Here is a 56,909-nt window from a genome sequence, read left to right as displayed (position 1 = left end):
GACGACGGGGTCGAGGCCGAACTGCGCATCGAGAACGACGCCCCGCCCATCCCGGACAGCCTCAAGGCCGTCGTGGCCAACCTCTCCGCGGTCGGGGAGCAGTACGTGGATCTTCGGCCCACCCGCACCGAGGGCCCGTACCTCGCGAACGGCTCGGTGATCGACCAGGCCGACACCACCGTCCCGGCCCCCGTCACCAACGTTCTCACCAGCGTCAACGACCTGGCGGGCTCCGTCGACCTGGAATCCCTGCGCACCGTCGTCGACGAGTTCGGCACCGCGTTCGAGGGGCGCGGCGACGACCTCCAGGTGCTGCTGGACACCGGGAGCGACTTCGTGCAGGCGGCCGACGACGCGCTGCCCGTCAACACCCGGCTGATGATCGACGGCGAGACCGTGCTGCGCACCCAGGCCGAACAGGGCGAGGCACTCAAGGGCTTCGCCTCCGGCGCCGAGCAACTGGCCGCCGAACTCAAGGGATCCGACAACGACCTGCGCAGGCTGATCGCGGTCGCCCCCGACGCGACCGGCCAGATCAGTGGACTGGTGCGGGACCTCGATCCGAGCTTCGGCGTCGTCGTCGCCAATCTCCTCACCACCTCCGAGGTCGCCGTCACCCGGCAGCGCGGACTGGAGGAACTCCTGGTGAAACTGCCCGCGGTGGCAGCGGCGGGATCGAGCGCGGTGGACGGCAACGGCGCCCGGTTCGGCATGTCGGTCACCTTCTTCGAACCGCTGCCCTGCACCGCCGGATACGGCTCCACCCCCTACCGCAGCGGCCTGGACACCTCGGCCGGTTCACCGTTCAACACCAAGGCCCGCTGCACCTCGTCGCCCGGTACCGGGATCAATGTCCGAGGCAGTGCCAACGCGCCGAAGGGCGGCGCCGTGCCCGCGCCCGCCAAGCCCGGCTCGATGCTCCTCAAGCACGGCTCGGCGGACCGGCTGCCCGGAGCGCTCGGCGTCGCCGGGAACACCTCGACGACCGACGACGGCATGGCCGGTCTGCTCGGACTCGGAGCGGGAGGCGGCGCATGACGTCCCGTACGAAGACCCTGAGCGTCTGGGCGGCGCTGCTCGCCGCCGCGCTGATCTGCGCACTCGGCGGCTGGTCCTACGCCGACGCGCGCGGTGACGAGGACCTGGCGTACGCGAAGGCGCGCGATGCCGCGCTGACCGACGGAAAGCACCACCTCGCCCGGCTGAACAGTCTGGACGGCAGGAGCGCCAAGAGCGTCGAGGAGGGCCTCGGCGCCTGGCTCGACTCCTCGACCGGGCCGTTGCACGACCAACTCGGGCGCACCCGTGAAAAGGACGCGGGCGAACTGACGAAGTCCGGGGCCACGGCACGCGGCAGGGTCACCGACGCGGCGCTCACCGCGCTCGACGAGCGGACCGGCACGGCGGAGCTGATCGCCACGGTCGACGTCGAGGTCACTCCGCGCACCGGCAGGGGCGGAACCGAGCGCAAACGCTTCGGGGCCACGCTCGAACGGACCGCGGACGGCTGGAAGGTCAAGGCGCTCACCGCCGTTCCGGTCGGGGGCGGCGCATGAAGCGGCGCGGAGGGACGGCGGTCGTGAGCACGGACGTGGAGGCGGAGAGCGCCGAGAGCGCCGAGAGCACCCAGAGCACCCAGAGCACCGAGAGCGCCGCGGACGTCGGGGAGATCGAGGAGGCCGACGGACCCGACGCCCACGAGGACGGCACGGACGCGTCCGGGACGGGCGGCCGTTGGCCGCGTGTCGTGGCCGCGGTACTGGTCGTCGTGCTCCTCGCGGCCGGCGGCACACTCTTCGCCAAGGGCAGGCAGTTGAGGGACACTCCTTCCACCTCGAACCGCGCGCTGACCGACAGCGGGGCGACCACCCGGGTGGCCGGCGACGTCAGCAACGCGCTCGGCAAGGTCTTCTCGTACAGCCCGCAGGCGACCGCCGTCACCAAGGAGTCGGCGAAGCAACTCCTGGCGGGCAAGGCGCTCCAGCAGTACGCGGCCCTGTTCGGCCAGGTCGAGAAGCAGGCCGCCGACCAGAAACTGACGCTCACCACCCATGTCGTACGCGCCGGAGTGACCCGGCTGACGGGTGACAGCGCCCATCTGCTCGTCTTCCTCGACCAGGTCTACGAACGCGAGGGCAAGCCGGCCACCACGGCGGCGGCACAGCTCTCCGTCACGGCCCGGCTGAGGGACGGCCACTGGACCGTCGTCGAGATCACCTCCAGATAGCAGAGCCCGCACGCGTGAATCGGCACGGATCGGCCGGCAGGGGAGAGGCAGCAATGGCACGGGTACGGATGACGAGCAACCCGCTGGTGGCGGTGGCGATCGTGCTGACCGTCGCGGCGGCCGGCGCGGCCGGCTGGGGCGCAGTGGCCCGGTACGACGCCGCGCACGACGAATCGGCGGCGTACGTGCGGGCCCGCGACGACGCACTGGCCGCGGGCGAGCAGGCCGTGCAGAACATGAACACGCTCGACCACCGGAAGCTGGCGAAGGGCCTCGACAGCTGGGAGGACTCCACCACCGGTGATCTGCACAAGCAACTCGTCGACGGGCGGGACGCGTTCGTGAAGCAGATCGAGCAGGCGAAGACCGTCAGCACGGCCCAGGTCCTGTCCGGGGCGGTGACGGAACTCGACGACCGGGCCGGCAGGGCCGGGGTCATGGTGGCGCTCAGGGTCACCGTGACCGCGCCGAAGGGCAAGCCCGCGGTGAAGGAGAGCCGGATGCTGGGGCAGCTCACCCGTACCTCCGAGGGGTGGAAGCTCAGCGCCCTCGGCCAGGCGCCCGTCGGCAACACGGCCGGCTGACGCCACCGCCCCCACCCCGCCACCGAGAGGACCCCGGACATGTCGACGACCCGTCACCTCGTCAACCGTCAGCGCCGACTGGCCACCGTCGCCGCGGAACGCGCCACCGCCACCGCCCCGCCGAGAGAGCCCACGGCACCGGACCCCTCGTCCGAGGCGCCCGGGAAGACCGCGGCCGCGGAGCGGACGCCCACCGACGACGCGGCCACGGACGACACCGGTGCACCGGATCCGGAGAAGAAGGAGGCGGAACCGCGAGGCGGGCGGACATCCCGCCTGCGTGCCGGGCTGCCCGCCGTCCTCTGCGTACTCACCGTGCTGCTCGGCGCCTTCGCGGCCTGGGCGTTCAGCTCGGCCGCCGGCCTGCGCGACGACCCGGCCCGCCGGAACACGGCCCTCACCGACATCGGCCGCACCAGTGAGGTGAAGGGGCAGATCTCCGAGGCCGTCGGCGCGGTGTTCTCGTACAACTACGCCGCACCCGGCACGTCCGAGCGCGCGGTGCAGAGCCACCTGGTCGGCAAGGCGGTCCGGCAGCACGCGGACATGCTCGCCCAGGTCCGGGCCGAGGGGCAGAAGCAGAAGCTCGTGCTGACCACGACCGTCACGGACAGCGGTGTGGAACTCCTCGACGGCGACCGGGCCCGGCTGCTGATCTTCGCCGACCAGAGCAACACCCGTACCGGCAAGTCGGACGAGACGACCTACGCGGCCGCCATGTTCGCCGTGGACGCCGTTCGCCGCGGTGACACCTGGCGGATCTCCGCCATCGACACGTTCACCCAGTGACCCGGGGGAGAGGGGAGCACGCATGAGGTTCATCGGCACCATGCGCCGCGGACTCGGCGGCACGGCGGCCGCGGTCGCCGCGATGGCCGCGCTCACCGCGTCCCAGGCGCCCGGACACGTCCGCCACGAACAGACCGCGAAGGAACGCCAGGAGGCCGACGAGGTCATCTGGACGCACGTGCCCAACGACGACTCGTACCACACCGAACTGCCACCGCTGGTCTCGCCCGAACCGCCGGAGCGCGGTGTGAAACGGAGTCCGGCCGCCGCCCGCTCGTGGGCCGAGGCGGGCATCCCCGCCACGGTGCTCGCCGCCTACCGCAAGGCGGAGGGCGTGCTGGGGCGCACCGACCCCGGATGCCACCTGCCGTGGCAGTTGCTCGCGGCGATCGGCAAGGTCGAGTCCGGCCAGGCCGGCGGGGGACGGGTCGACGCCGACGGTACGACGCTCAGCCCCATCCTCGGGCCGGTGCTCGACGGCGCGGGCTTCGCCGAGATCCCGGACACCGACGGCGGCGTGTACGACGGCGACACCACCTACGACCGGGCGGTCGGCCCGATGCAGTTCATCCCGTCCACCTGGGCGCATTGGGGCAGGGACGGGAACGGTGACGGCCGCCGCGATCCGAACAACGTCTACGACGCGGCCCTGGCCGCCGGGTACTACCTCTGTGCCGGTGCGCGCGATCTGTCCGTGAAGGGCGATCTGGACCGGGCGATTCTCAGCTACAACCACTCCGACACCTATCTGCGCACCGTGCTGTCCTGGCTGGAGTTCTACCGCAAGGGCATCCACCCGGTGGCCGACGGCAAGGGCACCGTGCCGAAGAGCCCCGGTGCGGGCGGACCGAACAGGCCGACGCGCCCGGTGGGCGGTCCCGGCGCCCCCGACGGCGGCATCGTCATCGGTCCGCAGCCCGGTGGTTCGCCCGGCCCCTCGCCCTCGACGTCGCCGAAGCCCTCCGGCTCACCCACGAGTTCCCCGCCCCCGAGCGGCTCCCCGCACCCCACCGATCCGGGCAGCGGTTCCCCGGAACCGACCGACGGCGGGTCGGCCACCCCGGACCCCGGGACGAGTCCCGACCCCAGCACCTCGGCCCCCGAACCCGGGACGAGCCCCGGTTGCCCGACGGGCTCCGCGTCACCCGACCCGAGCGGCTCGACCGGAGCCGGCGAGTCCCCGTCGCCCGACCCGAGCCCGAGCGAGGACCCGTGTGCCACGCCGTCGGGTTCATCCTCCGCCGGCTGACAGGACCTCGGCCAGGTCGTACCGCACCACCTTCTCCAGTTGCGCGTAGGTGCAGCTGTCAGGGGTGCGGTCCGGCCGCCACCGGCGGAACCGGGCGGTGTGCCGGAAGCGGTCGCCCTCCATGTGGTCGTACGCCACCTCACAGACCCGCTCCGGGCGCAGCGCCACCCACGACTGGTCCTTCTTCCCGGACCAGCGGCTCGGCGCCCCGGGCAGCCGGGCGCGCTCGTGGGCCTCGGCATCCGTCCAGGCCGCCCATGGATGGTCGGCGAAGCCGACGCGCAGCGGTTCCAGCTCCGCGGCCAGTTCCGCGCGGCGCTTCATCGAGAAGGCCGCACAGACCCCGACATGCTGCAGGACGCCCTCGGAGTCGAACAGGCCGAGCAGCAGCGAGCCGACGACCGGACCGCTCTTGTGGAAGCGGTAGCCCGCCACCACGCAGTCCGCGGTCCGCTCGTGCTTGATCTTGTACATCACCCGGGTGTCGGGGCGGTAGGGCAGATCGAGCGGTTTGGCGACCACACCGTCCAGCCCCGCGCCCTCGTACCGTTCGAACCATTCCCGGGCGACTGCCGGGTCCGTGGTCGCAGGTGCGAGGTGCACCGGGGCCGACGCATCGGACAGCGCCGCCTCCAGCACGGCACGGCGGTCGGACTGCCGGGCGGAGAGCAGTGAATCGTCGCCCACGGCCAGGATGTCGAAGGCGACCAGACTGGCCGGGGTCCGCTCGGCGAGCAGCCTGACCCGGGAATCGGCCGGGTGGATGCGCTCGCTGAGCCGGTCGAAATCCAGCCGTCCGTCGTACGCGATCACGATCTCGCCGTCGATCACACAGCGCGGCGGCAGGTTCTCCCGGACGGCGGTGACCAGCTCGGGGAAGTAGCGGGTGAGCGGCTTTCCGGTGCGACTGCCGATCACCACCTCCTCGCCGTCCCGGTGCACGATCGCGCGGAAGCCGTCCCACTTGGCCTCGTACTGCATTCCGGGCGGGATCTTCGAGACGGACTTGGCGAGCATCGGCTTCACGGGCGGCATCACCGGCAGATCCATGGCTTCGATTCTTGTCCATGGGTGCCGGTACGTCTCCCGATATGCGGCATATGTGAGCCCGGCCTACCGTGACCGTCATGGGTGCAGCGGGAAAAGCGGTGGAGTTGGAAGCCGACGGGCGGACCGTACGGCTGTCCAGCCCGGACAAGGTCTACTTCCCCGAAAAGGGCTACACCAAGAGGGACGTGGCCGAGTACTTCCTGGCCGTGGGCCCCGGCATCACCCGCGCGCTGCACGACCGGCCGACCACCCTCCAGCGCTTCGTGGACGGCCTCGACGGCGAGTTCTTCTACCAGAAGCGGGCACCGAAGAAGCTTCCGGACTGGATCCCGACCGCCCGGATCACGTTCCCCAGCGGCCGCCCCGCCGACGAGATCTGCCCCACCGAACTCGCCGCCGTCGTCTGGGCCGCCAACCTCGGCACGCTCACCTTCCACCCCTGGCCGGTCCGGAGCGCCGACACCGACCACCCGGACGAACTGCGCATCGACCTCGACCCCCAGCCCGGAACGGAGTACGCGGACGCGGTGCGGGCCGCCCATGAGCTGCGGTCCGTCCTCGACGACCACGGGCTGCGCGGCTGGCCCAAGACCTCCGGCGGCCGGGGCATCCATGTCTTCGTCCCCATCGAGCCGCGGTGGACCTTCACCGAGGTCCGGCGCGCGGCCATCGCCGCCGGGCGCGAACTGGAACGCCGGATGCCGGACCGGGTCACCACCGCGTGGTGGAAGGAGGAGCGGGGCGAGCGGATCTTCGTCGACTTCAATCAGACCGCCCGGGACCGCACGATCGCCTCCGCCTACTCCGTACGCCCCTTTCCGCACGCCCCGGTCTCCGCCCCGCTGCGCTGGTCGGAGATCGACGACGCAGAACCGCGCGACTTCGACATCCGGACCATGCCGAAGCGGTACGCGGACTCGGGCGACGTCCACGCGGACATGGACGAGCACGCCTTCCGGCTCGACGGGCTGCTGGAGCTGGCCGACCGGGACGAACGGGAGCGGGGGCTCGGTGACCTGCCCTACCCGCCGGAGTACCCGAAGATGCCGGGCGAACCGAAGCGGGTTCAGCCGAGCCGGGCCCGGCGCGACGAGGACGGCGCTGCATGAGCGCACCCGACCTGGAGCCCTCCGCCCCGCACGGAGCACACGGCCGGCCCCCGGCCCGCGGTGACCGCTGGGCGGCGTTCAAGGCGTCCCCGTATCTGCCCGCCGTCGTGCTCCTGTTCATCATCGCGGCCGCGGCCGGTCTCTTCGCGGGTTCCTACACGTATGCGATGGCCAACCCGACTCCGCGCAACATCCCGGTCGCCGCGGTCGGCCGGTTCGACACCCCGCGCGACAAGGTCTTCCTCGACCGGCTGGAGGCCGCGCTCAACACCTCGCTGGTGCTGCACGAGTACACGAACGGTGCCGATGCCCGCACCGCGCTGGAGGAGCAGAAGATCTTCGCCGTCCTGCGGTCGGAGAACGGCGGGGTCGGCCTGGACGTGGCGAGCGCGTCCGGGGCCTCGGTCGCCCAGTTGCTCACCGAGTCCACGCTGAAGGTGGGGCAGGCGACCCATGTGCCGGTGAAGGTCACGGACGTCAAGCCCCTGCAGCGGGGCGACCCGCGCGGCCTCGCCCTCTTCTACATCTCGCTCGCGGCGGTGATCGTCGGCTTCGTCGGCGCGATTCAGCTGAGCGTGCACGCCAAGGCACTGCAGCCCCTGGAGCGGATCGGGTTCACCATCGCCTACTCCCTGCTCGGCGGGTTCGCCATCGCCGCCGTGGTGGACTGGCTGCTCGGCTCCGTCGACCTGCCGTTTGTACAGTCGTGGTTGATCCTCGCGTTCACCATGCTCACCACAGGCATGGTCTTCACCATGTTCAACACCCTGATCGGGCGCTGGGCGATGCTTCCCACCTGGGGACTCATGGTGATGCTCGGCAACCCGTCGTCCGGCGGCGCGGTGTCCTGGCCGCTGCTGCCGTCGGTGCTCGGCTTCATCGGTCGCTGGCTCCCCCCGGGTGCCTCGGTCAACGCCCAGCACGCCGCCGTCTACTACCAGGGCCATCAGCGGGTCTTCCCGTACCTGGTGCTCGCCGGATGGCTGCTGGTCTCCAGCACGGTGTTCTGGGTGTGGCGCCACCGGCACCCGGGAGGCCGTGACCGCATGCCCCAGCACGCGGTCACGGCCACCTGACACCCGTTCGGGCTACAGCTCCTTGATCCGGATGTCGCGGTACGAGACCACGTCCGTGGCGCTGTGGACCTGGAGTCCGATGTAACCGGAGGCGTACCGCCGGCCGTCGGTTCCCGGGTCGTCACCCCGCGGCGGCTCGAAGACCTGACCGCCGTTGTTGTCGAACTCGTTCAGCAGGACACCGTTGCGGTAGATCGAGTAGTGCTGGTCGACCACCCGGATCTCGTAATCGTTCCAGGTGCCCTTGGGGGTGACCCCGGCGCCGGCCAGACCGATCCGGTCGAAGCCGTAGATCGAGCCGGTCTTGTACATGTCGCCGTCCGGACGGTCGAGGATCTGCACCTCGTGGCCGTACTTGATGGCGACCCACTCCGGGCGCGACTCCTCCGGGTTGTCGTGGACGTTCGGGAAGCGGACGAACACACCGCTGTTGGCGTTGCCGGTGCCGGGGGCGTCGTCCCGCCACTGGAGCTTGAGCGAGAAGTCGCCGTACTGGCGGCCCGGGAACCAGAGCATGCCCATGCCGTCCACCGTGGTGGAGCTGGTGATCGTGCCGTCGGCGTTGAGCCCGAACCTGCCGCCACCGACCTGCTGCCACTTGGCGAAGGACGCCGCCGTGCCGTCGAAGAGCTTCTTGTAGCCCTCGTCCTGGCCCGGCTTGCCGATCCCGGACTGCTTGGCCGCCCGGTAGATCTTCTTGTGTTCGCGGGCGTCGATCACACCGGCCGTGAGCAGCTTGTCCAGGACGGTGTCGACGTGCTTGAGGAACAGCGCGTGCGACGACCAGTCCTTCTCGTCCTCGATCAGCTCGTTGATCGTGCAGCGATTGCCGGTGATCCGGTTGGGAACCCCGGTGTCCACCGTGCCGACGATGACGGTGAGCCGCTCGTCGAACTCCGGACAGTTCGGCGCCGGTACGCCCCCGCTCTGCGCGACGGTGAACGACACCTGCTTCGCGACGGAGGTGTTGCCGGCCTTGTCCGTCGCCCGGTGGGCGATCGTGTGGTAGCCGACGCGGTCGACGATGACGGTGCCGGTGTACGCGAGGTACGGACCGCCGTCGAGCGAGTACTCGATCCTGTCCACGCCCGATTCGGCGTCGGTCGCGGTGATGGTCACCTTGGCGCTGGTGATGTAGGCGTTGTCGGAGTTCTTGTCGCCCGCGACCGAGGCCGAGGTCTCCGGCGGCGTCCTGTCCTGCGTCGGCGGAGCGACGACGGTGAAGTCGACGGACTTCTCCGCGGCCGTGTTGCCCGCCCTGTCGGTGGCCCGGTAGCGGACCCGGTGCGCGCCGGTCTCGTGCACCATCACCGGCGCCGTGTACGGCTTCCAGGCACCGTCCGTACCGATCGCGTACTCGATGGTGTTGACACCGGACCCGGTGTCGGAGGCGGTCACGGTGACCGTCGCCATCCCGAGGTACCGCCCCTGGTCGTCCTGCTCCCCGGAGACGGTCGCCGAGGTCTCCGGCGGCGTGCTGTCGTCCGTCGGCGGTGCGGCGACCGCGAAGTCGACGGACTTCTCGGCGGCCGTGTTGCCCGCCTTGTCGGTGGCGCGGTAGCGGATGGTGTGCGTTCCGACCTCGCTCACCACGATCGGTGTGGTGTACGGCTGCCAGGCGCCGTCCGCCCCGACCGCGTACTCGACGGTGTCCACACCCGAGCCGTCGTCGGTCGCCGTGACGGTGACCGTCGCCTGACCGACGTAGGCGCCGTCGGCGTTCTTGTCGCCGTCGACCTTCGCCGAGGTCTCGGGCGCGGTGGTGTCCGCGCCGCCGCCGTCCGTCACGACGAGGATGCCCTGCATCGCCTCGTGCCCCGGCATGGTGCAGTGGTAGAAGTACCGGCCGGGGGAGAGCGTGACCTCGGCGGTGTGCTTGCCGCCCTGGTCGTCGGCGGGGTTGGCGAGGATGTTCAACGAGACGTCGTTGTTGAACTCGGGGTCCGAGACGCTGAAGGTGAGGGTGTGCGGCATCCCCGTGGTGTTCCCGGTCGCCGCGCTGTTCTCGAAGACGATGGTCGCCTTGCCGGCCACCGCGGTCTTCGGAGCGGACAGATAGTGGTCGATGGGGTCGCCCGCCGTCCAGGTGAGGACCTGGTCGGCCGCCGCGGTGTCGGGAGCCGCCGTGCGGCCGTACGCCGCCGTCGAGCTCAGCCCCAGGACCATCAGGAGCGAACCGAGCAGGGCGAGCCACAACCGGACGGGCCGGTAGCGCCGTCGCGAGAAGACCGAACGGTGTCTCATCCCACTGCCGCCTTCCTGGCCAGGTCCGCGGCGGCCGGGGTCGGCCCGCCGCCCTTGTACGTCACGCGCCACAGCGCGGACTTGGAGTCGGAGGTGAAGAAGCCTCGCCCGTAGTCCAGGACGTACAGGGAACCGTCCGGGGCGAACTTCCAGTCCATCAGGTTGCGGATGCCGTCCGCCCCGACCGGGATGATCTTCTTCAGGGACTCCGCGTGCGTGGGCAGACCGCCCTTGCCGGCCGTCTTCGGGTCGGTGAGCACGGCGTGCCGCGGCTGGGTGTCGTCGTAGAAGTCACCGACGAACCACTTGCCGTCCCAGTAGGAGGGCCACTTGTCGGCGCTGCTGCTCGCCGCGTCGTACCGGTAGACCGGACCGTTCATCGTGGCCTGACCGCCGCCCTTGAGCCACGGCAGCAGTTGCTTCTGCTCCTCCGCCTTGTAGCTCGGGACGCCGTTCGCGTCGCGCGGGTAGTCGACGCCACCGCCCTGCGGTGAGTACCAGATGGTGTTGGAGGTGATCGGCGGCAGATTCACCAGGCCGTCGTTGTTCGGGGACTCGTTCCTGGGGTGGTCGCAGTCGTACCAGCCGAGCGGCTTGCTCGGGTCGGGCAGATTGCGGTCCCGGTAGGGCTGCTTGTTGCCCATGCAGTACGGCCAGCCGTGATTCCCCGCCTTGGTGATCGCGGCGAACGTGTCGTACTTGGCCGGACCCCAGGTGGTGGACGGCGAGCCGGCGTCGGGGCCTACCCAGCCCGCGTACAGCGTGTCGGTCGTCTTGTCGACGGAGATCCGGGCCGGGTTGCGGACCCCCATCACATAGATCTCGCCGCGGGTCCTGCCGCCGCCCTCGTCCGGCTCCTTGCCGGTGAACAGATTGCCCTCGGGCAGCGTGTACGTACCGTCGTCCTCGGGATGGATCCGCAGGATCTTGCCGTTGAGGTTGTTGGTGTTGCCCGCGGTGCGCCGGGCATCGGCGAACGAGACGCCCTTGTAGTTGGGTGCCGGGTTGTTGCCGGAGTAACCGTCGCTGAAACCGGAGGAGTTGTTGTCACCGGTGGCGATGTAGAGGTTGCCCTTGGAGTCCCAGGCCATCCCGCCGCCGGCGTGGCAGCAGCTGTGGATCTGGACCGGCCAGTGCAACAGCACCTTCTCGGAGGCCGGATCGAGCTCGTTGGTGGCCAGGTCCAGGGTGAAGCGGGAGACCTGACGCACCGCCATCTGTTTGTCGCGGTCGATCTTCGAATGGGGTGTGTAATGCAGATACACCCAGCCGTTCTTCTCGAAGTCCGGGTCCAGCTCGATCCCGAGCAAGCCCTCCTCGACCTTGATCAGCTCGTCGCCGCCGCCCTTGTTGCCGAAGATCGTCAGCGCACCGGCGAGGGTGACCTTCTTGGTCTTCGGGTCGTAGACATGGATCTCTCCGAGACCCTTGCCGATGTCGGGGTTGTTCCAGTCGGTGACGACCGGCTTGCTGCTGTCGGCGCCGCCGCGACCGATGTACAGCACCCGACCGTCGGGTGCGACGACCAGGCCGTGCGGCTCGCCGATCTGGTCGTTCTGGCCCGGCTGATTGGGCTGGGTGACGCGCTCCGCCTTGTAGTTGGAGGTGATCGTCGCCTTGCAGTCGGCCTGCGAGATCCGCGTCGTCCAGTTCAGCGCGCCGCGCAGGTGGTCGCGGAAATCGGTCTCCGCGAAGCTGTCGACCGTACCGCCCATCGCCGTGTAGAAGGACCTGCCGCCGTCGTAGTTCCGGCACCAGGAGACCGGATGGTCCCAGCCGTTGGCGCTCGCGCCGGGCTTGTACGTGATCTCCCGGACACGGGCCACGGTGTGCACGTCGCCGGACGGGTTCTTCGTCCAGTTCAGCCACTTGTCCGGGCGCTTCCACTCCAGCGGCAGGTTCCTGGTCGCCGGATGCTGCCGGTCTCCGATCTCAACCGTCGCACGCTGTACGCCGGTTGGGCTGCCGGCTGCCGGACGGGCTCCGATCAGACCGGTGAACCAGTCCGAGTACGGCTCGGTGCGTGCCGCGTCATGGATGCCGAGGAAGCCGCCGCCGGCCTCCATGTACGCCTCCAGACCGGCTTCCTGCTCCGGGTCGAGCACATCGCCGCCACCCGTGAGGAAGACCACGGCGTTGTACTTGCCGAGCTGCTTGCCGTTGGTGAAGACGGCCGGGTCGTCGGTGGCGACGGTGCGGAACCGGCCCGCCTCGGGCCCGGTGAGGCCGATCTTCTCGATCGCCGCGATTCCGGCGTCGACGGTCGGGGACTCCTCGGTGGCGGAGGCGTGGAACACCAGCACCCTGACATTGGCGCCGCCCGGCGGTGACGGGAGGGACAACGTTGTCGCCATGCCTCGTGGCGGCTCCGGATACGGCCTGGCGTCGGCGGTGTTGGCGCCGAATAAGGAGGCGGTCAGTGCGCCGGCCGCCAAGGCCGCCGCAAGTCCGCGTCGCGATCTGGACCTGTGATGTGGTGTGCGCTGCATGTGGTCACCCACCCCTCTTTGGTCACTGCAACAGCGGATGAAGCTAGACCTCTTTTCGTGACTCGCCAATAGCTATGGCAGTAATGGCACGAACTTTGTCCTGGGTGTGGATAAACGAAGATTCCCCGGCTACGGTGTGGGCCGTCCGGGGGGCGCCCGCGCCCCGCCCACCCCGACGCCCCCTGAAGTCGCCGCGATCCCCGTAACCTCCGTATCTCCGCAGTCCCCGAGAGCCGGGCGCGTTCGCAAAGACTCCGTAAATTCCTTAGTGCAGTGGGGAGTTCGACATGGACAGAAGGAGCTTCAATCGGCGATTGCTGGTAGGCGGTGGCGTGGCGGCCGCGACTGGCTTGACATCGTTGTCTCTCGGTGCGATCGAGGCATCTTCGGCAGAGCCTCCACCGAAGACCGCCCCGGCGGGCGGCGTCGTCCGCCATCTCAAGCTGTACGCGGAGAAGCTGACGGACGGCCGGATGGGGTACGGCCTGGAGAAGGGCAAGGCGTCGGTCCCCGGACCCCTCATCGAGATCAACGAGGGCGACACCCTGCACATCGAGTTCGAGAACGCGATGGATGTGCCGGCCAGTCTTCACGCACACGGTGTCGACTACGACATCGCGAGCGACGGCACCCGGCTGAACAGGAGCATCGTCGAGCCGGGCGACACCCGCACCTACACCTGGCGCACCCATGCGCCGGGCCGACGCAAGGACGGCACCTGGCAGCCGGGCAGTGCGGGCTACTGGCACTACCACGACCATGTCGTCGGCACGGACCACGGCTCCGGCGGCATCCGGAAGGGCCTGTACGGTCCGGTGATCGTCCGGCGCAAGGGAGACATCCTGCCGGACAAGACGATCACGATCGTCTTCAACGACATGACGATCAACAACAAGGCGGCCCATGAGAGCCCCAACTTCGAGGCCACGGTGGGGGACCGACTCGAAGTGGTCATGATCACCCACGGTGAGTACTACCACACGTTCCACATCCACGGCCATCGCTGGGCGGACAACCGGACCGGACTGCTCACCGGCCCCGACGATCCGAGCCGGGTCGTCGACACGAAGATCGTGGGCCCGGCGGACTCCTTCGGCTTCCAGGTCATCGCGGGCGAACACGTGGGCGCCGGTGCCTGGATGTACCACTGCCATGTGCAGAGCCATTCCGACATGGGCATGGCCGGATTGCTGCTGGTCGCCAAGCCGGACGGCACCGTGCCGGGGTACGACCCGCACGACATGACGACCCACACCGCCGCTCCGGACAAGACCGCTCCGGACAAGACCGGTAAGGACAAGACGGGTGAGCACAAGGCCGGTAAGGACATGAGTGGTACGGACGAGACGGGTACGAACGGGACCGTTTCGGGCGAAACGGCCCCCGGGAAGACCCCTTCCGGGGGTGCCGCTCCCGGAGCGACCCGGTAGTCCCGGCTCGGACGTCGAGGGCAACCGACACGCCCCCGGGTTCGGGGGGTTCACCGGCGCCGGGCGGCTGGATCGGTCGCGCTCCGCGACGTGCCGGCCGGCCGCGTCGGCGCCGGGGCGCGGCACCCCCGCTCGCTGATCCGGCCCGGTCCGGATCGGAGTCCCAGCCGACCGGAGGCTCGACCTGCCCGGCAGATGATCGCTAAGGGCTGTCCCGCAATCCCTGGTGGATCAGCGCGCGGCGTCGGATGCGGTGCATCGCAAGGCGGAGGGGCGTCCGCATACTGGATGTATGTGGACGTTCCGACAACGCGGCGAGGTGCCGTAGCCGACGTCGCACGCCCGCCAGGGATTACGGGACAGCCCTTGGGTGAAGGCCGGTCGGCAGTTGCCCGGTGGCCGGGCGGGCCTCGCGCGCCCGAGTCGGCGAAAGCCGGGCTCGGCCCCTCCCTCCGCTTCTCCGGACACCACTCGGTACCGGCGGCCGGTGACGTCGACTCCTGGCCGGTCAGTTCTCCGGTGTTGCCGCGACCGTTCCGTCCGACGCGGTGGCCAGGCGCAACTGTTCCTCCTCGACGATGCGCCGGGCGAGAGCCCCGTCCGACACGTCCACGGCGTCCGGCGTCGTCTCGGCGACGGTGCTGCGGCGTGCGTACAGGTCGAACAGCCGCTCCTTGCGGGCCAGGATGTCGAGCATCCGCTCGTCGACGCTGTCGGCGGCGAGGAGCCGGTGCACCCGGACGGTCCGTATCTGTCCCATCCGATGGGCGCGGGCCACCGCCTGGTGCTCCATCGTCGGCTTGATCTGCGGTTCGCAGATGATGACGACCGAGGCGGCCTGCATGTTCAGCCCGACACCGCCGGCCTGGATCTGGCTCAGCAGGACGGCATGGCCCTCCACGGCGGCGAAGTCGTCGATGATCTCCTGGCGCCGGGCAGCGGGGAGACTCCCCGCGAGAGGTCCGAACACGCTTTTTCCCAGGGTCTGTTCGATGGTGAGGAGCACCTCGCGGAAGTACGAGAACACGACGACCTTGAGGCCGTTGTCCGCGGCCTCCGCGACGAGTTCGCACAGCCGGTGCAGCTTGGCGGACGTGTCGGGCCGGGCGTACGCGGCCCGGCGCATCCGCATGAAGTGCCCGGCGCCCACCGCCTCGCGGTAGGCGTCGAGATCGCCCTCGCTGAATTCCTCCCACTCGTCCACCTGTACCAGCGCCGGGAGTTCCGTCAGCACGTCCTGCTGGTTGCGCCGCAGATAGGCCGGGGCGACGGCTTTGCGGAACGCGTGCGAACCGGCGACTCCATGGGTGGTGTGGATCGAGGGCGCCAGTTCGGGCTGGAGGTGGCGGACGAGGCTGCGGAACTCCTCGACACGGTTCTCCATCGGCGTACCCGTCAGGAACAGCACGCGCTCGGTGCGTTGCGTCCAGCCGGACACCGCCCGGGACCGGCGGGTGGCGGGGTTCTTCACATAGTGGGCTTCGTCGACCACGAGCATGCCGGGTGTTATTCCGCAGTCCCGGGCGGCCGGAAGGGTGTGCAGCGCGTCGAACGTGGTGAGGGCGACCCCGCCGGACTCCCGCCACTCGGTGAACGCGCCCTGCCGCTCGGGGCCGTGCACCGGCAGCGCGCGCAGGGTGGACCGGGCGCGGACCTCGCGCGCCCAGTTGATCAGTACGCTCGCCGGGCAGACCACCAGGAAGTGGGTCTCGCCCCGTGCGGAGAGATGTGCGAGCGCGGCAATGGCCTGGACGGTCTTGCCGAGCCCCATCTCGTCGCCGAGAATCACCCGCTTCTGCGCGAGCGCGAACCGTGCGCCGAACGACTGGTAGCCGCGCAGGGAGACGCGCAGGTGGGCGTCGTCGAGCCGCAGGCCGCGCACCCGGTCCGCGATCCCGGTCGGGAGGAACCCCTCGGCCGCGTCCCGGTCCGGGCCGGTGCCCGACAGCTCGGCGAGCAGGCTGTAGTACTCGGCGGACCGCAGTTCGAAGTCGACCCATGCCGTGACGTCCGACTCCGTCTCCCGCAGCAGATCGACGGACACCTGCCCGAACAGCAGGAGAAGCTCGCGTGCGGCAGCCTCGGCGACGACGGCCCGTACCGAGGCGACGGCCGCCAGCGCCTCGGCGCGGGCCGGACGCCGGGCGAACAGCATGCGCAGCCGTCCCCGAGCCGGTCCCGCCGCGGTCAGCAGCGGTTCGAGAGTCCCGATGAGCCGGACCGCCGCGTCCACCGCCCGGCGGACGTCGGGGCCGGCCTCGACCAGCCGGTGCAACGCGGTGACCAGGGCCGTCGTGGAGTCGTCCGGGGTGTCCACGTCTATCCGGACTGCGACCGTGTCCCGTACCGCGTGGGCGATCTGCCCGGCTGCTGCCAGCGCCTGGTCGGCGGTCTGCGCGCCGACTCCCGGGATCTGGCGGAGCTCGTAGCGATTGGCCCCGTGGACCTGGCCGACATTGGTGAAGCCGGCCTGCTCGACCGCGCCGAGGCGCAGTCTGCCCTCGGTGACGTCCTTGAGCCGGGAGACGGGGATCGCCGACAGCTCACGACGGATCAGGGAGTCGAGCAGCGGAGCCAGCGCCGTGTGCACGGCTTCGACGGCGCGGGCGTGATCGGCCCGCACCGAGCGCGCCGTGTCCAGCAGACGCTCGGCCTGCGCCAGCAGCTCCCGGGCGGCCTTTCCCGTGGGTGCCCCGGCCTCCGTCGGTGCGGCTTCTGTCATGTACGTTCCTCTGTCCGCGCAGCCCGGCTGCCGTCCCGCCCGGCACCAGCCCCGGACGATTCATATCGTGCCACGCGGTGCCGACAGCGCCTTCGGCCCAGGGCACCGGAGGACGGCGTTCCGTCGGGGACAGCGGCAGGATCTCCAGGGCCCGCGCGCAGGAGCGGGCCTGCGACAGGAACCACTCGGTGCGCGCGTCCGTGATCGCGGACGGAGTGGCCCGGACCGCGAGGGCGAAGCGCGCGTACCCGGACCCGTCAGCACCGGGAACGCCAGGGTCCGCACCCTGTACGCCGACTCGCCTTCGTCGAGTGCGTAGAAGTTCGGACCCGACCTTCGCCGATTCGGCCTCCGGCGCGGCAGGTTCGACGATCGTGTGCTCGCTGAGCGAGGGGAGCGGGGGAAGGGAGGAGGGTCCGCCCTCGCCCGGACGCGCCCAGGGCTTCCGGTGCTGGGGGCGAGGAGCCGAGTGGCCGACGGGCCACTGTGCGGCGTAGGACAACACGGCACACCCGGCTGGCGCGGGCTGCGGCGATCAGTGCCCGGTGCGAGACTCGGAACGTCGGGAACGACGCGCCTGCACCGCGAGAACGGGCCTCATCGAAGGAGCTCGCCATGCTCACCACCCGTTTTGTCACCGGAGCGCCCAACTGGATCGATCTGGGCACGCCCGACCTCGACGGGGCCATCGCGTTCTACACCGGTCTGTTCGGCTGGGAGTTCCGGGCCGGGGGCCCGGAGACCGGTGGTTACGGCATGTTCACGCTGGACGGGAGGACGGTCGGCGGTGCGACGGAGGTCACCGAGGAGCAGGCGAAGCCGTCCTGGGCGGTGTATTTCCGGTCACCGGACGCCGATGCCACGGCGCAGGCGGTCGAGCGGGCCGGCGGCAGCGTTCCGTTCGCCCCGAGAGATGTTCGTGACTTCGGCAGGACCGCCGGTTTCAAGGACCGGGCAGGGGCGTTCTTCGGTGTCTGGCAGCCGAAGGAGAATCCGGGCCTCGGTGCCGTGGCGGTCGCGGGCTCCTTGTGCTGGGTCGAGCTGTACACCCCGGACGTCCCGGCGGCCGCCGCGTTCTACGGCGCCGTGTTCGGATGGGAGACCGGGCTGACGCCGTTCCCCGGAGGCGGCGGGTCCTATACGGTGATCCGGACCGGGGCCGGCGGGCAGGAGGCACGTTTCGGCGGCCTCGTTCCGCTCAACGCCGTTGCGGCGCGAGCGGTCGCCGGACCGCACTGGCTGCCCTACTTCGAGGTCGACGACTGCGACGCCGCCGTCGCGGACGTGGAGCGGCTGGGCGGCAAACTGACACTGGAGCCGCTGGAGATGGAAGGCGTGGGCACCTTCGCCGACGTCGCCGATCCGGACGGTGCGGAATTCGCCCTGATCAGGAGTGCGCCGACGCCGGGAGACTGACCGGAAGCCACCGGCGCGCCGCATTGATGAAGCGTTGATCAGTCGTTTATCGCGACCGGGCACGGTGGGTCCCATGCTGATCAACACCGCGGCCGACCCCGCGCTCGCCTGGCAGGAGACGGCGCTGTGCGCGCAGGCGGGGCCCGAGTTCTTCTTTCCTGCTCCCGGCAGCTCCACACGTGAGGCCAAGCAGCTCTGCAACGCCTGCGAGGGGCGCGAGGCGTGCCTGGAGTACGCCCTCGCCAACGACGAGCGCTTCGGCGTATGGGGCGGCCTCTCCGAGAAGGAGCGGGAGCGGCTGCGCAGAACGGGTCGCGACCGGGCCTGAACCCGCCCCGATCGCGCGACGGTCCGCCGCGACCGGGGAGCCGGCCGCACCCACGCGTGCGCGCCGTCGGCCCCCGCAGCCGGACAGGCCGCGCCGGCCTGGGAGGATGCCCGTATGAACGATCACGAAAGGGACGCTCTGCTCGCGTCGGCCGTGCGCCTGCGCACCGAAGGACGTGCCGAAGAAGCCCGACAGCGACTGCTCGCCCTCGGCGCCGCCTTCCCCGCGGATGCCGAAGTGGCGTACCAGACCGCCTGGGCCCACGATGTGCTCGGTCTGGAAGCGGAGGCCGTGCCGTTCTACGAGCGCTGTCTGGAGGGGACCGGGCTGTCGGAGGAGGACCGCCGGGGCGCGCTGCTCGGTCTCGGGAGTACGCATCGGGTGCTCGGACACCATCGGAGAGCCGTCGAGGTGCTGCGCGGCGGTGTCGAGGAGTTCCCCGACGACGGGGCGTTGCGGACCTTCCTCGCCATGGCCCTCTTCAACACCGGCGAGCATCACGAATCCAGCCGGCTGTTGCTGGAACTGCTCGCCGCCACCAGCGAGGACCCGCACGTGCGCCAGTACCGACGCGCCATCGAGCACTACGCGCAGGACCTGCACGCCACGATGTGAGCCGGGCGCGGGCGCCCGGCCCCGGCCGCTGGACGGACGGCCGGCATGTGGCCCGTCCAGCGGCCCGGGAACACCGGACGGGGCGTCAGGCCCCGGCGCGCGCCGCCATCCGTGCCTTGCGGGCGGCGAGCTTCTCGTCGAACTTCGACGCCTCGCTGTTGAGACCGCCCATGTACAGGCCCAGCTCCTCCTGCGCCTGCAGCCCCTCGGGGCCCAGACCGTCGATGTCGAGGACCTTCAGGTAGCGAAGCACCGGCTGGATCACGTCGTCGTGGTGGATGCGCATGTTGTAGATCTCGCCGATCGCCATCTGTGCCGCGGCCCGCTCGAAGCCCGGCATGCCGTGACCGGGCATCCGGAAGTTGACGACGACGTCACGCACGGCCTGCATGGTCAGGTCCGGGGCGAGTTCGAAGGCCGCGCCGAGGAGGTTGCGGTAGAAGACCATGTGCAGGTTCTCGTCGGTCGCGATCCGCGCCAGCATGCGGTCGCAGACCGGGTCGCCCGACTGGTGGCCGGTGTTGCGGTGAGAGACGCGGGTGGCCAGCTCCTGGAAGGCGACGTACGCCACGGAGTGCAGCATCGAGTGACGGTTGTCGGACTCGAAGCCCTCCGCCATATGTGCCATCCGGAACTGCTCCAGCTTGTCCGGGTCGACGGCGCGCGAGGTGAGCAGATAGTCGCGCATCACGATGCCGTGCCGGCCCTCTTCCGCGGTCCAGCGGTGCACCCAGGTGCCCCAGGCACCGTCACGGCCGAAGAGAGAGGCGATCTCGTGGTGGTAACTGGGGAGATTGTCCTCGGTCAGCAGATTCACGACCAGCGCGATCTTGCCGATGTCGGTGACCTTGGACTGGTCGGCCCGCCAGGCCTCGCCGTCCTCGAAGACGCCCGGGAAGTTCCGCCCGTCGGAGAACGGCACGTACTCGTGCGGCATCCAGTCCTTGGCGACCTTGAGATGCCGGTTGAGCTCCTTCTCCACCACCTCTTCCAGGGCGTGGAGCAGCTGGGCGTCGGTCCATGCCCGGGGGCTGCCGAGGTGGGGAGCGGTGATCGTCACGGGGACTCCTGGGGACGGGAGAAGTACCTACGGGAACGTAGGTTACGAGACCGTAGGTTAAAGCGGCAGTAAGGCCACCGCCAAGCCCGCCCCCGCGATGCCCGCTTACGTAACGTTATGTACGCAGGTCGAGAGGGGCGGACGCCGTCACTCCGGCTGACTTTGGGGCGTGCCGGATCTCCCTCGGATGCACGGACAGGAGGAGGTCGTGCCGGGGCGGGTGGGTCCGCGAAGGCGCTCTCATGTGCCGTTGCCCGGGTGCTGCAGGCCCAGGTCCCGGCGCAGGTGTTCGGCCGTGAACGAGGTGCGATGGGCGAGCAGCGCCGTCGGGGTCCCCTCGAAGACCAGCTCGCCGCCGTTCCTGCCGCCCTCCGGGCCGAGGTCGATCACCCAGTCCGCGCGTTTGAGCACATCGAGGTTGTGCTCCACGCAGATCACGCTGTTGCCGGTGTCCACCAGCCGGTCCAGCAGTTCGACGAGCGTGCCGGTGTCCGCCATGTGCAGTCCGGTCGTCGGCTCGTCCAGGACGTAGACACTGCCCGTGCGGTGGAGCCGGGTGGCGAGCTTGATGCGCTGGCGCTCACCGCCGGAGAGCGTGCTGAGCGGTTGCCCCAGGGTCAGATAGGTCAGGCCGACGTCGTCGAGCGTGCGCAGCTTCCGCAGCAGTGCAGGGTCGTCGAAGAGTTCGGCCGCCCGCGCCGCCGTCATCTCCAGTACATCGACGATGGACGCGCCACCGACCCGGTGCTTCAGCACGTCGTCGTGGAAGCGCCGCCCCTCGCACACCTGGCAGGTGGTGGTCACCGGGTCCATGAAGGCGAGATCCGTGCAGATGATGCCGCGGCCCGCGCAATGCCCGCACGCCCCGGAGGAGTTGAAGCTGAACAGACCCGGATCGACGCCGTTCTCCCTGGCGAAGATCTTGCGGATGGAGTCCAGCGCGCCGAGGTACGAGGCCGGGGTGGAGCGGGACGACGCGGTGATCGCGCCCTGGTCGATCACCACCGCGTCCGGGTACGCCGCCGTGAACACCCGGGAGACCAGTGTCGACTTCCCGGATCCGGCGACCCCCGTCACGACTGTCAGCACACCCTCGGGGAACGCCACGTCCACCCCTTTGAGGTTGTGCAGCGCGGCGCCCGTCACCGGCAGCCGCCCCGTGGGGGTGCGGACGGTCTCCTTCAGCGGCATCCTGCGGCGCAGGCACCGGCCGGTGAGGGTGTCCGCCTCGCGCAACCGGTTCACCGGACCTTCGAACACGACGTGTCCGCCGTCGCTGCCCGCTCCCGGCCCCATGTCGACGATGTGGTCCGCGACGGCCATCACGTCCGGGTCGTGCTCGACGACGACGACCGTGTTGCCCCGGTCGCGCAGCCGTACCAGGAGATCGTTCAGCCTGCGGACGTCGCGCGGATGCAGGCCCACGCTCGGCTCGTCGAAGACGAACGTCAGCCCGGTCAGTGAACTCCCCAGGTGCCGGACCATCTTGAGCCGCTGTCCCTCCCCGCCCGACAGGGTGGTGGTCTCCCGGTCCAGGCTGAGATAGCCGAGGCCGATGTCCACCAGGCGCTCCAGCCGTTCGCGTGCCGCCGAGGCGATCGGACCGGCCACCGGATCGTCGATCCGGGCCAGGACCTCCACCAGATCGGCCACCTCCATACGTCCGTAGTCGGCCACGGTGAGCCCGTCGACACGGGTGGCGAGTGCCGCCGCGTTCAACCGCGCGCCACCGCAGGAGGCGCACACCGACTCCGTGGTGAAACGCAGGGCGGCCTCGCGCCGCCGCTCGGAGAGCGCCTCGGTGTCCCGCTTCAGATGGAGCCGGGTGAACCGCTCGGCGATCCCCTCGAACCGCATGTCGGCCGATTTCGACTTCAGTCGCAGCTGTACGGTGAATCCTCCTCCGTGGAGCAGGAGCCGGAGCTCCTCCTCGGTGAACTCGGCGAGCGGCTTGTCGTTGTCGAAGCGTCCCGAGCCCGCGTACAGCTGCCATTCCCAGCTGCCCACCGAGAGCCCCGGCAGCAGCAGCGCGCCCTCGTTGAGGGATTTCGTGAGGTCGATCGCCCGGTCGATGTCGAGGCGGACCGTGCGGCCCACGCCGTCGCACTCCGGGCACATTCCCGCGGGATCGTTGAAGGAGTACGCGGTGGCCTGGCCCGCGCTCGGTGTCCCGTACCGCGAGAACAGCACCCGGATCACCGACCAGATGTCGGTCATCGTGCCGACGGTGGAGCGGGCGTTGCCGCCGATCGGCTTCTGGTCGACGACCACCGCCACGGAGAGGTCGTCGATGGAATCGGCATGGGGCCGCTCGTACTTCGGCAGCCTGTTGCGGATGAACCAGGTGAAGGTCTCGTTCAGTTGTCGCTGCGACTCCACGGCGATCGTGTCGAAGACGATCGACGACTTGCCCGACCCGGAGACTCCGGTGAAGACGGTGATCCGCTCCTTGGGGACGGTGAGGGAGACATTGCGCAGATTGTTGGCGCGTGCTCCGGTGATGACGATGCTCCGGTCCTGTTTCCGATCCATGCGCCCGAAGCTAACGTCGATACCAGACAACTTCTGTCCGGTTTTTTCGGGTGGGTGGGATCTTCTCCAGGACCGGAGGCATCGGCCCCGCGGGCGGCTCGCTCGGAGTCGTCGGCGTACTCGGAGTGAACGCGTGCGGGGACGGGGTGCTGCGGGGCGGGACGGTCAGAGCAGATGGTCCGCCGCGCCGGACTTCACCGCGGAGATCAGCGCCCGCAGCGCCTCCATGGAGTCGCTGACATAGGCTCCGGTGTCCGTGGTGGTGCCGATGTACGCCCGTCCCTGGTCGTCGAGTCCGAAGCGGAAGCAATTGGCGCCTTCGCTGCAGAAGGCCTCGTCCCAGCAGATGTCGGTCATGTTCTCTCTCCTCAGAGTTCCTGGGCTATGGATCGGATGAAGTCGCGCGATTCCCCGACGGGAAGCGCCAGCGTACGCAGACGCTCCAACAGGCCCCGGTACCGGCGCAGTTGCATGTCCGAGTCCAGCAATATCGAGCCGTGCGAGGAGTCGAGCTGCACGGTGTCGAGCTGGGGTACCGGGGCGCCCGCATAGGTGAACGACTGCCCGGCGCCCGGGAAGCCGCCGGCGGCGAACGGGATCACCCGGACCGTGATCCGGTCCCGCTCGGACTGGTCGGCGATGTGGTCCAGCTGCGCCCTGGCCACCTTGGGCCCGCCGAACTGCATGCGCAGCGCCGCCTCGTGGACGATCGCCTCGTACAGCGGTGGCCGGTCCCGCCTCAGTACCTCCTTGCGACGCAGCCGCAGGGAGAGCCGGGCCGTCAGGTCGGGTCCCGGCAGTTGCGGATCGGCCATGTCGAACACCGCTCGGGCGTGTTCCTCGGTCTGCAGCAGACCGGGGATGTGCGTGGTGGTCGACGTCGTCAACTCCACTGCGTGATGTTCGAGTTCGACGATGTCGAGCAGGCCGGGGAGCAGTAGTCCGCGATGCTCCTCCCACCACCCCCTGGCCCGCTCCTGGGCGATCTCGGCGAGCAGGTCGACCAGACCGGTGTCCGGGCAGCCGTAGTTGAAGGCGAGAGTACGGACCCGCTCGGCGCTGATGCCGAAGCGGCCGGATTCGATGTTCGGGATGCGGGTGCGGTCGACGCCCAGCAGGGCGGCGGCCTGCTGCACCGACATTCCCGACTGCTCGCGCAGCTTGCGCAGTTCGTGCCCGAGACGCTGCTGCCGGGCGGTCGGGGTGCTTCTGGGCGGCACGGCAAATGTCCTTCCGAGGGGGTGGGTTGAGCGAAACGACCGGAACGGCACAAGTAGTAGCACTGTGCTCCGGTGTGCGCTACGGTCGGTAGCGCAAGTCTCACACGGGGCGACCATGCCTATGTGTGATCGTTAATTCAATTACCTGAAATGTGAGCATCTTGATGAAGGGCGCACTGCGTTGTCTCCCGGCCGTCGCGCCGGTCGGCCCCCATCCTCCGGCGGCGGACAACCTCAGCTATTCGTTCGCGCTGCCGGGCGGCGCCTTCTGCGCCGGTCTCGCACGAAGTGCCGTCGGCGAGCTCCTCACCCGGCACGGGCTCGCGGAACTCCGCGAAACGGCCGTCCTCGCCGCCTCCGAACTGGTCGCGGCCGCCTACCGGTTCACCCCGGACCGGGAGATGCTGCTACGGGTGCACTGGCAGTTCGACGCGTTGCGCGTCACCCTCTACGACCAGCATCCGTCCCACGGCTCGGCCGAGAGGTCCGAGACGTGCCGCGAACGCCGGAGCGAAAGCATGTGGCTGCTGGCGGCCGCGGTCGACGCGCACGGCGGGGACTGGGGGCTGGCCCCGGCGCTGACCCCGTCCGGCGGCTGCAAGGCCTGGGCCTTACTCCATCACTGACCGCGTCGCAGGCCGTTGCTCACTGTGTGTCCCCGCGCCCCTCGGCCGTGCTCTCGCGGCAACTCCCGTCGGGCGACGGCGTCCCGCCGCCCGACGCCCGGTCAGCAGGACCCGCCGAGCAGATGGGTCAGACTCCGGTCGAGGTCCAGGAACCGGTGCTCGTCGCCGACCGGCACCAGTTGCTGCGCCCGCTCGAGGAAACGACGCAGCTCCGCGGTGCGGACGTGGACCATCGCGATTCCCTCGTGGGCATGGAACTCCAGGACGGTGCGGTCGTATCCGAACGGCCTGATGCGCACGTCCCCGACGCCGGCGGCCGCGTCCACTCCGGCCGCGAGCAGTTCGCGGGAGAACTCCCACGACACCTCGGTGCCTTCCAGGGTCGCCGTCGCGGGGAACGCCATGCGTACGGCGAACGGATCCCTCCGGTCGTACTGCAGAGTGGCGGGAAGGGTCTCCATCCGCGGTGCGGATGCGACCATGCGGGCCTGCACGGACTGCTCGATGACGGTGGACAAGACCTGCTCCCCTTTCTCGGCCGGACGAAACGGTTCCCGGCACTGATGGAGACGACGCAATCGCCTCATCCGTGCACCGGAGGGCGGCGTGAGTTGTATCACCGCATGCCGTCGCACCCGTCGCGTGCCCGAATCCGCCCGACGCACGCTGGACGGCGCGCGGCTCGTGGGCTAGCTTCCAGCGCCATGAGGGCCAAGGGAAAGACGAGACGACTGATGTCATGGGGGCTCAGTGCGGCGGCGCTGGCCACCGCACTGGCCGCGCCGGCAGCCGCGGCGACACCGGGGGAGCGGCACCGGCCGGGAGGCCCGACGGCCTGGCAGCTCACCGAGACCGGGACCGACGCCCGCTTCCGCGGACTCGCCGCCGTGAGCCGTCGTACCGCCTGGGTCGCCGGTTCCAAGGGGACGGTGCTGCGTACCACCGACGGCGGCCACCACTGGCGCGATGTGTCACCGCCCGGAGCCTCCCAGGAGGCGCTGGAGTTCCGCGACATCGAGGCGTTCGACGCCCGTCGCGCGGTGGCGCTGGCCGTCGGCGAGAGCGATGCCTCCAGGGTGTTCCGCACGGACGACGGCGGAGCGACCTGGACGGAGTCGTTCCGTAACACCGACGCCCGCGCCTTCTACGACTGCCTCACCTTCTTCGACAGCAGGCACGGACTCGCGGTGAGCGATCCGGTCGACGGCAAGTACCGCATCCTGTCGACCGAGGACGGCGGCCGGAACTGGCGGGTGCTGCCCAGCGCGGGCATGCCGGACGCCCAGGCCGGTGAGGGGTCGTTCGCCGCCAGTGGTCAGTGCCTGGTCGCATCGGGGCCCAAGGACGTCTGGCTGGCGACCGGGGGCGCCGCCACCGCGCGGGTGCTGCACTCCGCCGACCGCGGGTCGACCTGGACCGCGGCCGAATCGACGATCCCCGCCGGTGATCCGGCGCGCGGTGTCTTCGGACTGGCCTTCCGCGACCGCCGCCACGGCATCGCGGTCGGCGGCGACTACCAGGCCGGTCTGCCGTCCCCGCACGCCTCGGCGGTGACGGGCGACGGCGGTCACGGCTGGCAGCCGTCCGCCAATCCGCCGACCGCCTACCGCTCGGGCGTCGCCTGGCTGCCGCACAGCAGGTCGGGAGCGCTGGCGGTCGGTCCGACCGGCACGGACCTCACCACGGACGGTGGTCGCACCTGGCGCACGGTCGACACGGGGTCGTACGACACGGTCGACTGCACACCGGACGGCGGCTGCTGGGCCGCGGGCGAGAAGGGACGAGTGGCGCGCGGGGGGATCCGGGGCACCGGCGGCTGAACGGGGCCGGCCGGGTCGCGGCAGTGACCTGTTCGGTGATCGGCGAGGGCGGGGCCCGGGTATCCGCTACCCGGGCAACCGCTCGCGGTACGGGGCGAGTTCGTCCGAGGTCTTCGTCGCGATGAACTCCGTGATCCGATAGGCGCACACGCCCTGCGCGGTGAACGGGTCCTGCGCCACGATCCGTTCGATCCGCGCGCGATCACCCCCGACCGCCAGGATCACCCCGCCGTCGCGCGGGTTCTTGCGGCCCGACGCGATGAAGACCCCCTCCGCGTACTGTGCGTCCAGCCAGGCGACGTGGTCCGGCAGCAGCGCGTCGACGCGCTCGACAGGTGCGGTGTAGGTCAGCTCCAGTACGAACATGATCGTCAGGCTACGGCACGAGCGCGAGGCCGGCCCGGCCGTGCTCCCGACGGACCCGTCACCGAATCGCCGGTCCGTCCCGTGATCCGCCCGTCCCCCGGATCGAGGCCGGACAACCGTGTCGGCCGGCCCGTAGACTCGACAGCACTATGGCAACCCTCCAGATGCCCGCCGACGAGGCCGAAGCCCGCGCGATCCAGGACTCCCTGCGCCCCCGGGTGGTGCTCGACGAGACGGGCCCGCCGCCCGGCACCGGCAGGGTCACCGGGGTCGATGTCGCCTACGACGACGAGCACGATGTCGTCGTGGCGGCGGCGGTCGTGCTCGACGCGGCGACGCTCGACGTGGTGGCCGAGGCCACCGCGGCAGGCCGGATCACCTTCCCGTACGTCCCCGGGCTCCTCGCCTTCCGCGAGATCCCCACCGTGCTGAAGGCGTTGGAATCGCTTCCCGTCGATCCCGGACTCGTGATCTGCGACGGCTACGGGCAGGCGCACCCGCGCCGTCTCGGACTCGCCAGCCATCTCGGGGTGCTCACCGGACTCCCGGTGATCGGCGTCGCCAAGAACCCGTTCACCTTCACGTACGAGCAGCCGGGCAGCCGCCGGGGCGACTGGTCGCCGCTGCTCGACGGCGACGAGGAGGTGGGCAGGGCGCTGCGCACCCAGGACGGCGTCAAGCCGGTCTTCGTGTCCGTCGGGCACCGGACCGGCCTCGACAACGCCTGTGCCCACACCCTGCGTCTGGCCCGCGACTTCCGCCAGCCGGAGACCACCCGGAGGGCCGACGCGCTCTGCCGCCGGGCCCTCGGGGAAGCGACCGCCTGAGTATCTGAGTATGTGTACGGATAACACCCGCCGATCTCGACGGGCAGACTGGTACACATGACCGAACATCGAACGTCCACACGACCAGGAACCGTCTACCTCGCCCAGCGCCGGGTGGCGGTCGGGATGACTCTCGGCATGCTCGCGGGAGCGGTCTGGGCGGTGTCGATGATCTGCACGCTGGTGGCCTGGGCGCTCTGACCCGCCCCCGGGCACCGGCGCCCTCCGGCCGCCCGGACCGCCCCGTCCCGCTCAGCGGGCCGCCGCGACCCGGAAACGCAGTCCGGCCGCGCGAAGCCGCCCCAGCAGCGCGTCACCCATCGCGACGGCTGTCGTGACCTGCCCGGATGTTGACGGGAGCTCGTCCAGGGCGAGGCAGAGAGCGGACTCCGCGAGCATTTTCGCCGTTTCCTCGTAACCGGGGTCGCCGCCCGACACCTCGGTGAACACCCGCCGTCCGCCGCCTTCGCCGACGAAGCGCACGGTGAACCAACTGCGCCGCCTGCGTTCCGCGTCCGGCCCCTGTCCCGGCTGGTACCGGTCCATCAGCCAGGACCGTGCCGCCGGAATCTGCGCCGCGCCCAGGAGAGCGGCGAGCGCGGCCGTACCGCCCAGCGCCACGGGCAGATGCCTGACGGAGGCGAAGTGGCGGTAGCGGAAATCGGGGCCGTAGTGGGCGAGCAGCCGCGCCGAACGCCTGACGACCCGTGGGTCCAGTGTCGGCAGCGGCAGCGCCCATGTGCCGGTCTCCGGACTGAAGTGCGGGGTGCCGAGCGGGGCGCGGGCGCGGCGGGAGACCAGGCGGGGTTCGTGCAATCCGCGCTCCCGCGCGGCGCGCAGCATGCGGGGACCGCGGCCCATCGCCGTGAGCGCGGAGGCGAACGTACCGCCGGAGAAGACGGCGTTGCTGCGGACGAATCCGTCGATCGTCAGCGGAACGTCCCGCGGGAGTTGCCGGACGGTGAAGTACACGCCGAGGTCGTGCGGCACCGAGTCGAATCCGCAGGCGTGCACGATCCGGGCCCCGGTCTCGCGGGCCCGCGCGTCGTGCCGCAGATACATCAGGTCCACGAACTCCGCCTCGCCGGCGAGGTCCGCGTAGTCCGTCCCGGCCTCGGCGCAGGCCGCGACCAGCCCCTCGCCGTACCAGACGTAGGGGCCCACGGTCGTGGCCACCACATGGGTGGATTCGACCAGTTCGCGCAGTGAGTGCTCGTCGTCCACGTCGGCGTGCAGCAGCGGGAGGTCCGCGCAACGCGGGTCGACGGCGGTGAGGCGTTCGCGCAGCCGTTCCAGCTTGGCCCGGTCGCGTCCGGCCACGGCCCAGCGGCAGCCTGCGGGCGCGTGGGCGGCGAGATATTCGGCGGTGAGGGCGCCGACGAAGCCGGTGGCACCGAAGAGGACAACGTCATAGGGGCGTTGTGCCCCGCTCTGCCTGTTCATGAGTGCCTCCGCAGGGCCCGGCGCCGGTGTGGCAGCCAGAGGCTAGCGGAGGCGCTCGTGGCGGTGTGCCGCCGGGCGGCGATGGTGGGGGAGGATCCCGGAGAAGGAACCAGGACCGACCGGCACAGGGAGGCGGTGCAGCGGTGCCGATCACGCACTCTCCCCAGGCACGAAGGGCCACTGACCGCCGGAGCTCCGGGCCCGTCGTCGGCCGGCAACGCTCCGCGGCGCCTTCCCGCTGTGCCCTGCGACCACGAGTGCCGGTGGCTCCCTCTCCCACCCCGTCCGCCGGTCGGTCTAAGCGCTTGCTCGGCCAAAGGGGTTGTGCGGAGCGCGAGGCGTTCTTAGCATCATCGCTGTTACATCAGTTGTGTCATACCGCTGGGGGCTAGATGGCAACGACAGAGCACGGCCCGCTCGCAGGCGTGCGCGTGGTCGAGCTGGCAGGCATCGGACCCGGCCCGTTCGCCGCGATGCTCCTGGCCGACCTCGGCGCCGACGTCGTCAGGGTCGACCGGCCCGGCGGTCCCGGGCTCGGCATCGACCCCCGGTACGACCTCACCAACCGCAACAAACGCTCCGTGCTCGTCGACCTCAAGGCCGCGGACGGCCCGGCCGCAGTGCTCGATCTGGTCGAGCGCGCCGACATCCTGATCGAGGGTTACCGACCGGGCGTCGCCGAGCGCCTGGGCATCGGGCCGGACGCCGCACTGGCCCGCAATCCACAGCTCGTCTACGGGCGGATGACCGGCTGGGGCCAGGACGGACCGCTGGCGGAACGGGCCGGGCACGACATCGCCTACATCGCCCTCACCGGCACCCTCTCCATGATCGGCAGGCCCGGGGAGCCGCCCACCGTCCCGGCCAATCTGGTCGGCGACTACGCGGGCGGTTCGCTCTATCTCGTCGTCGGTGTCCTGGCCGCCCTCCAGCACGCCCGCACCCTGGGCGGCCGGGGCCAGGTCGTGGACGCGGCGATCGTCGACGGCGCCGCCCATCTCGCCACGATGATCCACGGGATGCTGGCGGCCGGGGGCTGGCAGGACCGGCGCGGCTCCAATCTCCTGGACGGCGGCTGCCCGTTCTACGGCACCTACGAGACCGCCGACGGGCAGTACATGGCGGTCGGCCCGCTGGAGCAGCGGTTCTACGAGGAGTTCAGCAGGCTCCTCGGGATCGAGGACGAGGCCCCGGACCGGGGGGACATCGCCCGCTGGGAGGAACTGCGCACGCTCGTCGCCGACCGCTTCAGGACCCGTACGCGTGCCGAGTGGACCGAGGTGTTCGAGGGCACGGACGCCTGTGTCGCCCCCGTCCTCTCGCTCCGTGAAGCGCCTGGTCATCCGCATGTCGCGGCCCGTGCCACCTTCGTCGAGCACGACGGGCTCATCCAGCCCGCCCCCGCGCCCCGCTTCTCCGTCACCCCCGTCTCCGTGCGCAGCGGGCCCTCGCGGCCCGGCGCGGACGCCGGGACGGTCGCGGCCGACTGGGACGTGCCCGGCATCGCGGAGCCCCGGAAGGACACCACCGGCTGATGGCAACCACTGCGCCGTCCAACCCTGCCGGAGGCCCGCGCGAAGCCCGTGACCGGGGCGCGACGGGTGCGACCGGTGCGGCCGTCCGTGTCCCGTACTCCCGCATCCCCGCCCTCGTCGCCCGGACGGGCGCGGGACCCGATGTCAGGAACTGACTCCAGGAGGCCCGCAGTGCAGCGGCAGATCTTCACCGAAGAGCACGAAGCGTTCCGCGGGACCGTCCGCACCTTCCTCACCAAGGAGGTCCTCCCGCACTACGAGCAGTGGGAGAAGGACGGCATCGTCTCGCGCGAGGCGTGGCTCGCGGCCGGCCGGCAGGGACTGCTCGGCCTCGCCGTTCCCGAGGAGTACGGGGGCGGCGGCACCACCGACTACCGCTACAGCGCCGTCCTCGCCGAGGAGTTCACCCGTGCCGGTGCCCCCGGACTCGCGCTCGGGCTGCACAACGACATCATCGGCCCCTACCTCACCGGTCTCGGTACCGAGGAGCAGAAGCGGCGCTGGCTGCCCGGCTTCTGCAGCGGCGAGACCATCACCGCCATCGCCATGACCGAGCCCGGCGCGGGCTCCGACCTCCAGGCCATCCGCACCACCGCGGAGGACAAGGGCGACCACTGGTTGCTCAACGGTTCCAAGACGTTCATCTCCAACGGCATCCTCGCCGACCTGGTGGTCGTGGTCGCCAGGACCACTCCCGAGGGCGGTGCGAAGGGCTTGTCGCTGATCGTCGTCGAACGCGGCGCGGAGGGCTTCGAGCGGGGCCGCAACCTCGACAAGATCGGCCAGAGGTCCCAGGACACCGCCGAACTGTTCTTCCATGACGTCCGCGTCCCCAAGGAGAATCTGCTCGGCGAGCGGGACGGTGCCTTCATCCATCTGATGACCAATCTGGCGCAGGAACGGATGGGCATAGCCGTCGCCGGAATCGCCGCCGCCGAACACCTGCTGGAGATCACCACGCGGTACGTGAAGGAGCGCGAGGCCTTCGGGCGGCCGCTGTCCAAGCTTCAGCACATCCGGTTCGAGATCGCCGAGATCGCCACCGAGTGCACGGTCACCCGCACCTTCATCGACCGCTGCATCGTCGAGCACTCCGACGGCGGGCTCGACGCCGTCCATGCCTCGATGGCCAAGTGGTGGGCCACCGAACTGCAGAAACGCGTCGCCGACCGCTGCCTCCAACTCCACGGCGGATACGGGTACATGACGGAGTATCCGGTTGCGAAGGCATTCACCGACGGCCGTATCCAGACCATCTACGGCGGCACGACCGAGATCATGAAGGAGATCATCGGGCGCTCGCTGCTCGCCTGACCTCCTCGCACAACCACCCCCGAAAGGCTGCTGACTTGAGTACCGAAGCGTTCGTCTACGACGCGATCCGCACCCCGCGCGGCCGTGGCAAGGCCAATGGCGCCCTGCACGGCACCAAGCCGATCGACCTCGTCGTCGGCCTCATCCACGAGATCCGCGGCCGCTTCCCCGGCCTGGACCCGGCGGCCATCGACGACATCGTGCTCGGCGTGGTCAGTCCGCTCGGTGACCAGGGCTCCGACATCGCCCGGATCGCCGCCATCGCGGCGGGCCTCCCGGACACCGTCGCGGGCGTGCAGGAGAACCGCTTCTGCGCCTCGGGCCTGGAGGCCGTCAACCTGGCGGCGGCCAAGGTCCGTTCGGGCTGGGAGGACCTCGTCCTCGCAGGAGGTGTCGAGTCGATGTCCCGCGTCCCGATGGGATCCGACGGCGGCGCCTGGGCGATGGACCCGATGACCAACTTCGACACCGGCTTCGCGCCGCAGGGTGTCGGCGCCGACCTCATCGCCACCATCGAGGGCTTCACCCGCCGCGACGTGGACGAGTTCGCCGCGCGCTCCCAGGAACGCGCCGCCGAGGCATGGAAGGACGGCCGTTTCGCGCGCTCCGTCGTCCCCGTCAAGGACCGCAACGGCCTCGTCGTCCTCGACCACGACGAGCACATGCGGCCCGGCACGACCGCCGACACGCTCGCCGCGCTCAAGCCCTCCTTCGCGACGATCGGTGAGATGGGCGGCTTCGACGCGGTGGCCCTGCAGAAGTACCACTGGGTCGAGAAGATCGACCACGTCCACCACGCGGGCAACTCCTCCGGCATCGTCGACGGCGCCGCGCTCGTCGCGATCGGCAACCAGGAGGTCGGCGAGCGGTACGGACTCACGCCGCGCGCCCGGATCGTCTCCGCCGCCGTCTCCGGCTCCGAGCCCACCATCATGCTCACCGGCCCCGCGCCCGCCACGCGCAAGGCTCTCGCCAAGGCCGGACTCACCATCGACGACATCGACCTCGTCGAGATCAACGAGGCGTTCGCCGGGGTCGTGCTCCGCTTCGCCAGGGAGATGGGGCTCTCCCTCGACAAGATCAATGTCAACGGCGGCGCGATCGCGCTCGGCCACCCGCTCGGCGCCACCGGCGCGATGATCCTCGGCACCCTCATCGACGAACTGGAACGGCGCGACCGGCGCTACGGCCTCGTCACCCTCTGCGTCGGCGGCGGCATGGGCGTCGCCACCGTCGTCGAGCGTCTCTGACCGTCCCCCGGCCCCTCTCTTACGGAGAAGAACAGCAATGACCGAGAGCACGACCATCCGCTGGGAACAGGACGAGACCGGCGTCGTCACCCTCGTACTCGACGACCCCGACCAGTCCGCCAACACGATGAACCAGGCCTTCAAGGACTCCATCGCGGCCGTCGCCGACCGCGCCGAGGCCGAGAAGGACTCCATCCGCGGCATCATCTACACCTCCGCCAAGAAGACCTTCTTCGCGGGCGGCGACCTCAAGGACATGATCAGGATCGGTCCGGAGAACGCCCAGCTGGCCTTCGACACCGGCACCGCCATCAAGAACTCGCTGCGCCGCATCGAGACCCTCGGCATCCCCGTCGTCGCCGCCATCAACGGCGCGGCGCTCGGCGGCGGTTACGAGATCGCGCTCGCCTCCCACCACCGCGTCGCCCTCGACGCCCCCGGCTCCCGGATCGGCCTGCCCGAGGTCACCCTCGGCCTGCTGCCCGCGGGCGGCGGCGTCACCCGCACCGTACGCCTCATGGGCATCGCCGACGCCCTGCTGAAGGTCCTCCTCCAGGGCACCCAGTACACCCCGCGGCGCGCCCTGGAGAACGGCCTCGTCCACGAGGTCGCCGCCACCCGCGAGGAGATGCTCGAAAAGGCCCGCGCCTTCATCGACGCGAACCCCGAGTCCCGGCAGCCCTGGGACGTCAAGGGGTACAAGATCCCCGGCGGCACCCCGTCCCACCCGAAGTTCGCCGCGAATCTGCCCGCCTTTCCGGCCAATCTGAAGAAGCAGATCGCGGGCGCCCCGATGCCCGCGCCGCGCAACATCCTGGCCGCCGCCGTCGAGGGCTCGCAGGTCGACTTCGAGACCGCGCTGACCATCGAGGCCCGCTACTTCACCGAACTGGTCACCGGCCAGGTCGCGAAGAACATGATCCAGGCGTTCTTCTTCGACCTCCAGGCCGTCAACTCCGGCGCCGGCCGCCCCAAGGGCATCGAGGAGCGGCGGGTCCGCAAGGTCGCCGTCCTCGGCGCCGGGATGATGGGCGCGGGTATCGCCTACTCCTGCGCCCGTGCGGGCATCGACGTCGTCCTGAAGGACATCTCCGCGGAGGCCGCCGCCAAGGGCAAGGCGTACAGCGAGAAGCTCCTGGACAAGGCTCTCTCCCGGGGCCGTACCACCGAGGCCGAGCGTGACGCGCTGCTGGCCCGCATCACCCCGACCGGTGACCCGGCCGACCTGGCGGGCTGCGACGCCGTCATCGAGGCCGTCTTCGAGGACACCGCGCTCAAGCACAAGGTGTTCCAGGAGATCCAGGACATCGTCGAGCCGGACGCCCTGCTCTGCTCCAACACCTCGACCCTGCCCATCACCGTCCTCGCCGAGGGCGTCGCGCGCCCCGCCGACTTCATCGGGCTGCACTTCTTCTCGCCCGTGGACAAGATGCCGCTGGTCGAGATCATCAAGGGCGAGAAGACCGGCGAGGAGGCACTGGCCCGCGCCTTCGACCTGGTCCGCCGGATCAAGAAGACGCCGATCGTCGTCAACGACTCCCGCGGCTTCTTCACCTCGCGGGTCATCGGCCAGTTCATCAACGAGGGCGTCGCCATGGTCGGCGAGGGCGTCGAGCCCGCTTCGGTCGAGCAGGCCGCGGCGCAGTCCGGCTACCCGGCCAAGGTGCTCTCCCTGATGGACGAGCTGACCCTCACCCTCCCCCGCAAGATCCGCAACGAGACCAGGCGGGCCGTCGAGGAGGCCGGCGGCAGCTGGGCCGGACACCCGGCGGACGCGGTCATCGACCGGATGGTCGACGAGTTCGGCCGCCCGGGACGCAGCGGCGGCGCGGGCTTCTACGAGTACGACGAAGCCGGCACCCGCACCCGTCTCTGGCCCGGCCTGCGGGAACACTTCACCACCCCGGACGCCGACGTCCCCTTCGTCGACATGAAGGAGCGGATGCTGTTCTCCGAGGCGCTGGACAGCGTCCGCTGCCTGGAGGAGAACGTTCTCGTCTCCGTCGCCGACGCCAACATCGGCTCCATCATGGGCATCGGCTTCCCGCCGTGGACCGGCGGCGTCCTCCAGTACATCAACGGGTACAAGGGCGGCCTGCCCGGCTTCGTGGCCCGTGCCCGGGAACTCGCCGAGAAGTACGGCGACCGCTTCCTGCCGCCCGCGCTGCTGGTGGAGAAGGCAGAGAAGGGCGAGACCTTCCACGACTGACCGCGGCTCCGCGGGCCGCGTTCACTGCGCTGTGAACGCGGCCCGCAGTTCTTCCTTCAACGACCGCTGGAACGCGGTCACCAGCGCCTGGAGCACCATCGGCTGCATGTGGGCCGACAGCGACTTCATCGCCGCCAGGTGCTCCGGGTCCGACTCCCGCTCCCGGTACGGACCCCAGACCTCGTCCCGGAACAGCCGGGTCAGCTCCTGCGCGGCGGACCGGGCGTGCTCCAGCAGAACCGTGCGGGCGGCCAGAATCGTCTCGTGCGCGATCGGTACGTCGAGCAGTTCGACCCCCAGCCGGAGCAGTCCCGGGTCCACCCGATAGCTGCCGTCGGCCGGTTCGGCGTGCTCCAGCACGCCCATCGCGGCCAGCCGTGCCATGTCCTGTTCGGTCAACGCCCGACCGGCGCGGCGCTCCAGTTCCGCCCGCGTCGCGTCCTCCGGCGAGTCGGGTGCCCAGGCGGCCACCAGAGCCCGGTGGATCGCCAGATCGTGGGCGCTCAGGTCCGGCGGCAACTGCTCCAGATAGCGTTCGATCGCGGCGAGCGTCATGCCCTGGTGCTGGAGCTCCTCGATGAGCGCGAGCCGGGACAGGTGCTCATGGCCGTAGTGCCCGACGCGTCGCGGCCCGATCACGGGCGGCGGCAGCAGCCCCCTGGTGCTGTAGAAACGCACGGTGCGTACGGTGACACCGGCGCGTGCCGCCAGTTCGTCGACGGTGAGCGTCGGGTCCTGGGTCCCGGTCCCCATGTCTGCTCCTCGCGTTCCGACCCAGCGGTGAACTGCTGCGTCTGCATCAACCAGGTTCAACAGTATTGCTGTCTCACCATTGTTGTGAAAGTGCCCGGCCCTCGTGAAAGTGCCCGGCGGCGCCCGGCCCCGCCCCGGTACGGAGCCGCACCGTCCCGCCGATGACGCCCTTCCGGCGGAGCAGGGGCCCGGTCGGCGCACTGTACGGCGAGGGGCGGCCGGGGGCCGAACGGTCCGGGCCCGTTGTCAGTGCCGGCTCCTACGCTGGAGTCATGTCGGAGATCACTTACGTTCGGGGGGACGCCACCGCCCCGCAGGGCAAGGGCGTCAAACTGATCGCGCACGTCTGCAACGACCTGGGCGGCTGGGGCAAGGGCTTCGTCCTGGCGATCTCGCGCCGCTGGCCCGGACCCGAGGCGGCCTACCGCCAGTGGTACCGCGAGCGCGCGGGCAACGACTTCGGGCTGGGCGCCGTGCAGTTCGTCCAGGTGAGCCCGTACATCTGGGTGGCGAACATGGTGGGCCAACGGGGGATACGCACGGGCAGCAAGGGGGTACCCGTGCGCTACGAGGCGATCGACACGGCCCTGGGGGCCGTGGCCGACCGGGCCGTCGAGCTGGGGGCCTCGGTCCACATGCCGCGGATCGGCTGCGGGCTGGCGGGCGGCACATGGTCCCGGATCGAGCCACTGATAGTGAAGCGGCTGCTGAGCCGCGGGACGGCGGTGACGGTGTACGACCAATGAGGCCCCCGTTCGGATCGGACCGGATCGGCACGCGGGGCACACGAGCCCGGCACGATGCGGACGAGAGGCCGTCGGTCGTGACGGCGGACCCGCGGACGCCCTCTACCGCGGGCCGTCAATGCTTCCTAGGATTACGCGAGTTGATCGACCACACGTTTCCCACAGGAGGCCTGTCGTGAAGCAGAGCATGTCCACCGACGCCCTGCACGTACTGTCCGAGACCCCGGACACCGAGGGCGAACTCGACCTGGTGATCGGGGACCTGGAGCAGGAGATACCCGCCCGCGCCTCTTCCGAGGCCAGCACCTGTGTCAGGGTCTACTGCACGTTCTGACCGTTCGGCGCGAGACGCCGTCCGGTCGGCCGGGCGGCGTCCCGCACCGCTCGCCCCCGGAGAACAAACGCCGTATGACGAACGTGCTCTGGCAGGCCGGACCCGCTGACGCGGTCATGGACCACACTCGGCAACTTCCGCCCGCGGCACAGGAAATCGTGGCCGCGATCCGCTCCGGCTCGGCGGACGGTCTCTTTCCGCCGATTCTGCGCGGCACCCGGGAAGGGGTCCTGGCGCCCGCTCGGCCGCTCGCCGGGGAGAACGACGCCCGGCTGATCGCCCGAGCCCTCGCACAGCCGCGGTTCACACCGCTGCTCGCCGTCCTGACCGGTCTCGATGCCTGGTGCCGCGCCGCCCGGCGCCGCCATCGGTCCCATGTCGCACCCGAAGTCCTCACGGTGAGCAACGCCGAGCTCTTCGGGCCCCTGGTCACCGAGGTCTTCACCGGCTGCGCCGTGGCGTGCGACGGACGGTTCGCCGACCACCCGTCCGGCGACGCCGGCACCAAGGGCGAAGGCGAAGGCGACGCCGGTACCGGCCCCGACCGCGACGCCGACATGCGTGCCGGCGACGAAGGACGGCACTGGGAACGGCGCGGGCGCCAGTACCAGGACTTCCTCGACCTCTTCCTGCGACGACTGCGCCGCGACCTGCGCTCGTCCTGGTTCGACGACCCCGAGCTGAGCCCGCCACTGACAGGCCTGCTGGCACACGGCGCCGAGAGCCACAACGGCGGCCAGCGGGTGCTGCGCCTGCGGATGGCCGGCGGGGGATGCGTGGCGTACAAGCCGCGTCCGGCCGGCGGCGAGGCGTTGTTCCTCGCCGACGGCGACCCCGCCGCGCCGCGATCGGTCTTCGGGCTCCTCAACTCCCTGCCGCCCGCGTCGGGGCCGGTACAACTGCCGCTCCTGCGTCATCGCGGCGGCCGGGGCCGTGACCGGCACTCCTACTCCTGGCAGGAGTGGATCGCACCGCCCGTGCAATGGGGCACCCTGCGCCGCTCATCCGGACTGCGACTGCTCGGTACCCGCCTCGGTCCACGGGAGGCCGGGCGCTTCTGGCAGCGGGCCGGTTCCCTCGCGGCCGCCTGTTTCGGATTCGGGATCGCGGATCTCGGCGAGGGCAATCTGCTGGCGGGCATTCGGCCCGGTACGAGCGCCGCGCTGTTCTACCCCGTCGACCTGGAGATCTTCCTCTCGCCGGTCGGGCGGCTCCACGACACCGGACTGACCACGGATCCGGACGGCACCGGGAACCACCACCCGGGCATGGAGAACGCCGCCCGCTGGTGCACCGTGGACGGGCCCGCGGCGTACTTCACGGACGACGGCGGGGGCGGCCTGGAACTGCGCCCCCGGCGCATGCCCTGTGCCAGGTCCGGCACCCGCAACGTGGTGGCCGACACCAGCGGCCGCACCGGATACGGGCCGTATCTGCCGGCGTTCCTGCGGGGCATGTTCGACGCCTGGACCTTGATGTGCCGCAACCGTGTCCGCCTGCACGAGGTTCTCGCCGACGGCGCCGCGCAGCGATTCGTCCGCGTGCTGCCGCATCCGACCGCGGTGTACACCGACGCGCTCGACGGTGAACTGCTGAACGGGACGCGCGACCACGACGGTTTCACACCGGCCGAGCGCGAGCAGTTGCGGCGCGGCGACGTACCGTACTTCTTCCGCACCCAGGCGGGCGGCCCGCCGCTGTCCGTGCAACCGCCGCCGCAGGTGGCCGACTTCCCCGCCGTTTCGGGCCCGGCCACGACGACGCCCGACGCGGTGGCTCCCACCGCCCCGCCGGACACCGTGTCACTGGACCTCGCCGGCCTGGGCGTGGCCCTGCGCGATGCCGTCGAGTACGTCTTCGACGACCTGGGCCCCGGCGACTTCGACGATACCGCGAGGGGCACCCGGATCCGGCTGACCGGCGCCGGCGAAGGCCAGGTCGCCTTCGACTGGCGCCAGGCCGGACGCCGGATCACGTACAGCTGGGACCGTACGACCGTGCGGTTGCGGTTGGACCCTCTCCGCGTGATCGCACGCGACACGGCGATCAGCAAGCGGCTCCTGCGTCTGGACCGGGTGGACGCCGCGCTGCGCACGCAGTGGACGGCCGGGGACTTCACCGACACCGGGACGGAGGAACGGCTGCGGAAGATCACCGGTGCCGGAGTGGCCTGGCTGATGGATGTGATCCATGAGCACGGCTGGCCGGGACACGCGCTGGTCGGCGCGCGCGCCGCCGAGGCCGCCTGCCGGCTCGTCCAGCACGCCGAGGGGCCCTTTGGTCCGTTGCGCGCATGCCTGGCCCGGATGGAACAGGCCGCCGCCGATGGCGACATCCCCTGGCGGCACGTGGCGTACGCCACCGACGCGGTACGGCTGGGCGAGGGGCGCCCACAGTTGTACGGAACGAAGTTCCGCCGTGGCGCGGACGGACTCGAACCCTGCCCGATCGAGCGGCCCGACACGGTCGACGAGCGCCGACGGCAGCTGGGGATGGAGCCGCTGGCGCGGTACGCCGTCCGCCTCCGCCACCGCTTCCCCGTACCCGTCCCGGAGGACGCATGAACACGACTGTCTGGGACCGGCTCGCCACGCACCACCGCGGCGGTTCCCCCGCCGGGCTGCGCGTCTGGGACGCCGGGACGGACGAGCCCCCCGTGGACGGCGGACGCGTGTACCGGACGATGGCCGCCGCCGCCGCGCCGTTCCGCGCCGGGACACGTTTCCGAGCCCTGCCCGACGTCCGCTTCCTGGTCGAGGACGGCTGGATCGGGGCACCGGGGGACCTGCTGCCCGGCCCGGAGGACATCGGGGCCGCGGAATACGCCGAGCGGCTGGACGCCCGGCTGCCGGGCCGGGGCCGACTGCTCGCCGTGGAACAGCCGTTGCTGCTGGATTTCGCGCTCTGGGCGCAGACCCGTGAGCTGATCGCGCCGCTGTGGCGACGGATCGGCTGTCCGGTTCTGCCGGTGGTCACCGAGCTGCTGGCGGGTGACGGGATCACAGTGCCTGCGGACCCGACCGACGAGGGGACCCACGCGACGCTCACCTTCGTACTGGACGGTGGCCTCACCGTCCGGCTGCGAGCGCGCGGCGACGACGACAGCGAGTCCCTCACCGTCCGCGCGACCGCCGGTGACGTCGTGTACCGACCCGCCGGGTACCGCGACGAGGTCGGCTACCGGCCACGCAGCCTGGCCCTCCGGCTGCGGATTCCGGTCGACCCGCGGTTGTTGCACCGGGCCGTGGAGGACGTGGTGTCGGGCCTGTTGCAGGAGCGCAGATACGGATCCGACGACGCCGTGCCCTACCTGCCGTGCCCGTCCCCCGGGCAGTGGCGGGAAACCGCGCCGGACGTCGCGCCACTGGCGGCCACCGCAGTGGCGCTGGGGCAGGAGTGCGAAGATCCGCGGCTGGATCGGGTGTTGCGCATCCTGTGGGCCCGTCGGGCCAGCGCCGGTGGGCTCGAACCCGTGCCGCCGCCTCGCCCGGGCCCGCCCCCGGAGGAGGACCAGTTGGTGCGGGTCACCGCCCCGGTGCTGCGGATGCCGGACGGCGACGGCTGGATGTGGGCGGTCAACGGCCATGCATTCGCCCTGCGCGGGCAGCTCGGAGAGCTGCTGCTGGCGCGCCTGGGGAAGGACGCCCCCGCACCGACCGTCGCCGATCTCTGCCGGGAGCTGCCACCGTCCGCCCGCGCGGGAGCCCTGGCCCTGCTGCGGAAGCTGTACGCCCTGCGCGCCGTCGACCTGACGGACGCGCCTGCCGACGACCCGTCCGGGCCACGGACCTCCTCCGCGCGCGAATCGGCTCCGGGGCTTCGCGGATCAGCCCGACCGGGTAAGGAGCGGACACCATGAGCGAGCCGTTGACCGTGGTGAACACCGGCTTCGACTGGCGCACCTTCACCGAGCGGCACTGGGACCGGGGACCTGTGCTGTACCGGTCGGTGAGCCCGGCGCCCTTCACCGAGGCAGAGGTGTTCGCCGCGGCGACCGCGGCGTGCCGGACCGGTGTCGGCCCGGCGACCGCTGCGCCACCGACCGTGGGCCTCACCGTCGAGAGGGTGCAACGGACCGCCCCGGGCCCCTTGCTGCCCGGCCACGCCGACGGCTCCTTCGACGGATACCGCAAACGGCTCTCCGCGGAGTTGGCCGGACGCCGGTACGCCCTGGTCATCAGCGGATTCCATGCCTACGACTTCTCGCTGTGGGCCCGGGAGCGGGATTTCTACGCCGGCCTGTGGCAGCGGGTCGGGCTGCCGCTCACCGGGGCGATCACCACGCTCTTCCACGGTACGTACGAACACAGCCCGGTCGGCGTCCACAAGGACCGCTTCGCCACGTTCATGTTCGGTCTCAGAGGCCGCAAGCGGATGCGCTTCTGGGCACACCGGCCGTGGGACGAACCGGTTTCGACGGTGCTGGACTACGCCCGCCACCGGGACAGCTCCTTCGAGGCCGAGATCGGTCCCGGCGACCTGCTGTACTGGCCGTCGGACTACTACCACGTCGGGGAGAGCGCGGGTTGCGAGCCCGCCACCAGTGTGAACGTCGGAGTACCGAGGGAGGAGCACCGGGCCGGGTACGAACTGGAGGATCTTCTGATCGATCTCGACCCTGCGGCACTGACCGGCCGCCCCGGCCAGGACAGCAGGCTGGCTCCCCTCGACGCACCGGTGTTGTCCTCGCAGGTCGGCCCGGACGGGCTGCTGCCACCCGAACTGCCCGAGGGACTGCGGCGTTCGGTCGACGCCTTCCGGCAGTTCGGCGCTCCACGCCGGATCGGGGACCGTGTCACCACCGTCTCACTGCGTCGCTGGACGGCCGGCGGCTTCGAGCCGGTGCCGGTGCCGGCCGGACTGCGGCGGCTGACGGACGACACGGTGGTCGAGACCGATCCGAGGCACCTCGTCCGATGGGCCCCGCTCGGGGACACGGCCTTTGCCGGCACGGTCTGCGCGGTCAACGGCCATGACGTGGCGACCGCCGCGGGCCCCTCGGACCTGCTCCGGCTGCTCGACCCCCTCCTGTCGGGAAAACCGGCCACCGTGGGCGACCTGCTGACGGGCTTCGGACCGGGCCGCGCGAGCGAGCGGGCGGACACCACCCGCCTGCCCGCCGACCGGGAGGGCATGCGGCGGTTGCTGGAAAAGCTGGAGAGCTTCCGCGGCCTGACCCGGGCCACCGCACCCGGACGGTGACGGCGCCAACCCCGGCGCCGGACCGGGCCGGCCGCCATCGGTCTCGTGGTCGACCTGTCGCAGCGCAGGCCGAGCGGTCTCGGCGAGGACGGAGCACCTGGGGTACCAGGGACCAACGGCAGGCTTCACACGTCGATGGTCCTTCGAGCGTGTTCGACGAACTGGGTGCGCTTCGACGACGCGTGGTCCAGGAATCGCCTGGCACCCTGGGGAGCCGTCACGGTGGAGGTACGGCCGGCGCCGTGCCCGAAGGCAGCCGCGCTGATGGCGGCGATGCAGGCGGAGAGCGAGCGGGACAGCTCCTCCGCCATGCGTGCCAGCTTCTCCGGCCCCTCGATCTCCACCGTCGCTTGAGCGTCGGCGAGCCCGCCACTCAGCAGTCCGCGAGCGCCGTCGAGGGCGGTGCGGATGGCATCGAGATCCGCTCCCGGCGTGATCAGCTCGGCATTGATCTCCTTCAGCACCTTGCGCAGCTCGTCCGCCCTGGCCGTGAATGCCGAGTACGCGTCGCGGCGGAGCTGCCGACGCCAGTGCCGGTGCTCCGCCCTGACCTGTCGCTGAGCCGACAAGCCGGTAACAGCAGCCGCGAGGGTGGTGCCCACCACTCCCACGGCTGCCCCCATGACGCCGGCCACCCCTGAGTCCATGGGGAGATCCTGACGGCTGGGAGCTGTGTGCGGGAGGCAATTGCTGTAGTCCACGTACTCACGTCCCGGCAGCGGACCCGGCCGCTGCTCGAACCCGGTGGCACGAACCGCCTGGTCACCGATCTCCGCTGAGCATCGCTCGACCTTCGCCACGACAGGTCGGAGGTGGACCGTAGAATCCCGCCCATGCGTCCCCACGGCCCTCCGGCACCCCGCGCGCTCCTGATCAACGGCACCGTCGGTGCGGGCAAGACGTCGGTGGCCGATGCCGTGGGAGAACTGCTCGGCGAGGCGGGCGTGCCGCACGCCGTCATCGACCTGGACGGTCTGCGCCGGATGTGGCCCTCGCCCGCGGGCGACCGTTTCCACTTCGCCCTGCTGCTGCGCAATCTGAGCTCCGTCGCCGCCAACTACCGTGACGCGGGCGCCGACCGGATCGTCCTCGCGGGCGTGGCGGAGACCGGAGAGGACCGCGACCGGTTGCGCGAGGCGGTCGGCGCCGACCTGGCGGTCTGCCGGCTCCGGGTGGAACTGCCGGTGGTCGGGCAGCGTCTCACCCGCCGCCACGCGGACGATCCGGAAGTGCTGCGCTGGCATCTGGACAGGTCCGGCGAGCTGGACCGGATCCTCGACCACGCCCGGACGGAGGACTTCACGGTCGACGCCACCCACCGCACGGTCGTCGAGACCGCGCAGGCCGTGATCGAGGCGGCCGGCTGGCGGCGTACGGCCGCCGGGAGCTGAACCGCGCGGGCGGGCTCCGCGGGACGATCCATCGCGCAGCCGGTGTTCGCAGGAATCCGCTCGTGCCGCGTGTCCCGTTCCCGTCCGCCGCGCCCCGGAGGGGATCCCGGGCGGCCCGAGGGGCGGCCGGTCGCCGTTGCCCTGGAACGACGGGGAGTTACAGAGAGACGGACCGGGTCGCTCTGTATCCACTTCTGTGGTGGGATGGAACCGGTGGAACGGGGAGGTGCCATGGCGGCACGGGGCACGAACGAGACACTGCTGGGCCGGGTGCTGGGAGAACCGCCGCCCTCCGATGCGCTGAGCGAGCAGATCCTGGACGCCGCGCGCGAGCAGTTCACGACCTTCGGGCTGCGCCGCTCGACCGTCGATGACGTCGCCAAACGCGCCAAGGTCTCCCGGGTCACCGTGTACCGGCGGATCGGCAACAAGGACAGCCTGGTCTCGGCATGTCTGCTGCGCGAGTACCGGCGCTTCGTGGTGGAGGTGGACGACGCGGTCGCCACACTGCCCACCACGGAGGACCGGCTCGTGGAGGGTTTCACCGCCGTCCTCGGACACATCCGGGCACATCCGCTGATCGGTGGGCTGTTGAGGCTGGAGCCCGAGACCATGCTGCCTTTCCTGACCCTGGAGAGCGGGCCGGCCCTCCTCGCCATCCGTGACTACCTGGCCGGCCGGCTGCGCCAGGCCCGGCGTGCGGAGGGGCGGCCGGAGAGCGATCCGACACCCGTGGCCGAGCTGATGGTGCGGATCACGGTCTCCTTCCTGCTCAACCCCGTCAGCTGTTTCGAGCTCGACGACGACGAGCAGGTGCGGGCGTTCGCCCGTCGCTATCTGGTACCGCTGCTCGCCGCCGGTCAGTGATCTTCGCGAGCATCGCGCCCGTCGCCTGCCGGGGCGAGGCCCCTCTCGTCCGGCAGGGGTTCCAGAGGGCGGCTGCCGGCCCAGTGCGGTCCGAGGTCGTCGAGCCGCCAGCCGAACGGGTACGAACGGGGCTGCGGACGTGAGGGCAGCCAGTTCGGCCGGGCGGGCAGCCACCGTACGCACCGTGCACGGAAGCGCAGGGCTCCGGCGGCCGACGACCGTGCCCAGTGCGGCTGCGGCCGGAAGCCCAGCGCCACGAGCAGCGGCTCGTCCAGCAGCGCGAGCGAGAGGCGCGCCACGAGGGGCCGCAGCGGTCGCGGGTACCAGCTCGCCATGATCCGGAACGTGGCGTTCGCGACTCGTCGGTTGGCCGGGTCGTACGCGAACATCCGCTCCTCGTAGGAGTCGAGGAGCTGCTCGAACCCCTCATACGTCTCAGGGGCCCCTTCGATGCCCATCATGTCCGCCATCTTCCGGCCGACCTCCGCCAGAGCCTGGATCTCCTGCACGCACAGGGGGCGCCACCCGTACCGGTCGATCCAGCGTTTGGGACCCACGACCGTGGTCGCGAGGACATAGCGGAAGTCGTCGTCGGGGATGCGGTACTTGCCATGGATCCGGTTCAGATGACGTGCGGCGGCCCGGCCGCGCTCCGAGTCGAAGCCGTCGGCGGCCATTTCGTACCCGATCAGCACCGTGTCGTCGTACCGCTTCTGCCCGCGCCGCTCGAACTCCTGGGTGCGGTCGAGGAGCACGGAGATACGGGGGACGCCGTAGTCGCGGAGGAACGCGACGCTCACACCCTGCCGGTAGTCCCAGGGGAACTCGTACTGCGAGATCAACCGGAGGATCTCGGCGTAGTCGCGCGCGGGATCCATCCGGCGGATCTCGCGCAGGCGGCTGTAGCGGCCCATGATGCGCCTCCTGTCCATGTGTCGAGCCCGTGCCGGTCCTGTTCCTTTCGCCTGCTCTCCTCAACTCCCTTGTGTAACAAGGAATTTGACGTTCCATCGCACACGGAGAGTCAAAGATACAAATACTATCGACTTGTTTCATCCGTCCCGTCAACACCGTCGACACGGATGCGCGGAGCGGGCCCTCGTGCGGGCCCGCGCGCACCGGGTCGGAAGTGATCGCATACTGGATCACACAGGGGCGGGCGCCGATCCGCAGGCCGCCGACCGCCGGGAGTGCCGCGTCATGAGCATCGAAGCAGCCAGAGGCGGAAGTCCCGCCCCGCCACCGCCCGGAGGCGTCCTGTGGAGCCTTTCCGGCGACATCCGCGCCCTGCTGATGCTCCCCGCCGCCCTCACCCTCCAGGTCGCCCACCCCGCCGTCGGCGCCGGCGTGGACGAGCACTCCGTCTTCCGGACGGATCCGTGGGGGCGCGGCGAGAGGTCCCTGCGCTCGCTCCAGCTCTGGGTGTACGGCGGCGAGGAGGCCGCCGAGGAGGGGCGCAGGCTGCGCAGACTGCACCGCACCATCCAAGGCACCGATGTCCGCGGGCGTCGCTACCACGCGCTGTCGCCGGCGAACTACGCGTGGGTGCATGCCACGGGCTTTCCCGTCTATCAGCACGCCGCGCGCTATCTCGTCCGGCCGCTCACCGGGGCGCAGGAGCGGGCCCTGTACCGGGAGTGGCTGCAGGTCGGCAGAGTGCTCGGCATCCATGACCGGGACATGCCGCAGACGATCGAGGAGTTCTGGCCGTACTTCCGAAAGGTCCTCGCCGAGGAGGTCGGGCTGAACGTCGTCGTCGAGGATCTGACAGCCACCGACCGCCCCGTGCCGCCGCCGGACCGGGGGCCGCTGCCGCTGCGGCTGCTGCTGAAGGTGTTGTGGCCGGTGCTGTTCCCGCCGCTGGCCAGGTTCCGCCGGTTCATCACCATCGGGCTGATGCCGCCGGAGGCACGGGAGGCGATCGGGCTGGAGTGGACGGACGCACAGGAGCGCAGGCTGCGGAGGTTCTGCGGGGTGGTGCGGCGTGTCGTGCCCGCGCTCCCGGAGCGGCTGCGGTATCTGCCGTACGCGCGCAGGGCCCGTGCCGCGCATCGCAAGGCGGTCCGGGGCGGGGGGAGGCTCAGGCGGAGGCCCGGCGTACCAGTTCGGTCGGCGTGATCAGCGATTCCGGCTCGTCCTCCCCGCCCTCGCCGTTCAGCCGACGCATCAGCATCCTCACCATCAACCGGCCCATTCCCTCGACATCCTGGCGGATCGTCGTCAACGGGGGTTCGGTGGACTCGGCGATCGACACCATGTCGTCGAAGCCGACCAGCGCCACCTCCTGAGGCACCCTGCGGCCGTGCTCGCGCAGCACCCGCAGGGCGCCTGAGGCCATCAGGTCGTTGGCGGCGAAGACCGCGTCCAGGCCGGGGCGGTGTTCGAGGAGCCGTGCCATCGCCCGTGCGCCGCCTTCGACGGTGAAGTCGCCCTCCACGAGCAGTGCCGGATCCGAGTCGGGCAGCACATCGCGGTAGCCGTCGACCCGGTCGAGTGCCGAGGTCTGGTCGCGCGGTCCGGCGATGTGCGCGATCCGTCGCCGGCCGAGGGACACGAGATGGCGTACGGCCTCGGCCGCACCGCCCCGGTTGTCGCAGTCGACGTAGGGAACGGCCAGTTCGGACGCCGCGCCCGGCCTGCCGGGGCGCCCGCCGTAGACCGTGGGCACCTGGAACCGGCGGATGATCGCGGGGAGTTCGTCGTCCGTGTGCAGCGAGAACGCCAGGGCGCCGTCCACATGGCCACCGGCCAGATAGCGGGCGACCCGGTCGAAATCTCCGCTGCCCTCCACCAGGAGAAGCACCAACTGGGCGTCATATGAGTTCAGTTCGCGGCTGATGCCGCGGATCTGCTGGGAGAAGAACGGATCGGAGAAGATCCGGAACTCCGGCTCGTCGATGATCACGGCGACCGCGCCGTTGCGCCGGGTGACCAAGGTCCGTGCGGCGTGGTTCGGCACGTAGCCGAGTTCCTCGACCGCTCTGCGCACCTGCTCCACGAGTGGCTGCCGCACACCCGCCCCGCCGTTCACCACCCGGGAGGCCGTCGCCCGTGAGACCCCGGCGAGAGCCGCCACCGCTTCCAACGTGGGGCGGGCGTCGCGTGGGGAGTCGGGGGTCGGACCGGGCAAGGGACGCTCCTCGTACGCGCGGGATCGGTCGGAATCGGCCGGGCCGACCGGACAGCACCGATGCCCTCAGCCTATCCGGCGCCACCTGCCGTCCGACGGGCACCGTCGCCCCACCGGGGGGAGGGGGGCGACGGAGCCCCGAACGGGTCCGCGGATGCGTCAGCGGTGGTCGTGAATCGTGTTCGTCGCCGCGATCTGCTTCCACGACGCGGGCTCTGCGGGCGCGCGCAGCGCACGTGCCCCGGCCGCCGCGGGGGCCTCGGGCCGCGTCGGCCGGTACAGCCAGGTGTCGAAGAAGGCGGCGAGAGGCTTGCCCGAGACCCGCTCCGCGTACGCCACGAAGTCCGCCACGCTCGCGTTCCCGTACGCGTGCTCGGTCGGCCAGCCCTTCAGCAACTCGAAGAAGGTCTCGTCGCCCAGCTTGTCGCGCAGCGCCTGGATCGCCAGTGCGCCCCGGTCGTAGACGGCCGCGTCGAACTGGTTGTCGGGGCCGGGGTCGCCCGGCTTCACCGTCCAGAAGGCGTCGTCGGCCGGATGCTGGGCGTAGGTGTAGTCCGCCAGCTCCTGCGCGGTTCCCTCGCCCTCCTTCTCCGACCACAGCCACTGGCTGTAGCGGGCGAAGCCCTCGTTGATCCAGATGTCCTTCCATCCCTTGAGGGACACGCTGTCGCCGTACCACTGGTGCGCCAGCTCATGGACGACGACCGAGACGTTCGCGCCGTTCGCGAACTGCTTCGGGCTGTAGAACGGCCTGGTCTGCGTCTCCAGCGCGAACCCGCTCTTCACATTGGGGGAGTAGCCGCCGAGCGCGTCGAAGGGATACGGCCCGAAGACCTCCGTCAGCCACTCGGCGACCTCGGTGCTCCGCTCGATGCTGGCGCGTGCCGCGCCGCCGTTGGCGCCGAGGTCCTTGCTGTAGGCGTTGACGACCGGCAGTCCGTCCGACGTGGTGTCCGTGGTGATGTCGAACTTCCCGATCGCCAGCGTCGTCAGATACGTGGCCTGGGGCTTGCTCGAACGCCAGTTGAAGCGGGTCCAGCCGAGCTTCGAACTCTGCGACTGGAGAACCCCGTTGCTGATCGCCTGGGTGCCGTCCGGTACCGACACGGAGATGTCGTAGGTGGCCTTGTCCAGCGGGTGGTCGTTGCTGGGGAACCACCATGCGGCCGACTCCGGCTCCTGCGCGGCCACCGCGCCGTCCGGGGTGCGGACCCAGGAGGTCCAGCCGTTGATCTCGACCTCGGACGGCTTTCCGGCGTACCGCACGACCACGGAGACGGCCTTGCCCTTCGGCAGCGCCGTCGCCGGGGTGATCTCCAGTTCCTGTTCGCCGGTCCTGACATGACCGGCCTTCTTGCCGTTCACCCGCACCTCGGAGACGTCCAACCCGAAGTCGAGGTCGAAGCGGGAGAGTTGCTGGGTGGTCGTGGCGAGGATCGTCGCCGTGCCCTCCAGCAGGTCGGTCGCCGGCTGATACTTCAGCCGCAGGTCGTAGTGGGACACGTCGTAGCCGCCGTTGCCACTGGCCGGGTAGTAGGGGTCGCCGATGCCCGGGGCGCCCACGGTGCCTTCGGCGGCCGAGGCCGGGATCGCCAGCAGCAGGGAGGCCGCCAGTGCGCTCGGGACGATGAATCTGCGGTGCACGAATGCTCCAAGTGGTAGGACGAATGATCTTTCGAACCGTCACGTCGACACTATTCAGCGACTGCCGCGACAGTCGTGTCCATGGCCGGAGCTGTCACATGATCGCCATTCGGCCGACATGCCGGGCCCATTCATGAATATGGCATGCCCACGCCGTAATGCTCAGTGATCGCCCTCTGTCGCACGCGAGTTGACCGGGGTACCTTCCGCCCATGCCGATACGCGCGCGGTACATCCGCTTGACGTACAGATCGCTGGTGGTCGCTGCCGTGGCCGCCCTGACGGCCGTTCTGCTCCCGCCGGCGGGAGCACAGGGTGCCGCCCCCCGCGACAGCGGCCCCCCGGAGAGCAGGCCCGTCTACTCGTACGAGAACGCCGTCCGCGAATCCGTCTGGGTCGACACCGGACTGGACGGCGACGGCAACGGGAAGAGCGACCGGGTCGCGGTCGACATCGTCCGGCCGGGCGAACCCGCCCGACAGGGCCGCAAGATCCCTGTGATCATGGACGCCAGCCCCTACTACTCCTGCTGCGGCCGGGGCAACGAGAGCCAGCTGAAGACGTACGACGCCGACGGCCGACCCGTGCAATTCCCCCTCTACTACGACAACTACTTCGTGCCGCGCGGCTACGCCTTCGTCGCCGTCGATCTGGCCGGAACCAATCGCTCCGACGGCTGTGTCGACGTCGGAGGGCGCTTTGACGTGCAGTCCGCCAAGGCGGTCGTCGACTGGCTGAACGGCCGCGCCCGCGGCTACACCACCCGAACCGGGGGTGAACGCGCCACGGCCGACTGGTCCGACGGCCGCACGGGGATGATCGGCAAGAGCTACGACGGCACCGTCGCCAACGGTGTCGCGGCCACCGGAGTGGACGGGCTGCGGACCATCGTGCCGATCGGCGCCATCTCCTCCTGGTACGACTACTACTTCGCCCAGGGCGCGCCGCTCTACGACAGCGGCCCCGACTGGCTCTCCGGCTACGTGGAGAGCCCCGAGGCACGCGGACGCTGCGCCGCGGTCCAGCGCCGGCTCGTCGACCAGGCTCCGCGCACCGGTGACTGGACGAAGCTGTGGGGCGAGCGCGACTACGTGAAGAGCGCCGACAAGGTGAAGGCCAGCGTCTTCGCCGTACACGGCATGCAGGACCTCAACGTCCGCACCAAGCACCTCGGTCAGTGGTGGGACGCTCTCGCGGACAGGGGCGTGGAACGCAAGATCTGGCTCTCGCAGACCGGGCACGTCGACCCGTTCGACTACCGGCGCGCCGAGTGGGTGGACACGCTGCACCGCTGGTTCGACCACTACCTCCTCGGTTACGACAACGGCATCGACCGTGAGCCGATGGCCGACATCGAACGCCACCCCGACCAGTGGTCCACCGACCAGGTCTGGCCTCCCCGCACCACGCACCGCACCACCGTGCGCCCCGGTCCCGGCGGGGAACCCGGCGTCGGCACCCTTGCTCCGAAGCCCGCCCGCCCCGGCACCACCGAGACGTTCACCGACGATCCGGCACAGAGCGAGACGGAGTGGGCCGCCGACCTGGACCGGACCACGGGTGCCAAGGCAGGGTTCCGCACCGCGCCGCTCACCCGGGACCTGCGCCTCGCCGGATCGTCCACAGTGACCGTGACCGCCACCCCGACCACATCGACCGCCCATCTCTCCGCGGTCCTCGTGGACATCGGCCCCGACACCATCCGCGACTACGGCTCGTCCGGCGAAGGCATCACCACTCTCACCGACCGCACCTGCTGGGGCGCGAGCACGACCGGCGACAGCTCCTGCTTCAAGGAGACCCGGGCCCGAACGGTCGCGGTCGACCGTACCGTCCTCAGCCGCGGCTGGGCGGACCTCGGCACCTACGCCTCCGCCGGACACGGTCGCCCCCTCGTCCCGGGCAGGGCCTACACGATCACCATCGACCTGGCGGCCACCGACCACGTCGTTCCGGCCGGCCACCGTCTCGCCCTGATCGTCGCCGGCACCGACCGGGACCTCATCGACCCGCCGGACTCCACGCCCACGCTCACCCTCGACCTGGCCCGTACGTCCGCGAAGCTGCCGTTCGTCGGCGGCGCCGGAGCCTTTGTACGCGCCACCGCGGGTTCCGCACCCGCGACAGCCACCCCCCGCGCAGTCCACTCCGAGGGCGTGACGTCGCCGCGTCCCGCCCGCCGCATCCCGGGAGGCAGCCACTCATGACACCCCGCACACCGGCCGCACGCCGGTCCGTCCGCCGCAACCTGGTCCTGACGGCGGCCGCCGCCGCCCTGGCCGTGCCCCTGATCACCGCGCCGGCCGAGGCCGCGTACACCCCGCCCCGTACCGGTTTCGAGAGCAGCCACGGGGCCCGATGGACCGGCCAGCCGGAGGAACAGTCCTTCCTGGCCGCCGTCGACCGGGGCAGCGACCGGGTCTCCGTCGACCGGATCGGCACGACGAAACAGGGCCGCCCGCTCCAACTCGTCCGGATCGGCGACCACCGGCCCACCGCGAACACGATGCTGCTGATCTGCAGTCAGCACGGCGACGAACCGGCCGGTCGCGAGGCATGTCTGACGACCATCCGCGATCTGGCCTACGCCCGGGACCGGTCGACCCGCGCCTTTCTCTCCCGCACCACCGTCCTCGTCGTGCCCACCGCCAACCCCGACGGGCGTGCCGCCGACACCCGGGGCAACTCCGACGGCGTGGACATCAACCGCGACCACATCGCGCTGCGGACCGCCGAGGCCCGCGCCATGGCGGCGGTCATCCGTGACCGTCGACCCGATGTGATCTACGACCTGCACGAGTACGGGGCCACTCCGCCGTACTACGACAAGGACCTGTTCGTCCTGTGGCCCCGTAACCTCAACACGTCCGACGGGGTGCACGACGAATCCCGGACCCTGGCCGAACGCTATGTACGGCCGACCGCCGGCGAGGCCGGCTACAGCAGCGGCCTCTACGGCATCTGGACCGACCCGGTCACCGGTGATCCGATCAAGCAGACCGCGGGCGACGGACAGGAACGCATCCTGCGCAACGCCTCCGGCATCAAGCACGCCGTCGGCCTGCTCATCGAATCCCGGGTCGACGCGCTCTCCGACGCCGAGAAGGCCGACCCGGCGCTCAACAGCCGACGTCGTGTCGACTCCCAGCTCACCGCGCTCGACGGCCTGTTCGCCTTCACCGACGCTAGGCGAGGCCGGATCGAGGCCGCCACGTCCGCGTCCCGCGCCGTCGGATTCAAGGACCGCGGTCCGATCCATCTCGGCGGCGCCGACAACCAGGCGCCCGAGCCCGGACAGGTCCTCCAGAACCCGCCGTGCGGATACCGCCTCACGAAAGCCCAGTTCGACGACGTCAAGGACGAACTCGCCCTGCACGGCGTCACCTCCCGGCGTGACGGTGACGGAGCCTACGTACCGCTGCGGCAGTCCGCCCGGAAACTGATCCCGCTGCTCCTGGACGGGAGGGCGACGTATCACCTCACGGAAGGGCAGGCCGATACAGCCTGCTGATTCCTCGGTATGAGCGGGGCGTGCGGCATCGGTCACGGAAGGTGAAATCACGGCTTCCGTGAAAGGCGTCGAGCGTGACGTGGGACGGACGGAGAAACGGGTGGCCGGGGGATCCGCCGGTGACGGCGGACCCACCCGGTCTCCGTTCGCGCCCGCGGCGGGCGGGACCGGTCCGACCGCCGATTAGGATCGGCACCCTGATGACTGCCACTCTCGTCGCCAAGGACCTCGCCGCCGGACACGGCGACCGCACACTCTTCGCCGGTCTCGACCTCGTCGTCGCACCCGGTGATGTGATCGGTCTCGTCGGAGTCAACGGGGCCGGTAAATCGTCCCTGCTCCGGCTGCTCGCCGGAATCGACCGGCCGGAGGAGGGTCAGCTCCGGCTCTCCCCGCCCACCGCCACCGTCGGCCACCTCCCGCAGGAGCCGGAGCGGCGTCCGGGGGAGACCGTCCGGGAGTTCCTGGCCCGCCGTACCGGAGTCGCCGAGGCCCAGGCCGCGATGGACGCCGCGACACAGGCCCTCGTCGACGGGGCGCCCGGCGCGGACGACGCGTACTCCGAGACGCTCGAACGCTGGCTGGCGCTCGGCGGTGCCGACCTGGAGGAGCGCGCCGAGGAGGTCGCCGCCGACCTCGGCCTGACCGTCGGCCTCGACCTGCCGATGACGGCGCTCTCCGGCGGCCAGGCGGCCCGCGCCGGCCTGGCCTCCCTGCTGCTCTCCCGCTACGACGTCTTCCTGCTCGACGAGCCCACCAACGATCTCGACCTGGACGGTCTGGAGCGCCTGGAGCGCTACGTCTCCGGGCTGCGTGCCGGCACGGTCGTCATCAGCCACGACCGGGAATTCCTGATGCGGACGGTCACCAAGGTCCTGGAACTGGACCTGGCCCAGCAGCAGATCAACCTGTACGGCGGTGGGTACGAGGCCTACCTGGAGGAGCGTGAGCGGGCGCGCAGGCATGCCCGCGAGGAGTACGAGGAGTACGCCGACAAGCGCGCCTCCCTGGAAGGGCGCGCACACATGCAGCGCTCCTGGATGGACAAGGGCGTCAAGAACGCCCGCCGCAAGGCGACCGACAACGACAAGATCGGCCGCAAGCTCCGCAGCGAGGCCAGCGAGAAGCAGGCCGCGAAGGCCCGGCAGACCCAGCGCCTGATCGAACGGCTCGACGTCGTCGACGAGCCGCGCAAGGAATGGGAACTGCGGATGGAGATCGCCGCCGCGCCCCGCTCGGGTTCGGTCGTCGCGACGTTGCGCGAAGCGCGGGTGGTACGGGGCGACTTCAGCTTCGGTCCGGTGTCCCTGCAGATCGACTGGGCGGACCGGGTCGCCATCACGGGCGCCAACGGAGCGGGCAAGTCCACGCTCCTCGCCGCGCTCCTGGGCCGCCTCCCGCTGGATACCGGACACACGACGCTCGGTTCGGGCGTGGTGGTCGGAGAGGTCGACCAGGCGCGCAAGCTGTTCCACGGTTCGGAGTCGCTCCTGGAGGCCTTCTGCGCCGCCGTCCCCGACACCGAACCGGCCGAAGTCCGCACGCTGCTCGCCAAGTTCGGTCTGCGCGCGGACCATGTGATGCGTCCCGCGACCACCCTCTCCCCGGGTGAACGCACCCGGGCGGCACTCGCCCTGCTCCAGGGCAGGGGCGTCAACCTCCTCGTCCTCGACGAACCGACGAACCACCTCGATCTGCCCGCGATCGAGCAGCTGGAATCGGCGCTGGAGTCGTACCCGGGGACGTTGCTGCTGGTCACCCACGACCGGCGCATGCTGGAGGCCGTGAGGACGACGCGGCGCGTCGCGGTGGTGGACGGCAGGGTCGAGGAACTCTGACGGGCTCCGCGGGGCAGGACCGGCGACCGTGTCCGAGAACGGGATCCGGGGCCTGCCCCGGATCCGGGAAGCGACGGGAGGGGAGGGGCGGCTTTGCACCGCGCGAGGTGATTTGGAAGAAACGGCCCACGGCGCCTTCACCGGCGCGGCCCGCGGCCCGATCGACGTCGCCCGGATCGAGCGGCACTGGGAGGACATGCCGCGGATCAAAGGCTCCATCCGCAGGTCTCGTCGCCGGCTGCTCCTCCGACCCGGGCCGTGGGGAGATCGCGGGCGGTGGGGCCCGGGGGAGCGGCAAGGCGGACGGCGCGAATGCCAAGGGCGGTTACGCCGACGGCGGATACGAGAACGACCCCGTCGACGGCTCGACCGGCATGTTCTTCTCCGCCTGCTCTACGGACAAGCCGGAACCGGTGACCCTGGAGTTCCGGGACGTCAAGACGGGAACGGTCCGCAAGTCCCTGCGCGCGAAGGCCAGTACGGTGTCCGCCACCACCTGGCGCAACGGCCTCCGGGCCATCGCGGTCAGCGTGACCGGCACACAGGAGTCCGACGGCCTGAGTGCGGCGAAGAGCAGCACCACGGTCACCGTGTACGGATCCGACGGAGCCCGGCTCGGCACGATCACGCACGCGGGCCCGACCAAGGACTTCTCGATCGACGAGGGCCACCTGATCGAACGGGACGGCGACGCGTCCCTCGAACGGACACCCATCGACGGCGGCGAGCCCCACAAGGTTTCCTGCACCGGCACCCTCGCGCAGTGCTCCTACGACCCGCGCACCGGAGAGATCGACGGCGGGCAGGCACATGCCCCGCTGATCGCGGGGAAGTACGTCTTCCACGTGGAGAACGCGTCCACGTACGAGGACGATGCCGAGCAGCTCGTCATGTCCGAGCCGGCCACCGGGAAGAAGGTGTGGAGCACGGCGGACGTCACCCCGCCCGACGGCGTGGAACTGGACGATGACGGCAAGCGCACCTCGGGAGCCGTCCGCTTCCTCGACGTGCACGACGGGCAGATCCTCACCGCCTGGGGAGCCGGCGCCTTCTCGCCGGACACATTCGTCACGGCGACCTACGACCTGGCGAGCGGTCGGCAGATCGGCGCCTCGACGACGTACCGCTACGCGGACTTCCCCGGCGACACGATCGACACGGAGGGCTCATCGGTCCTCTCGCCCGACCGCACGCTCGCGGCGGCCCACACCAAGGGCGGCACCGCCGTGTGGGACCCCGCGACCGGCAAGGAAATCTGGAAGCAGGCCGAGGGTGAGATCCCGCTGACCCCGCTCCGGTTCTCCGCGAACGGCGTCCTGTACGGCGACACCGAGAAGGAGGGAGGGGCTGGCACGAGTGCCCTCGCGGTGGACGCGCGCACGAAGAAGGTTCTGGCCAAGGAACTGCCGAGCGACGGCATCCCGCTGTTCTCCCGGACCACCGGTTACGGCTACCTCGCCACGACCGACGGCTTCTTCGTCTTCCCCGCACAGCGCCAGGACGGCTGGCTTCCCGCAACTGCCCGCCCGCACCGGCCGACGGGCGGCAGTGGCTGTCCGAGATGAGGTGGATCTCGGCGGTCGGCCCGCCGTGGGACCGTCCGAGGGCATGGTTGTCCGGCTCGCCGGCCGGGACCCCTTGTGACGGGCCCCGGCGGCGTGCTGGTGGGCTCGGACGATGGCGGAGTCGACCGCGACGGCCCGGTCGAGGTCGCCTTCGGCGTCGGCCCGGGCCGGCAGGGCGGCGAAGACCTTCTCCAGGTGTCGTCGGCGGCCCGCTTCCGCAGCCGGTTGTGGGCGCCCTTCCGTGAGCCGAAGTGTTCGGGCAGGTCCATCCACGGCGTCCCGGCGCGGTACTTGAACGCGGTGGGGGGGGGGGGGGGGGGCGGGGGGGGCGCCCCCCCCCCCCCCCCCCCCCCCCCCCCCGCCCGCCCCCACCCCCCCACCCCCCCCCCCCGCCCAAG

Annotated in this window: 49 protein-coding genes (1 of these 49 only partly in view); 33 read left to right on the top strand and 16 right to left on the bottom strand. The window is 70.7% G+C overall.

Annotation, left to right across the window (positions count from 1 at the left end; genetic code table 11):
* The 6 genes in view from ACIRP2_RS30430 to ACIRP2_RS30405 are tightly spaced (at most 53 nt apart) and all read left to right on the top strand, a layout consistent with a single transcriptional unit that may run on beyond the window.
* Nucleotides 1-1,038, top strand: the 3' portion of a protein-coding gene (locus tag ACIRP2_RS30430) for an MCE family protein (RefSeq protein WP_404255852.1). The gene continues 225 nt to the left of window position 1, outside the view; the window shows 1,038 of its 1,263 coding nt (coding positions 226-1,263); its start codon lies off the left edge, out of view; the stop codon is at nt 1,036-1,038.
* Nucleotides 1,035-1,556, top strand: a complete 522-nt coding sequence (locus tag ACIRP2_RS30425; protein WP_404255850.1) for a hypothetical protein — start codon at nt 1,035-1,037, stop codon at nt 1,554-1,556. The genes ACIRP2_RS30430 and ACIRP2_RS30425 overlap by 4 nt, the downstream gene beginning before the upstream one ends.
* A 23-nt stretch (nt 1,557-1,579) precedes the next feature.
* Nucleotides 1,580-2,227 (top strand): hypothetical protein, encoded by a 648-nt coding sequence (locus ACIRP2_RS30420; RefSeq protein ID WP_404255848.1) that lies wholly within the window; start codon nt 1,580-1,582, stop codon nt 2,225-2,227.
* A gap of 53 nt (nt 2,228-2,280) precedes the next feature.
* The gene (locus ACIRP2_RS30415) at nt 2,281-2,811 is read left to right on the top strand and encodes a nuclear transport factor 2 family protein (RefSeq protein ID WP_404255846.1); all 531 of its coding nucleotides are present in this window, start codon (nt 2,281-2,283) and stop codon (nt 2,809-2,811) included.
* Between the two features lie 39 nt (nt 2,812-2,850).
* A complete protein-coding gene (locus tag ACIRP2_RS30410) occupies nt 2,851-3,600 on the top strand; it encodes a hypothetical protein (protein WP_404255844.1) in 750 nt (249 codons plus the stop codon).
* A 22-nt stretch (nt 3,601-3,622) separates the two neighbouring features.
* Entirely contained in the window at nt 3,623-4,849 is a 1,227-nt protein-coding gene (locus ACIRP2_RS30405; RefSeq protein ID WP_404255842.1) for a lytic murein transglycosylase, read from the top strand.
* Here the strand turns inward: ACIRP2_RS30405 and ACIRP2_RS30400 are convergent.
* Entirely contained in the window at nt 4,832-5,899 is a 1,068-nt protein-coding gene (locus ACIRP2_RS30400) for an ATP-dependent DNA ligase (RefSeq protein ID WP_404255840.1), read from the bottom strand. The genes ACIRP2_RS30405 and ACIRP2_RS30400 overlap by 18 nt on opposite strands.
* A 98-nt stretch (nt 5,900-5,997) precedes the next feature.
* Here ACIRP2_RS30400 and ligD point away from each other — a divergent pair, with 98 nt between their 5' ends.
* Both ligD and ACIRP2_RS30390 read left to right on the top strand, forming a co-directional pair.
* Nucleotides 5,998-7,008: a non-homologous end-joining DNA ligase gene (gene ligD, locus ACIRP2_RS30395; protein WP_404256252.1), complete on the top strand. Its 1,011-nt coding sequence runs from the start codon at nt 5,998-6,000 to the stop codon at nt 7,006-7,008.
* Nucleotides 7,005-8,084, top strand: coding sequence for an ABC transporter permease (locus tag ACIRP2_RS30390; protein WP_404255838.1), 1,080 nt, complete (start codon nt 7,005-7,007; stop codon nt 8,082-8,084). Before ligD ends, ACIRP2_RS30390 begins: the two co-directional genes overlap by 4 nt.
* Before the next feature lie 12 nt (nt 8,085-8,096).
* On the opposite strand, the gene ACIRP2_RS30385 is transcribed toward ACIRP2_RS30390, so the two are convergent.
* Both ACIRP2_RS30385 and ACIRP2_RS30380 read right to left on the bottom strand, forming a co-directional pair.
* A complete protein-coding gene (locus tag ACIRP2_RS30385; RefSeq protein ID WP_404255836.1) occupies nt 8,097-10,328 on the bottom strand; it encodes an OmpL47-type beta-barrel domain-containing protein in 2,232 nt (743 codons plus the stop codon).
* Nucleotides 10,325-12,817, bottom strand: coding sequence for a ThuA domain-containing protein (locus ACIRP2_RS30380; protein WP_404255834.1), 2,493 nt, complete (start codon nt 12,815-12,817; stop codon nt 10,325-10,327). The genes ACIRP2_RS30385 and ACIRP2_RS30380 overlap by 4 nt, the downstream gene beginning before the upstream one ends.
* Nucleotides 12,818-13,104: 287 nt before the next feature.
* On the opposite strand from ACIRP2_RS30380, the gene ACIRP2_RS30375 reads away from it, so the two are divergent.
* A complete protein-coding gene (locus tag ACIRP2_RS30375) occupies nt 13,105-14,247 on the top strand; it encodes a multicopper oxidase domain-containing protein (RefSeq protein WP_404255832.1) in 1,143 nt (380 codons plus the stop codon).
* A 508-nt stretch (nt 14,248-14,755) separates the two neighbouring features.
* Here ACIRP2_RS30375 and ACIRP2_RS30370 read toward each other — a convergent pair.
* Nucleotides 14,756-16,969 carry a DEAD/DEAH box helicase gene (locus tag ACIRP2_RS30370; RefSeq protein ID WP_404255830.1) on the bottom strand — a complete coding sequence of 738 codons (2,214 nt, stop codon included), beginning with the start codon at nt 16,967-16,969 and terminating at the stop codon, nt 14,756-14,758.
* A 615-nt stretch (nt 16,970-17,584) separates the two neighbouring features.
* Here ACIRP2_RS30370 and ACIRP2_RS30365 point away from each other — a divergent pair.
* The 3 genes from ACIRP2_RS30365 (at nt 17,585) to ACIRP2_RS30355 (ending at nt 19,328) form a co-directional block, all read left to right on the top strand.
* On the top strand, nt 17,585-18,385 hold the full coding sequence (locus tag ACIRP2_RS30365) for a VOC family protein (RefSeq protein WP_404255828.1): 801 nt from the start codon (nt 17,585-17,587) through the stop codon (nt 18,383-18,385).
* Between the two features lie 73 nt (nt 18,386-18,458).
* On the top strand, nt 18,459-18,713 hold the full coding sequence (locus ACIRP2_RS30360) for a WhiB family transcriptional regulator (protein WP_351072723.1): 255 nt from the start codon (nt 18,459-18,461) through the stop codon (nt 18,711-18,713).
* A 114-nt stretch (nt 18,714-18,827) separates the two neighbouring features.
* Nucleotides 18,828-19,328 (top strand): tetratricopeptide repeat protein, encoded by a 501-nt coding sequence (locus ACIRP2_RS30355; RefSeq protein ID WP_404255825.1) that lies wholly within the window; start codon nt 18,828-18,830, stop codon nt 19,326-19,328.
* Nucleotides 19,329-19,413: 85 nt separating this feature from the next.
* Here ACIRP2_RS30355 and ACIRP2_RS30350 read toward each other — a convergent pair whose 3' ends face one another.
* The 4 genes from ACIRP2_RS30350 to ACIRP2_RS30335 form a co-directional block, all read right to left on the bottom strand.
* Entirely contained in the window at nt 19,414-20,388 is a 975-nt protein-coding gene (locus ACIRP2_RS30350) for an acyl-ACP desaturase (RefSeq protein WP_404255823.1), read from the bottom strand.
* 240 nt (nt 20,389-20,628) lie between these two features.
* Nucleotides 20,629-22,920, bottom strand: coding sequence for an ATP-binding cassette domain-containing protein (locus ACIRP2_RS30345; protein WP_404255821.1), 2,292 nt, complete (start codon nt 22,918-22,920; stop codon nt 20,629-20,631).
* 165 nt (nt 22,921-23,085) lie between these two features.
* Entirely contained in the window at nt 23,086-23,277 is a 192-nt protein-coding gene (locus tag ACIRP2_RS30340) for a hypothetical protein (RefSeq protein WP_404255819.1), read from the bottom strand.
* A gap of 11 nt (nt 23,278-23,288) precedes the next feature.
* On the bottom strand, nt 23,289-24,140 hold the full coding sequence (locus tag ACIRP2_RS30335; RefSeq protein ID WP_404255817.1) for a helix-turn-helix domain-containing protein: 852 nt from the start codon (nt 24,138-24,140) through the stop codon (nt 23,289-23,291).
* 152 nt (nt 24,141-24,292) lie between these two features.
* Here ACIRP2_RS30335 and ACIRP2_RS30330 point away from each other — a divergent pair, with 152 nt between their 5' ends.
* The gene (locus ACIRP2_RS30330; RefSeq protein WP_404255815.1) at nt 24,293-24,766 is read left to right on the top strand and encodes an ATP-binding protein; all 474 of its coding nucleotides are present in this window, start codon (nt 24,293-24,295) and stop codon (nt 24,764-24,766) included.
* 101 nt (nt 24,767-24,867) lie between these two features.
* Here ACIRP2_RS30330 and ACIRP2_RS30325 read toward each other — a convergent pair whose 3' ends face one another.
* Nucleotides 24,868-25,284: an SsgA family sporulation/cell division regulator gene (locus ACIRP2_RS30325; protein ID WP_404255813.1), complete on the bottom strand. Its 417-nt coding sequence runs from the start codon at nt 25,282-25,284 to the stop codon at nt 24,868-24,870.
* 186 nt (nt 25,285-25,470) lie between these two features.
* Between ACIRP2_RS30325 and ACIRP2_RS30320 the strand changes: the two genes are divergently transcribed.
* The gene (locus ACIRP2_RS30320; RefSeq protein ID WP_404255811.1) at nt 25,471-26,586 is read left to right on the top strand and encodes a WD40/YVTN/BNR-like repeat-containing protein; all 1,116 of its coding nucleotides are present in this window, start codon (nt 25,471-25,473) and stop codon (nt 26,584-26,586) included.
* A gap of 66 nt (nt 26,587-26,652) precedes the next feature.
* Here ACIRP2_RS30320 and ACIRP2_RS30315 read toward each other — a convergent pair whose 3' ends face one another.
* Nucleotides 26,653-26,952: a YciI family protein gene (locus ACIRP2_RS30315; RefSeq protein ID WP_404255809.1), complete on the bottom strand. Its 300-nt coding sequence runs from the start codon at nt 26,950-26,952 to the stop codon at nt 26,653-26,655.
* 149 nt (nt 26,953-27,101) lie between these two features.
* On the opposite strand from ACIRP2_RS30315, the gene ACIRP2_RS30310 reads away from it, so the two are divergent.
* Together ACIRP2_RS30310 and mmpA are read left to right on the top strand one after the other, a co-directional pair.
* Nucleotides 27,102-27,779, top strand: a complete 678-nt coding sequence (locus tag ACIRP2_RS30310) for an endonuclease V (RefSeq protein ID WP_404255807.1) — start codon at nt 27,102-27,104, stop codon at nt 27,777-27,779.
* Nucleotides 27,780-27,836: 57 nt separating this feature from the next.
* Nucleotides 27,837-27,980: a morphogenic membrane protein MmpA gene (gene mmpA, locus ACIRP2_RS30305; protein WP_351072703.1), complete on the top strand. Its 144-nt coding sequence runs from the start codon at nt 27,837-27,839 to the stop codon at nt 27,978-27,980.
* A 51-nt stretch (nt 27,981-28,031) separates the two neighbouring features.
* Here the strand turns inward: mmpA and ACIRP2_RS30300 are convergent, their stop codons facing one another.
* Nucleotides 28,032-29,222, bottom strand: a complete 1,191-nt coding sequence (locus ACIRP2_RS30300; protein WP_404255805.1) for a saccharopine dehydrogenase family protein — start codon at nt 29,220-29,222, stop codon at nt 28,032-28,034.
* Nucleotides 29,223-29,614: 392 nt separating this feature from the next.
* Here ACIRP2_RS30300 and ACIRP2_RS30295 point away from each other — a divergent pair, with 392 nt between their 5' ends.
* From ACIRP2_RS30295 to ACIRP2_RS30275, 5 genes are read left to right on the top strand one after another with little or no spacing between them, the layout of a single operon-like run.
* Nucleotides 29,615-30,757: a CaiB/BaiF CoA transferase family protein gene (locus ACIRP2_RS30295; protein ID WP_404255803.1), complete on the top strand. Its 1,143-nt coding sequence runs from the start codon at nt 29,615-29,617 to the stop codon at nt 30,755-30,757.
* Complete coding sequence (locus ACIRP2_RS30290) at nt 30,757-30,912, top strand: hypothetical protein (RefSeq protein WP_404255801.1); 156 nt, start codon at nt 30,757-30,759, stop codon at nt 30,910-30,912. Before ACIRP2_RS30295 ends, ACIRP2_RS30290 begins: the two co-directional genes overlap by 1 nt.
* A gap of 16 nt (nt 30,913-30,928) precedes the next feature.
* Nucleotides 30,929-32,071: an acyl-CoA dehydrogenase family protein gene (locus ACIRP2_RS30285; RefSeq protein ID WP_404255799.1), complete on the top strand. Its 1,143-nt coding sequence runs from the start codon at nt 30,929-30,931 to the stop codon at nt 32,069-32,071.
* Nucleotides 32,072-32,106: 35 nt separating this feature from the next.
* Complete coding sequence (locus ACIRP2_RS30280) at nt 32,107-33,321, top strand: acetyl-CoA C-acetyltransferase (protein ID WP_404255797.1); 1,215 nt, start codon at nt 32,107-32,109, stop codon at nt 33,319-33,321.
* A gap of 37 nt (nt 33,322-33,358) precedes the next feature.
* On the top strand, nt 33,359-35,530 hold the full coding sequence (locus ACIRP2_RS30275) for a 3-hydroxyacyl-CoA dehydrogenase NAD-binding domain-containing protein (RefSeq protein WP_404255795.1): 2,172 nt from the start codon (nt 33,359-33,361) through the stop codon (nt 35,528-35,530).
* Nucleotides 35,531-35,551: 21 nt separating this feature from the next.
* On the opposite strand, the gene ACIRP2_RS30270 is transcribed toward ACIRP2_RS30275, so the two are convergent.
* Nucleotides 35,552-36,283, bottom strand: a complete 732-nt coding sequence (locus ACIRP2_RS30270; protein ID WP_404255793.1) for a MerR family transcriptional regulator — start codon at nt 36,281-36,283, stop codon at nt 35,552-35,554.
* Between the two features lie 272 nt (nt 36,284-36,555).
* Between ACIRP2_RS30270 and ACIRP2_RS30265 the strand changes: the two genes are divergently transcribed.
* The 5 genes from ACIRP2_RS30265 (at nt 36,556) to ACIRP2_RS30245 (ending at nt 42,565) form a co-directional block, all read left to right on the top strand.
* Nucleotides 36,556-37,029, top strand: a complete 474-nt coding sequence (locus ACIRP2_RS30265) for a macro domain-containing protein (RefSeq protein ID WP_404255791.1) — start codon at nt 36,556-36,558, stop codon at nt 37,027-37,029.
* A 175-nt stretch (nt 37,030-37,204) separates the two neighbouring features.
* Nucleotides 37,205-37,363 carry a hypothetical protein gene (locus ACIRP2_RS30260; RefSeq protein ID WP_404255789.1) on the top strand — a complete coding sequence of 53 codons (159 nt, stop codon included), beginning with the start codon at nt 37,205-37,207 and terminating at the stop codon, nt 37,361-37,363.
* Nucleotides 37,364-37,437: 74 nt separating this feature from the next.
* Entirely contained in the window at nt 37,438-39,927 is a 2,490-nt protein-coding gene (locus ACIRP2_RS30255; protein ID WP_404255787.1) for a DUF6624 domain-containing protein, read from the top strand.
* On the top strand, nt 39,924-41,222 hold the full coding sequence (locus ACIRP2_RS30250) for a hypothetical protein (RefSeq protein ID WP_404255785.1): 1,299 nt from the start codon (nt 39,924-39,926) through the stop codon (nt 41,220-41,222). Before ACIRP2_RS30255 ends, ACIRP2_RS30250 begins: the two co-directional genes overlap by 4 nt.
* A complete protein-coding gene (locus tag ACIRP2_RS30245; RefSeq protein WP_404255783.1) occupies nt 41,219-42,565 on the top strand; it encodes a JmjC domain-containing protein in 1,347 nt (448 codons plus the stop codon). Before ACIRP2_RS30250 ends, ACIRP2_RS30245 begins: the two co-directional genes overlap by 4 nt.
* Nucleotides 42,566-42,690: 125 nt before the next feature.
* Here the strand turns inward: ACIRP2_RS30245 and ACIRP2_RS30240 are convergent, their stop codons facing one another.
* Entirely contained in the window at nt 42,691-43,212 is a 522-nt protein-coding gene (locus ACIRP2_RS30240; RefSeq protein ID WP_404255781.1) for a hypothetical protein, read from the bottom strand.
* A 186-nt stretch (nt 43,213-43,398) separates the two neighbouring features.
* Between ACIRP2_RS30240 and ACIRP2_RS30235 the strand changes: the two genes are divergently transcribed.
* Nucleotides 43,399-43,956 carry an adenylyl-sulfate kinase gene (locus ACIRP2_RS30235; protein WP_404255779.1) on the top strand — a complete coding sequence of 186 codons (558 nt, stop codon included), beginning with the start codon at nt 43,399-43,401 and terminating at the stop codon, nt 43,954-43,956.
* A 231-nt stretch (nt 43,957-44,187) separates the two neighbouring features.
* Nucleotides 44,188-44,823, top strand: coding sequence for a TetR/AcrR family transcriptional regulator (locus ACIRP2_RS30230; protein ID WP_404255777.1), 636 nt, complete (start codon nt 44,188-44,190; stop codon nt 44,821-44,823).
* On the opposite strand, the gene ACIRP2_RS30225 is transcribed toward ACIRP2_RS30230, so the two are convergent.
* Entirely contained in the window at nt 44,817-45,737 is a 921-nt protein-coding gene (locus tag ACIRP2_RS30225; protein WP_404255775.1) for an oxygenase MpaB family protein, read from the bottom strand. The two genes, ACIRP2_RS30230 and ACIRP2_RS30225, sit on opposite strands and share 7 nt — an antisense overlap.
* A 286-nt stretch (nt 45,738-46,023) precedes the next feature.
* Between ACIRP2_RS30225 and ACIRP2_RS30220 the strand changes: the two genes are divergently transcribed.
* Entirely contained in the window at nt 46,024-46,941 is a 918-nt protein-coding gene (locus ACIRP2_RS30220; protein ID WP_404255773.1) for an oxygenase MpaB family protein, read from the top strand.
* Here ACIRP2_RS30220 and ACIRP2_RS30215 read toward each other — a convergent pair.
* Nucleotides 46,904-47,953: a LacI family DNA-binding transcriptional regulator gene (locus tag ACIRP2_RS30215; RefSeq protein ID WP_404255771.1), complete on the bottom strand. Its 1,050-nt coding sequence runs from the start codon at nt 47,951-47,953 to the stop codon at nt 46,904-46,906. The two genes, ACIRP2_RS30220 and ACIRP2_RS30215, sit on opposite strands and share 38 nt — an antisense overlap.
* A 159-nt stretch (nt 47,954-48,112) precedes the next feature.
* Complete coding sequence (locus ACIRP2_RS30210) at nt 48,113-49,597, bottom strand: M1 family metallopeptidase (RefSeq protein WP_404255769.1); 1,485 nt, start codon at nt 49,595-49,597, stop codon at nt 48,113-48,115.
* 212 nt (nt 49,598-49,809) lie between these two features.
* Here ACIRP2_RS30210 and ACIRP2_RS30205 point away from each other — a divergent pair, with 212 nt between their 5' ends.
* From ACIRP2_RS30205 to ACIRP2_RS30190, 4 genes are all read left to right on the top strand, one after another.
* Nucleotides 49,810-51,804: a Xaa-Pro dipeptidyl-peptidase gene (locus ACIRP2_RS30205; protein WP_404255767.1), complete on the top strand. Its 1,995-nt coding sequence runs from the start codon at nt 49,810-49,812 to the stop codon at nt 51,802-51,804.
* Nucleotides 51,801-53,108 (top strand): M14 family metallocarboxypeptidase, encoded by a 1,308-nt coding sequence (locus tag ACIRP2_RS30200; protein ID WP_404255765.1) that lies wholly within the window; start codon nt 51,801-51,803, stop codon nt 53,106-53,108. Before ACIRP2_RS30205 ends, ACIRP2_RS30200 begins: the two co-directional genes overlap by 4 nt.
* 200 nt (nt 53,109-53,308) lie before the next feature.
* Nucleotides 53,309-54,946: an ABC-F family ATP-binding cassette domain-containing protein gene (locus ACIRP2_RS30195; protein ID WP_404255763.1), complete on the top strand. Its 1,638-nt coding sequence runs from the start codon at nt 53,309-53,311 to the stop codon at nt 54,944-54,946.
* Nucleotides 54,947-55,320: 374 nt separating this feature from the next.
* Entirely contained in the window at nt 55,321-56,511 is a 1,191-nt protein-coding gene (locus tag ACIRP2_RS30190) for a hypothetical protein (protein ID WP_404255761.1), read from the top strand.
* Nucleotides 56,512-56,909 lie beyond the last annotated feature (398 nt).

Origin of the sequence: Streptomyces sp. NPDC101194, assembly GCF_044767885.1 — a bacterium.
Classification (GTDB): Bacteria; Actinomycetota; Actinomycetes; order Streptomycetales; family Streptomycetaceae; genus Streptomyces.
The sequence above is the reverse complement of the archived record's forward strand: the minus strand, read 5'-3'. Positions and strand labels throughout refer to the sequence as shown.

Excerpts from the sequence above, each read along its gene's own strand:
- ACIRP2_RS30205 (WP_404255767.1), top strand. The coding sequence starts at position 49,810 with ATGCCGATACGCGCGCGGTACATCCGCTTGACGTACAGATCGCTGGTG.
- mmpA (WP_351072703.1), top strand. The coding sequence starts at position 27,837 with ATGACCGAACATCGAACGTCCACACGACCAGGAACCGTCTACCTCGCC.
- ACIRP2_RS30235 (WP_404255779.1), top strand. The coding sequence starts at position 43,399 with ATGCGTCCCCACGGCCCTCCGGCACCCCGCGCGCTCCTGATCAACGGC.
- ACIRP2_RS30385 (WP_404255836.1), bottom strand. The coding sequence starts at position 10,328 with ATGAGACACCGTTCGGTCTTCTCGCGACGGCGCTACCGGCCCGTCCGG.
- ACIRP2_RS30410 (WP_404255844.1), top strand. The coding sequence starts at position 2,851 with ATGTCGACGACCCGTCACCTCGTCAACCGTCAGCGCCGACTGGCCACC.
- ACIRP2_RS30275 (WP_404255795.1), top strand. The coding sequence starts at position 33,359 with ATGACCGAGAGCACGACCATCCGCTGGGAACAGGACGAGACCGGCGTC.
- ACIRP2_RS30380 (WP_404255834.1), bottom strand. The coding sequence starts at position 12,817 with ATGCAGCGCACACCACATCACAGGTCCAGATCGCGACGCGGACTTGCG.
- ACIRP2_RS30290 (WP_404255801.1), top strand. The coding sequence starts at position 30,757 with ATGGCAACCACTGCGCCGTCCAACCCTGCCGGAGGCCCGCGCGAAGCC.
- ACIRP2_RS30270 (WP_404255793.1), bottom strand. The coding sequence starts at position 36,283 with ATGGGGACCGGGACCCAGGACCCGACGCTCACCGTCGACGAACTGGCG.
- ACIRP2_RS30340 (WP_404255819.1), bottom strand. The coding sequence starts at position 23,277 with ATGACCGACATCTGCTGGGACGAGGCCTTCTGCAGCGAAGGCGCCAAT.
- ACIRP2_RS30220 (WP_404255773.1), top strand. The coding sequence starts at position 46,024 with ATGAGCATCGAAGCAGCCAGAGGCGGAAGTCCCGCCCCGCCACCGCCC.
- ACIRP2_RS30195 (WP_404255763.1), top strand. The coding sequence starts at position 53,309 with ATGACTGCCACTCTCGTCGCCAAGGACCTCGCCGCCGGACACGGCGAC.
- ACIRP2_RS30375 (WP_404255832.1), top strand. The coding sequence starts at position 13,105 with ATGGACAGAAGGAGCTTCAATCGGCGATTGCTGGTAGGCGGTGGCGTG.
- ACIRP2_RS30425 (WP_404255850.1), top strand. The coding sequence starts at position 1,035 with ATGACGTCCCGTACGAAGACCCTGAGCGTCTGGGCGGCGCTGCTCGCC.
- ACIRP2_RS30370 (WP_404255830.1), bottom strand. The coding sequence starts at position 16,969 with ATGACAGAAGCCGCACCGACGGAGGCCGGGGCACCCACGGGAAAGGCC.
- ACIRP2_RS30190 (WP_404255761.1), top strand. The coding sequence starts at position 55,321 with ATGTTCTTCTCCGCCTGCTCTACGGACAAGCCGGAACCGGTGACCCTG.
- ACIRP2_RS30225 (WP_404255775.1), bottom strand. The coding sequence starts at position 45,737 with ATGGGCCGCTACAGCCGCCTGCGCGAGATCCGCCGGATGGATCCCGCG.
- ACIRP2_RS30405 (WP_404255842.1), top strand. The coding sequence starts at position 3,623 with ATGAGGTTCATCGGCACCATGCGCCGCGGACTCGGCGGCACGGCGGCC.
- ACIRP2_RS30320 (WP_404255811.1), top strand. The coding sequence starts at position 25,471 with ATGAGGGCCAAGGGAAAGACGAGACGACTGATGTCATGGGGGCTCAGT.
- ACIRP2_RS30345 (WP_404255821.1), bottom strand. The coding sequence starts at position 22,920 with ATGGATCGGAAACAGGACCGGAGCATCGTCATCACCGGAGCACGCGCC.
- ACIRP2_RS30355 (WP_404255825.1), top strand. The coding sequence starts at position 18,828 with ATGAACGATCACGAAAGGGACGCTCTGCTCGCGTCGGCCGTGCGCCTG.
- ACIRP2_RS30415 (WP_404255846.1), top strand. The coding sequence starts at position 2,281 with ATGGCACGGGTACGGATGACGAGCAACCCGCTGGTGGCGGTGGCGATC.
- ACIRP2_RS30365 (WP_404255828.1), top strand. The coding sequence starts at position 17,585 with ATGCTCACCACCCGTTTTGTCACCGGAGCGCCCAACTGGATCGATCTG.
- ACIRP2_RS30230 (WP_404255777.1), top strand. The coding sequence starts at position 44,188 with ATGGCGGCACGGGGCACGAACGAGACACTGCTGGGCCGGGTGCTGGGA.
- ACIRP2_RS30300 (WP_404255805.1), bottom strand. The coding sequence starts at position 29,222 with ATGAACAGGCAGAGCGGGGCACAACGCCCCTATGACGTTGTCCTCTTC.
- ACIRP2_RS30360 (WP_351072723.1), top strand. The coding sequence starts at position 18,459 with ATGCTGATCAACACCGCGGCCGACCCCGCGCTCGCCTGGCAGGAGACG.
- ACIRP2_RS30240 (WP_404255781.1), bottom strand. The coding sequence starts at position 43,212 with ATGGACTCAGGGGTGGCCGGCGTCATGGGGGCAGCCGTGGGAGTGGTG.
- ACIRP2_RS30310 (WP_404255807.1), top strand. The coding sequence starts at position 27,102 with ATGGCAACCCTCCAGATGCCCGCCGACGAGGCCGAAGCCCGCGCGATC.
- ACIRP2_RS30200 (WP_404255765.1), top strand. The coding sequence starts at position 51,801 with ATGACACCCCGCACACCGGCCGCACGCCGGTCCGTCCGCCGCAACCTG.
- ACIRP2_RS30265 (WP_404255791.1), top strand. The coding sequence starts at position 36,556 with ATGTCGGAGATCACTTACGTTCGGGGGGACGCCACCGCCCCGCAGGGC.
- ACIRP2_RS30250 (WP_404255785.1), top strand. The coding sequence starts at position 39,924 with ATGAACACGACTGTCTGGGACCGGCTCGCCACGCACCACCGCGGCGGT.
- ACIRP2_RS30255 (WP_404255787.1), top strand. The coding sequence starts at position 37,438 with ATGACGAACGTGCTCTGGCAGGCCGGACCCGCTGACGCGGTCATGGAC.
- ACIRP2_RS30295 (WP_404255803.1), top strand. The coding sequence starts at position 29,615 with ATGGCAACGACAGAGCACGGCCCGCTCGCAGGCGTGCGCGTGGTCGAG.
- ACIRP2_RS30400 (WP_404255840.1), bottom strand. The coding sequence starts at position 5,899 with ATGGATCTGCCGGTGATGCCGCCCGTGAAGCCGATGCTCGCCAAGTCC.
- ACIRP2_RS30245 (WP_404255783.1), top strand. The coding sequence starts at position 41,219 with ATGAGCGAGCCGTTGACCGTGGTGAACACCGGCTTCGACTGGCGCACC.
- ACIRP2_RS30315 (WP_404255809.1), bottom strand. The coding sequence starts at position 26,952 with ATGTTCGTACTGGAGCTGACCTACACCGCACCTGTCGAGCGCGTCGAC.
- ACIRP2_RS30390 (WP_404255838.1), top strand. The coding sequence starts at position 7,005 with ATGAGCGCACCCGACCTGGAGCCCTCCGCCCCGCACGGAGCACACGGC.